Origin of the sequence: Streptomyces termitum (assembly GCF_014650175.1) — a bacterium.
Classification (GTDB): domain Bacteria; phylum Actinomycetota; class Actinomycetes; order Streptomycetales; family Streptomycetaceae; genus Streptomyces; species Streptomyces termitum.
This window is the reverse complement of the sequence record NZ_BMUL01000005.1, coordinates 1-55,964: the sequence shown is the minus strand read 5'-3', so window position 1 is coordinate 55,964 and position 55,964 is coordinate 1. Positions and strand designations below refer to the sequence as shown.

At 74.7% G+C, this 55,964-nt stretch carries 52 protein-coding genes and 1 rRNA gene (1 of these 53 running past the window's edge); 14 read left to right on the top strand and 39 right to left on the bottom strand.

Going from position 1 to position 55,964, the window contains the following annotated elements; genetic code table 11:
• The 5 genes from IE219_RS11175 to IE219_RS11155 form a co-directional block, all read right to left on the bottom strand.
• On the bottom strand, window positions 1-570 hold the 5' portion of the coding sequence (locus IE219_RS11175; protein ID WP_189976485.1) for an ABC transporter substrate-binding protein. Its footprint begins 402 nt before the window's first position; only the first 570 of its 972 coding nucleotides appear in the window; the start codon lies at window positions 568-570; the stop codon falls past the left edge of the window.
• Between the two features lie 41 nt (window positions 571-611).
• A complete protein-coding gene (locus IE219_RS11170) occupies window positions 612-1,394 on the bottom strand; it encodes an amino acid ABC transporter ATP-binding protein (protein WP_189976484.1) in 783 nt (260 codons plus the stop codon).
• Entirely contained in the window at window positions 1,391-2,290 is a 900-nt protein-coding gene (locus IE219_RS11165) for an amino acid ABC transporter permease (protein WP_189976483.1), read from the bottom strand. Before IE219_RS11165 ends, IE219_RS11170 begins: the two co-directional genes overlap by 4 nt.
• A 109-nt stretch (window positions 2,291-2,399) precedes the next feature.
• Complete coding sequence (locus IE219_RS11160; protein ID WP_189976482.1) at window positions 2,400-4,202, bottom strand: FAD/NAD(P)-binding protein; 1,803 nt, start codon at window positions 4,200-4,202, stop codon at window positions 2,400-2,402.
• On the bottom strand, window positions 4,199-5,107 hold the full coding sequence (locus tag IE219_RS11155) for an amino acid ABC transporter permease (RefSeq protein ID WP_189976481.1): 909 nt from the start codon (window positions 5,105-5,107) through the stop codon (window positions 4,199-4,201). The genes IE219_RS11160 and IE219_RS11155 overlap by 4 nt, the downstream gene beginning before the upstream one ends.
• Window positions 5,108-5,579: 472 nt before the next feature.
• On the opposite strand from IE219_RS11155, the gene IE219_RS11150 reads away from it, so the two are divergent.
• Together IE219_RS11150 and IE219_RS11145 are read left to right on the top strand one after the other, a co-directional pair.
• Window positions 5,580-6,077, top strand: a complete 498-nt coding sequence (locus IE219_RS11150) for a GNAT family N-acetyltransferase (protein ID WP_189976480.1) — start codon at window positions 5,580-5,582, stop codon at window positions 6,075-6,077.
• Entirely contained in the window at window positions 6,074-7,027 is a 954-nt protein-coding gene (locus IE219_RS11145; RefSeq protein ID WP_189976479.1) for an ABC transporter substrate-binding protein, read from the top strand. The genes IE219_RS11150 and IE219_RS11145 overlap by 4 nt, the downstream gene beginning before the upstream one ends.
• A gap of 75 nt (window positions 7,028-7,102) precedes the next feature.
• On the opposite strand, the gene IE219_RS11140 is transcribed toward IE219_RS11145, so the two are convergent.
• Window positions 7,103-8,380: a DUF5685 family protein gene (locus IE219_RS11140; protein WP_189976478.1), complete on the bottom strand. Its 1,278-nt coding sequence runs from the start codon at window positions 8,378-8,380 to the stop codon at window positions 7,103-7,105.
• A gap of 369 nt (window positions 8,381-8,749) precedes the next feature.
• Here IE219_RS11140 and IE219_RS11135 point away from each other — a divergent pair, with 369 nt between their 5' ends.
• Window positions 8,750-9,184: a cell division protein SepF gene (locus tag IE219_RS11135; protein WP_189976477.1), complete on the top strand. Its 435-nt coding sequence runs from the start codon at window positions 8,750-8,752 to the stop codon at window positions 9,182-9,184.
• Window positions 9,185-9,295: 111 nt separating this feature from the next.
• On the opposite strand, the gene IE219_RS11130 is transcribed toward IE219_RS11135, so the two are convergent.
• On the bottom strand, window positions 9,296-11,002 hold the full coding sequence (locus IE219_RS11130; protein WP_189976476.1) for an MFS transporter: 1,707 nt from the start codon (window positions 11,000-11,002) through the stop codon (window positions 9,296-9,298).
• A 409-nt stretch (window positions 11,003-11,411) separates the two neighbouring features.
• Here IE219_RS11130 and IE219_RS11125 point away from each other — a divergent pair, with 409 nt between their 5' ends.
• On the top strand, window positions 11,412-12,308 hold the full coding sequence (locus IE219_RS11125) for a phosphatase PAP2 family protein (RefSeq protein WP_189976475.1): 897 nt from the start codon (window positions 11,412-11,414) through the stop codon (window positions 12,306-12,308).
• A gap of 66 nt (window positions 12,309-12,374) precedes the next feature.
• On the opposite strand, the gene IE219_RS11120 is transcribed toward IE219_RS11125, so the two are convergent.
• From IE219_RS11120 to IE219_RS11110, 3 genes are all read right to left on the bottom strand, one after another.
• A complete protein-coding gene (locus IE219_RS11120) occupies window positions 12,375-12,590 on the bottom strand; it encodes an I78 family peptidase inhibitor (protein ID WP_189976474.1) in 216 nt (71 codons plus the stop codon).
• Window positions 12,591-12,977: 387 nt separating this feature from the next.
• The gene (locus tag IE219_RS11115; RefSeq protein WP_189976473.1) at window positions 12,978-14,261 is read right to left on the bottom strand and encodes a glycosyltransferase; all 1,284 of its coding nucleotides are present in this window, start codon (window positions 14,259-14,261) and stop codon (window positions 12,978-12,980) included.
• 166 nt (window positions 14,262-14,427) lie between these two features.
• Window positions 14,428-15,123, bottom strand: a complete 696-nt coding sequence (locus tag IE219_RS11110) for a LysM peptidoglycan-binding domain-containing protein (RefSeq protein ID WP_189976472.1) — start codon at window positions 15,121-15,123, stop codon at window positions 14,428-14,430.
• Window positions 15,124-15,359: 236 nt separating this feature from the next.
• Here IE219_RS11110 and IE219_RS11105 point away from each other — a divergent pair, with 236 nt between their 5' ends.
• Window positions 15,360-16,142: a DUF8842 C-terminal domain-containing protein gene (locus IE219_RS11105; protein WP_189976471.1), complete on the top strand. Its 783-nt coding sequence runs from the start codon at window positions 15,360-15,362 to the stop codon at window positions 16,140-16,142.
• Between the two features lie 137 nt (window positions 16,143-16,279).
• The gene (locus tag IE219_RS11100; protein ID WP_229849719.1) at window positions 16,280-16,591 is read left to right on the top strand and encodes a hypothetical protein; all 312 of its coding nucleotides are present in this window, start codon (window positions 16,280-16,282) and stop codon (window positions 16,589-16,591) included.
• 75 nt (window positions 16,592-16,666) lie between these two features.
• On the opposite strand, the gene der is transcribed toward IE219_RS11100, so the two are convergent.
• The 5 genes from der to IE219_RS11075 all read right to left on the bottom strand — a co-directional run bounded on the left by der (window position 16,667) and on the right by IE219_RS11075 (window position 21,482).
• Complete coding sequence (gene der, locus IE219_RS11095) at window positions 16,667-18,115, bottom strand: ribosome biogenesis GTPase Der (RefSeq protein ID WP_189976469.1); 1,449 nt, start codon at window positions 18,113-18,115, stop codon at window positions 16,667-16,669.
• Window positions 18,116-18,191: 76 nt separating this feature from the next.
• Window positions 18,192-18,905, bottom strand: coding sequence for a lysophospholipid acyltransferase family protein (locus IE219_RS11090; RefSeq protein ID WP_373298811.1), 714 nt, complete (start codon window positions 18,903-18,905; stop codon window positions 18,192-18,194).
• Window positions 18,833-19,534 carry a (d)CMP kinase gene (gene cmk / locus IE219_RS11085; protein ID WP_229849718.1) on the bottom strand — a complete coding sequence of 234 codons (702 nt, stop codon included), beginning with the start codon at window positions 19,532-19,534 and terminating at the stop codon, window positions 18,833-18,835. The genes IE219_RS11090 and cmk overlap by 73 nt, the downstream gene beginning before the upstream one ends.
• Window positions 19,535-19,669: 135 nt before the next feature.
• Window positions 19,670-20,758, bottom strand: a complete 1,089-nt coding sequence (locus IE219_RS11080) for a prephenate dehydrogenase (protein WP_189976467.1) — start codon at window positions 20,756-20,758, stop codon at window positions 19,670-19,672.
• Window positions 20,759-20,993: 235 nt separating this feature from the next.
• Window positions 20,994-21,482 carry a YidB family protein gene (locus tag IE219_RS11075; RefSeq protein ID WP_506004924.1) on the bottom strand — a complete coding sequence of 163 codons (489 nt, stop codon included), beginning with the start codon at window positions 21,480-21,482 and terminating at the stop codon, window positions 20,994-20,996.
• A 64-nt stretch (window positions 21,483-21,546) separates the two neighbouring features.
• Here IE219_RS11075 and IE219_RS11070 point away from each other — a divergent pair, with 64 nt between their 5' ends.
• The 3 genes from IE219_RS11070 to IE219_RS11060 are packed head-to-tail and all read left to right on the top strand — an operon-like array spanning window position 21,547 to window position 23,132.
• The gene (locus IE219_RS11070; protein ID WP_189976465.1) at window positions 21,547-21,891 is read left to right on the top strand and encodes a DUF952 domain-containing protein; all 345 of its coding nucleotides are present in this window, start codon (window positions 21,547-21,549) and stop codon (window positions 21,889-21,891) included.
• A gap of 55 nt (window positions 21,892-21,946) precedes the next feature.
• Window positions 21,947-22,363: a Rieske (2Fe-2S) protein gene (locus IE219_RS11065; protein WP_189976464.1), complete on the top strand. Its 417-nt coding sequence runs from the start codon at window positions 21,947-21,949 to the stop codon at window positions 22,361-22,363.
• A gap of 10 nt (window positions 22,364-22,373) precedes the next feature.
• Entirely contained in the window at window positions 22,374-23,132 is a 759-nt protein-coding gene (locus IE219_RS11060; RefSeq protein WP_189976463.1) for a nucleotidyltransferase domain-containing protein, read from the top strand.
• On the opposite strand, the gene IE219_RS11055 is transcribed toward IE219_RS11060, so the two are convergent.
• From IE219_RS11055 to pyrG, 12 genes are all read right to left on the bottom strand, one after another.
• A complete protein-coding gene (locus tag IE219_RS11055; RefSeq protein ID WP_189976462.1) occupies window positions 23,049-23,819 on the bottom strand; it encodes a nucleotidyltransferase domain-containing protein in 771 nt (256 codons plus the stop codon). The two genes, IE219_RS11060 and IE219_RS11055, sit on opposite strands and share 84 nt — an antisense overlap.
• Before the next feature lie 25 nt (window positions 23,820-23,844).
• Complete coding sequence (locus tag IE219_RS11050) at window positions 23,845-24,855, bottom strand: ADP-ribosylglycohydrolase family protein (protein WP_189976461.1); 1,011 nt, start codon at window positions 24,853-24,855, stop codon at window positions 23,845-23,847.
• Window positions 24,852-25,589 (bottom strand): NUDIX hydrolase, encoded by a 738-nt coding sequence (locus IE219_RS11045; protein ID WP_189976460.1) that lies wholly within the window; start codon window positions 25,587-25,589, stop codon window positions 24,852-24,854. The genes IE219_RS11050 and IE219_RS11045 overlap by 4 nt, the downstream gene beginning before the upstream one ends.
• Before the next feature lie 268 nt (window positions 25,590-25,857).
• Window positions 25,858-26,988: a pseudouridine synthase gene (locus IE219_RS11040; RefSeq protein WP_189976459.1), complete on the bottom strand. Its 1,131-nt coding sequence runs from the start codon at window positions 26,986-26,988 to the stop codon at window positions 25,858-25,860.
• On the bottom strand, window positions 26,988-27,602 hold the full coding sequence (gene scpB, locus IE219_RS11035) for an SMC-Scp complex subunit ScpB (protein WP_189976458.1): 615 nt from the start codon (window positions 27,600-27,602) through the stop codon (window positions 26,988-26,990). Before scpB ends, IE219_RS11040 begins: the two co-directional genes overlap by 1 nt.
• Window positions 27,599-28,360 carry a segregation and condensation protein A gene (locus tag IE219_RS32535; RefSeq protein WP_373298810.1) on the bottom strand — a complete coding sequence of 254 codons (762 nt, stop codon included), beginning with the start codon at window positions 28,358-28,360 and terminating at the stop codon, window positions 27,599-27,601. Before IE219_RS32535 ends, scpB begins: the two co-directional genes overlap by 4 nt.
• Window positions 28,361-28,822: 462 nt before the next feature.
• Window positions 28,823-29,314, bottom strand: a complete 492-nt coding sequence (locus tag IE219_RS11025; RefSeq protein ID WP_229849717.1) for a hypothetical protein — start codon at window positions 29,312-29,314, stop codon at window positions 28,823-28,825.
• Window positions 29,311-30,354: a ParA family protein gene (locus IE219_RS11020; protein WP_226651714.1), complete on the bottom strand. Its 1,044-nt coding sequence runs from the start codon at window positions 30,352-30,354 to the stop codon at window positions 29,311-29,313. The genes IE219_RS11025 and IE219_RS11020 overlap by 4 nt, the downstream gene beginning before the upstream one ends.
• Window positions 30,355-30,806: 452 nt before the next feature.
• Window positions 30,807-31,922, bottom strand: coding sequence for an alanine dehydrogenase (gene ald, locus IE219_RS11015; RefSeq protein ID WP_189976455.1), 1,116 nt, complete (start codon window positions 31,920-31,922; stop codon window positions 30,807-30,809).
• Window positions 31,923-32,068: 146 nt separating this feature from the next.
• Window positions 32,069-34,054: a tetratricopeptide repeat protein gene (locus IE219_RS11010; protein WP_229849716.1), complete on the bottom strand. Its 1,986-nt coding sequence runs from the start codon at window positions 34,052-34,054 to the stop codon at window positions 32,069-32,071.
• Between the two features lie 197 nt (window positions 34,055-34,251).
• Window positions 34,252-34,878: an NUDIX domain-containing protein gene (locus tag IE219_RS11005; RefSeq protein WP_189976453.1), complete on the bottom strand. Its 627-nt coding sequence runs from the start codon at window positions 34,876-34,878 to the stop codon at window positions 34,252-34,254.
• Between the two features lie 127 nt (window positions 34,879-35,005).
• Window positions 35,006-36,664 carry a CTP synthase gene (gene pyrG, locus IE219_RS11000; RefSeq protein WP_189976452.1) on the bottom strand — a complete coding sequence of 553 codons (1,659 nt, stop codon included), beginning with the start codon at window positions 36,662-36,664 and terminating at the stop codon, window positions 35,006-35,008.
• Window positions 36,665-37,235: 571 nt separating this feature from the next.
• Between pyrG and IE219_RS10995 the strand changes: the two genes are divergently transcribed.
• The 3 genes from IE219_RS10995 (at window position 37,236) to IE219_RS10985 (ending at window position 42,296) form a co-directional block, all read left to right on the top strand.
• A complete protein-coding gene (locus tag IE219_RS10995; RefSeq protein WP_189976451.1) occupies window positions 37,236-39,038 on the top strand; it encodes a glycoside hydrolase family 15 protein in 1,803 nt (600 codons plus the stop codon).
• A 69-nt stretch (window positions 39,039-39,107) separates the two neighbouring features.
• Window positions 39,108-40,496 (top strand): FAD-binding oxidoreductase, encoded by a 1,389-nt coding sequence (locus IE219_RS10990; protein WP_189976450.1) that lies wholly within the window; start codon window positions 39,108-39,110, stop codon window positions 40,494-40,496.
• Between the two features lie 174 nt (window positions 40,497-40,670).
• A complete protein-coding gene (locus IE219_RS10985) occupies window positions 40,671-42,296 on the top strand; it encodes a PucR family transcriptional regulator (RefSeq protein ID WP_189976449.1) in 1,626 nt (541 codons plus the stop codon).
• Window positions 42,297-42,308: 12 nt separating this feature from the next.
• Here the strand turns inward: IE219_RS10985 and IE219_RS10980 are convergent, their stop codons facing one another.
• The 5 genes from IE219_RS10980 to IE219_RS10960 all read right to left on the bottom strand — a co-directional run bounded on the left by IE219_RS10980 (window position 42,309) and on the right by IE219_RS10960 (window position 47,491).
• Complete coding sequence (locus tag IE219_RS10980; protein ID WP_189976448.1) at window positions 42,309-43,397, bottom strand: glycosyltransferase family 4 protein; 1,089 nt, start codon at window positions 43,395-43,397, stop codon at window positions 42,309-42,311.
• A 272-nt stretch (window positions 43,398-43,669) separates the two neighbouring features.
• Window positions 43,670-45,421, bottom strand: coding sequence for a DNA repair protein RecN (gene recN / locus IE219_RS10975; RefSeq protein WP_189976447.1), 1,752 nt, complete (start codon window positions 45,419-45,421; stop codon window positions 43,670-43,672).
• 66 nt (window positions 45,422-45,487) lie between these two features.
• Window positions 45,488-46,405, bottom strand: coding sequence for an NAD kinase (locus IE219_RS10970; RefSeq protein ID WP_189976446.1), 918 nt, complete (start codon window positions 46,403-46,405; stop codon window positions 45,488-45,490).
• On the bottom strand, window positions 46,402-47,217 hold the full coding sequence (locus IE219_RS10965) for a TlyA family RNA methyltransferase (protein ID WP_189976445.1): 816 nt from the start codon (window positions 47,215-47,217) through the stop codon (window positions 46,402-46,404). Before IE219_RS10965 ends, IE219_RS10970 begins: the two co-directional genes overlap by 4 nt.
• Window positions 47,218-47,224: 7 nt before the next feature.
• Window positions 47,225-47,491 (bottom strand): hypothetical protein, encoded by a 267-nt coding sequence (locus IE219_RS10960; RefSeq protein ID WP_189976444.1) that lies wholly within the window; start codon window positions 47,489-47,491, stop codon window positions 47,225-47,227.
• A 42-nt stretch (window positions 47,492-47,533) separates the two neighbouring features.
• On the opposite strand from IE219_RS10960, the gene IE219_RS10955 reads away from it, so the two are divergent.
• The gene (locus tag IE219_RS10955; protein WP_189976443.1) at window positions 47,534-47,881 is read left to right on the top strand and encodes an SCP2 sterol-binding domain-containing protein; all 348 of its coding nucleotides are present in this window, start codon (window positions 47,534-47,536) and stop codon (window positions 47,879-47,881) included.
• On the opposite strand, the gene IE219_RS10950 is transcribed toward IE219_RS10955, so the two are convergent.
• The 4 genes from IE219_RS10950 to IE219_RS10935 are packed head-to-tail and all read right to left on the bottom strand — an operon-like array spanning window position 47,870 to window position 51,968.
• Window positions 47,870-48,715, bottom strand: a complete 846-nt coding sequence (locus IE219_RS10950) for an ABC transporter ATP-binding protein (protein WP_189976793.1) — start codon at window positions 48,713-48,715, stop codon at window positions 47,870-47,872. The two genes, IE219_RS10955 and IE219_RS10950, sit on opposite strands and share 12 nt — an antisense overlap.
• A 44-nt stretch (window positions 48,716-48,759) precedes the next feature.
• Entirely contained in the window at window positions 48,760-49,791 is a 1,032-nt protein-coding gene (locus IE219_RS10945; protein ID WP_189976442.1) for a FecCD family ABC transporter permease, read from the bottom strand.
• On the bottom strand, window positions 49,788-50,843 hold the full coding sequence (locus tag IE219_RS10940; RefSeq protein ID WP_189976441.1) for a FecCD family ABC transporter permease: 1,056 nt from the start codon (window positions 50,841-50,843) through the stop codon (window positions 49,788-49,790). Before IE219_RS10940 ends, IE219_RS10945 begins: the two co-directional genes overlap by 4 nt.
• 51 nt (window positions 50,844-50,894) lie before the next feature.
• Window positions 50,895-51,968 carry an HAD hydrolase-like protein gene (locus tag IE219_RS10935; RefSeq protein WP_189976440.1) on the bottom strand — a complete coding sequence of 358 codons (1,074 nt, stop codon included), beginning with the start codon at window positions 51,966-51,968 and terminating at the stop codon, window positions 50,895-50,897.
• Between the two features lie 85 nt (window positions 51,969-52,053).
• Here IE219_RS10935 and IE219_RS10930 point away from each other — a divergent pair, with 85 nt between their 5' ends.
• Window positions 52,054-53,355 (top strand): DUF1015 family protein, encoded by a 1,302-nt coding sequence (locus IE219_RS10930; RefSeq protein WP_189976439.1) that lies wholly within the window; start codon window positions 52,054-52,056, stop codon window positions 53,353-53,355.
• Window positions 53,356-53,431: 76 nt separating this feature from the next.
• Here the strand turns inward: IE219_RS10930 and IE219_RS31505 are convergent, their stop codons facing one another.
• The 3 genes from IE219_RS31505 to rrf form a co-directional block, all read right to left on the bottom strand.
• Window positions 53,432-54,247: a tetratricopeptide repeat protein gene (locus IE219_RS31505; RefSeq protein ID WP_194492602.1), complete on the bottom strand. Its 816-nt coding sequence runs from the start codon at window positions 54,245-54,247 to the stop codon at window positions 53,432-53,434.
• Entirely contained in the window at window positions 54,187-55,437 is a 1,251-nt protein-coding gene (locus IE219_RS31500; protein WP_194492603.1) for a hypothetical protein, read from the bottom strand. Before IE219_RS31500 ends, IE219_RS31505 begins: the two co-directional genes overlap by 61 nt.
• Before the next feature lie 262 nt (window positions 55,438-55,699).
• Window positions 55,700-55,816: ribosomal RNA gene (rrf, locus tag IE219_RS10920) — 5S ribosomal RNA — on the bottom strand.
• Between the last annotated feature and the right edge of the window lie 148 nt (window positions 55,817-55,964).

The window sequence follows — 55,964 nt, the reverse complement described above, 5'->3', positions numbered from 1 at the left end:
GTTGGTGCCGGAGCCGACCGCGATCCGCTTCCCGGAGACGTCCTCGGGGCCCCGCACCTTCCAGTCGGCGCCCTTCTTCGCCTCGAAGGCGAGGTCGTCGAGGCGGTAGGTGGCGAAGTCGTACTTGTCCTTGCGCTCCTCGGTGACGGTGACGTTGGAGAAGGCCGCGTCGAACTTGCCGCTGTCGAGGCCGACGAAGAGGTTCTCCCAGGAGACCACCTGGAAGTCGGGCTTCAGGCCGAGCGCGTCGGCGACGAGGGTGGCGAGGTCGGTCTCGACGCCGATGAGGGTCTTGTCGTCGGTGGCGTAGAAGCCGAGCGGCGGCGAACTGCCCGCGCTCACGCCGATGACGAGGGTGCCTCTCTTCCGGACGGCCTCGGGCAGCGCGGCGGCGGCCCCGGCGGACTTCCCGGTGCGGATCCGCTTCTGGTCCGGGCCGATGTTCACGCCCGGCCCCTTCTGCCCGTCGGGCTTGATCTCGGTGGTGGGGTCGCCCGTGCCGCAGGCGGTGAGGGCCCCGAGGGCGGTGAGCGCGGCGACGGCGGCGAGGAGGGTGCGGCGGGACGTCATGGCGGGACTCCTTGCGGGGAAGGGGGTGCGGGAGGGGGAGGTCAGAGGACCTTGGAGAGGAAGGCGCGGGTGCGTTCGTGCCGGGGCGCGTCGAGGACCTCGGCGGGCGTGCCCCGCTCGACGATCCGGCCCTCGTCCATGAAGACGACGGTGTCGGCGACCTCGCGGGCGAAGCCGATCTCGTGGGTGACGACGATCATCGTGGTGCCGCCGGCGGCGAGGTCGCGGATGACGTCGAGGACCTCGCCGACGAGTTCGGGGTCGAGGGCCGAGGTCGGTTCGTCGAAGAGGAGCAGGCCGGGTTCGAGGGCGAGCGCGCGGGCGATGGCGACCCGCTGCTGCTGGCCGCCGGAGAGCTGCTTGGGGTACGCCTCCGCCCTGTCCGCGAGCCCGACCCTCGCGAGGAGCGCGCGGGCGGTCTCCTCGGCGGCCCTACGGGGGCGGCGGAGCGCGGAGACGGGGGCCTCGGTGATGTTCTCCAGGACGGTGAGGTGCGGGAAGAGGTGGAAGTTCTGGAAGACGAAGCCGATGCGGGTGCGCTGCCGCAGGATCTCGCGCTCGCGCAGCTCGTGGAGCTTGTCGCCGGAGCGCCGGTAGCCGACGAGGGAGCCGTCGACGCGGACCGAGCCGCCGTCGACCTTCTCCAGGTGGTTGATGGTGCGCAGCAGGGTGGACTTGCCGGAGCCGGAGGGGCCGAGGACCACGGCGACCTCGCCGGCCGCGACGTCGAGGTCGATGCCGCGCAGCACCTCGGTGGTGCCGAAGTTCTTGCGGACGGCGCGGAGTTCGACCTTGGGGGTGGGCGGGGCGGTGACGGTGCTCATCGGGTGCTCCCCTTGGCGTAGTGGCGTTCGACGTAGTGCTGGACGACGGAGAGCGCGGTGGTCAGCAGGACGTACCAGACGGTGGCGACCATCAGCAGCGGCACGACCCGGCCGGTGCGGCCGTAGACGACCTGGACCTGGTAGAACAGCTCGCCGATGGCCATGACGGAGACGATCGAGGTGCCCTTGAAGAGGGAGACGATCTCGTTGGCGGCGTTGGGCAGGATGGAGCGCATGGCCTGGGGCAGGACGATCCGGCGGAGCCGGCGCAGGCGCGGGATGCCGAGGGAGGCGGCGGCCTCCAGCTGTCCGGAGTCGACGGCGAGGACGCCGCCCCGGACGATCTCGGCGGCGTAGGCGGCCTGGTGGAGGGCGAGGCCGAGGACGGCGGCGCTCATGGCGCCGACCAGGCCGGCGGTGTCGAAGGAGACGAGGCCGGGTCCGAAGGGGACGCCGATGCTCAGCTCCTCGTACAGGTAGGCGAGGTTGAACCAGAAGAGGAGCTGGACGATGAGCGGGATGGAGCGGAAGGCCCAGATGTAGCCGAAGGCGACGGTCCGCAGGAAGCGGCTGGCGGACAGTCGCATGAAGGCGAGGACGACGCCGAGGGCGAAGCCGATCGCGGTGCCGTAGAAGGTGAGCTGGAGGGTGACCCAGACGGCGCGCAGGATCGCCTCGGTGGCGAAGTAGCGGGCGAAGACGTCCCATTCCCAGCCGGGGTTGGTGACGAGGCCGTGGCCGAACTGGACGAGGACGACGGCGGTGGCGGCGACGGCGGCCCAGCGCCAGGGGCGGCGGACGGGGACGACGGTGAGTCCGGCGGCGTCGTCGGTGCCGGGTGCCGGTGTTCTGCCGGGGGCGGTCTTCCCGACCGGCGGGTCGCTGGTGAGGGTCATGGCGGGTTCCTCGCTGCTGGGGAGGGGCGGGGCGGCGCCCGTGGAGGACGGGGCCGTGCGGGACGCGGTCGTACGGGGCGGGGCCGTACGGGGCGGGGTGCGGCGGCGGTCAGCCGGCGAGCGGCGCGGACGGCCGACAGGCGCCGTCGCGCAGGAAGGCGAGCGCGGCGCGGGCGGCGGCGTCGTTCTGCGCGAAGGGGAGGCCGCCGGTGCGGGGCCGGACGAAGGCGCCGTTCGACCGGGCGGTGGTGTGCGGGCCGAGGGCGATCCGGTGCGGGTGCGGGCGGCCGTCCCGGTGCACGATCCGCCCGTCGGCGGGGTCCACGGCGAGCAGTCCGTCGGCGGTGGCGCGGGCGCCGTCCTCGTACAGGCCGCGCAGCAGCGGGCTGGCGGTGCGGGTGACGGTGGGGGCGGGCAGCCGGGCCTCGACCAGGGCGCGGGCCGTGGTGGCGGCGCCGGGCAGGGCGGGCGAGGTGGCCCGGAAGAGGCCGTGGCGCTCGTCGGTCCCGACGCGGGTGCGGGGGCCGAGGAAGCGGACGGTCCCGGCCTCGGAGAGGGCGAGCAGGCGGCGCAGCCGGGGGGCGGGCGGGCCGGAGGCGAGGTAGCTGAAGAAGCCGTGCCACCAGTGGTCGGTGTCGACCCGGTCGGCGAGCCGGACGAGCTGGCCGTAGACGGAGAGGACGGCGGCGAAGACGGCGGCGTCGGCGCTGTGGGCGGGGTCGCGGCGGCGGGCCAGGTCGGCGGTGACGTAGGCGCGCAGGGCGTCCTGGAGGTCCTCGGGGTCGCGGGCGCGCAGTCCGTCGAGGGGCCGGTCGAGGGCGTCGGGGTCGAAGCGGTCGGCGGGGTCAGGGACGGCCGCGCGGGCGAGGGCGGCGAGGGCCGGGTCGCCGGGGGCGAGGGCGGCGTAGTCGGCGGCGAAGGCGTCCCGGGCGCGGGTGGCGCGGTCGGGGTGGGCGGTGAGGAGGCGGTGGTAGTGGGCCCAGCCGAGCTCCTTGGCGATGTGCGGCCACACGTCGCGCCGGAAGTCGAGGGGTCCGGTCGCGGCGCGCAGGGCGGCGACCTGGTCGGGGCCGAAGAAGCGGGGCAGCGGGGGCCGTTCGCCGTCGAGGGAGTAGCCGAGCTTGGCGTGGTACGGGACGCCCCGGCGGGAGCCCGCGTACAGCACCGGCTCCCGTCCGGAGGGCACGTACACGAGGGCGTCCTCGGGGCCCTCGTACCGGCCGCCGCGGCCTTCGGTGAGGAGCACCATGAGGTCGACGAAGGCGAGGCCGAGGCCGCGGACGAGGACGGGTTCGCCGGGCGGGAGGACGGACAGGTCGAGGTCGGCGGTGGCGCCGGGCGGCAGGTGGACGAGGCCGTGGCGGGCGGCGAAGGCGGACAGGGCGCGCTGGTCGTCGTCGGGTTCGGCGTCGAGGTGGCCGAGGGTGAGGACGACGAGGTCGGCGGCGAGGGGGGCGGCGCGGCCGGCGAGCCGGACGTGCTGGCGGCCCTCGCGGGGGCCGTCGACCCGCAGGGCGGTGGTGCGGTGCTCGTGGACGGTGACGGTGGCGGGCAGCAGGCCGCGGGCGCGTTCGTACGCCCAGCGCAGGTAGGCGCCCTGCTCGGTGCGGGTGGCGAAGCGGCGGCCATCGGTGCCGGCCCAGTCGGCGAGGGTGGGGCCGGGGAGGACGGGGCCTTCGAGGACGGTGGTGTCGTCGGTGAAGACGGTGACGTCCTCGGCCATGGAGTTCATCCAGAGCAGCGGGGACTGGGCGGTGCGCCAGATCCGGCCGGGGCCGGGCGGGTAGGGGTCGACGAGGTGGACGTCGAGGGGGCGGTCGCCGTACAGCTCGGGCAGGCCGGCGGCGAGCCGTTCGAGGAAGCCGGTGCCGCGCGGTCCCGCGCCGACGATCACCAGGGAGGCGGCGCTCACCGGGCGGTCCCGGTGCCGCGCGCGTACCGCTTCTCCAGGTGGTGCTGGCCGACGGAGAGGACGGAGGTGACGGCCACGTACCAGAGGGTGGCGACGAGGAGGAGCGGGATCACCTCGTAGGTGCGGTGGTAGACGAGCTGGGTGGAGTAGAGCAGGTCCTGCACGGCGATGACGGAGACGATCGAGGTGCCCTTGAGGGTCCCGATGAGCATGTTCCCGGCGGGCGGGACGATGGCGCGCATGGCCTGCGGGAGGACGATCCGGGTGAAGCGGCGGGTCCGGCCGAGGCCGAGGGCCTGGGCGGCCTCGATCTGGCCGCGGTCGACGGAGAGGATGCCGCCGCGCACCACTTCGGCGGCGTAGGCGGCCTCGTGGAGGGTGAGGCCGAGGACGGCGACGGCGACCGGGCCGAGGAGGTCGACGGTGGAGACGCCGAGGACGCGGGGGTAGAGCACGCCGATGTTGAACCAGAAGAGGAGCTGGACCAGGATCGGGGTGGAGCGGAAGAACCACACGTAGCCCCAGGAGACGGCGCGCAGCACGGGGTTGGCGGAGAGCCGGAGGGCCGCGAGCAGGGTGCCGAGGGCGAAGCCGAGGACCATGACGGCGGCGGTCAGCCACAGGGTGAGGCCGAGGCCGCGCAGGACGGCGGCCGAGGTGAAGTAGTGGGCGACGACGTCCCATTGGAAGGCCTCGTTGCGGGCGACCGAGGTGAGTCCGAGGCCGAGCAGGACGAGGACGGCGACGGCGGCGGCCCACTGGCCGGTGCGGCGGGCGGGGACGACGACGGGCGCGTCCGGGGCGGTCTTGGCCGGGCCGGCTCCGGCGGGGGCCGGGCCGGTGGGGGCGGTGGGCGGCCGGAGGTGCGGGGCCGCGTCGAGGAAGCGGAGGGGCGCGGAGGACATGCGAAGGCTCCGTGACTGCCAGAGGCGGATGGAACACGGGGTGCGCCTTCACACGCACGACGACGGACGCGGGACCGGGCCCCTCAGCCCGGTGTCCGCCCTGTGAGGCTAAGGGGATGTGGCGTTCGCCTGTCAAGTCCGTCCAGGATGCGGTCCGTTGGAATGAGGCGTACGTCTCCTACCGGTTGACTGGGGAACGGATGCCTGTTCCACTGAGGCCATGCATCCGCAGCAGCTGGTCACGCGCTCCCACATCGACCTCGGTCGTGTGTGGTCCTCTTCCTGTTGAGCCGTCCCTCTGCGTTTCCCCAGGTCGTCGCGCCTGCAATTCGGCGTCCCCCGGTGTTTTCCCAAGCCGTCGCGCCTGTGCTTCGGCGTCCCCGCTGACGCCGTCCCCCGCCTTCACGCTCCCCTCGCCGGGCCCTCCCCTCCCCTCGCCCGTCCCTGTCGCCCTCCTGTCCGAGGAAGACGCATGCCTCTCACGCCCGCCCGGGCGGCCGCGTTCACGCTGTGCGCGACCACGCCCGACGACCCGCTGGCGCGTCCGCTCCTGGACGAGCTGGCGCACGAGTACCTGACCCGGTACGGCGACGCCTCCGACCTGACGCGTTTCCCGGCCGGCGAGTTCGCCCCGCCGCACGGCGCCTTCCTGCTCCTGCTGGAGGACGGCGTGCCGGTGGCCGGCGGCGCCTACCGCCGGCACGGTCCGGACACCGCCGAGCTGAAGCGGATCTGGACCCACTCGGCGCACCGCCGCCGGGGGCTGGCCCGCCGGGTCCTCGCCGCGCTCGAAGCGGACGCCGCCGCCCGCGGCTACACCCGCCTGTACCTCACCACCGGTCCGCGCCAGCCGGAGGCCCGCGGCCTCTACCTGGCGACCGGCTACCGCCCCCTCTTCGACGTCACCGCCGATCCCGAGTCGATCGGTCCGCTGCCGTTCGAGAAGCACCTGGAGACCCCCGAGCCATGAGCCCGCACCCGCGCACCCGTACCGCCGCCGTCCTCGCCCTGGCCACCGCCGCCGCCCTCGCCCTCGCCGGCTGCTCCGGCGGCGGCCCGGCGGACGCCGCCCCGGCCGGGGCGGCCCGGGACGACCTGCCCACGGAGGACGTCGTCTCCGGCGTGCGGCCGAACGCGGCGGCGGCGAAGCTGCTGCCCGCGGAGGTCCGCGCGCGGGGCAGCATCGCCCTCGCCACCTCGGTCGGCGCCCCGCCGGGCACCACCTACCTCCCGGACGGGCGGACGCTGGTGGGGATCGACGTCGACTTCTCGACCGCGGTGGCGAAGGCCCTCGGGCTGGAACTGAAGCGGGAGACGGCCGGGTTCGAGGTGATCCTGCCCGCGCTCGGCGGCGGCCGGTACGACGTCGGCACCGGGAACTTCGGCGTCACGGAGGAGCGGCGCCGGACCATCGACTTCGTGACGTACGTCAACGACGGCCAGGGCTTCGCGGTCCGGTCCGACAGCCCGCTGAAGGAGATCACCGACCTCACGCAGCTGTGCGGCCTGAAGGTCGCGACCGGGGCGGGCACCACCTTCGAGCAGACCCTGGAGAAGAACCGGGGGCGGTGCGCCGGGGCCGGGAAGGAGCCGTACGAGGTGAACGTCTTCAGCGAGAACGCGGCGGTCTGGCTGTCGCTGCGGCAGGGGCGCAGCGACGTGGTCATGAGCACCATCAACGGCCTGCGGTACGCGGTCGGCCGGCAGCCCGGGACCCGCTTCCTCAACGAGTACCGGCGGCTGGACGTCGGCTTCGCGTTCAAGAAGGGCACGCCGCTCGCGCCCGCCTTCCGGGCCGCGGTCAACGGCCTGAAGGCGGACGGCACCTACGACCGCATCCTGCGGAAGTGGGGCATCACGGGATCGGGCATCGCCGAGTCCCGGATCTCCCCGCCGGAGATCCCCGCCCCGACGAAGTGACGGCTCCGGTCCGGGGCGCGGTCCCGGCCCGGACGCGCCCCGGTCCCGGCGGCGTGCTCCGGTGCCGGCCGGGGGTCAGCAGCCGCAGTCGCACCCGCAGTCGCAGTCGCAGCAGCCGCCGTCCTCGCCGCCGCACGAGCAGCAGTTGGAGCAGCAGTCGCACCCCTCGCAGCAGTCTCCGCAGTCGCACTGCTGGCAGAGGCCGTCCTTGCGCTCCCGGCTCCACGGGTCCTCGTAGCTGCCGCAGCACATCTGGCAGGTGCAGGCGAGGCCGGCCCAGACCGCGCAGCCGGCGAGCAGTCCGCGCCGGTCGCGGCGCGGCGGGCCGGGCGGGAAGGGGCCGCCGCCGCCGGGTCCGGGCGTCCAGGGCCCGCCAGGGCCGGCCGGTCCGCCGGGGCCGGGGGCGTACGGATGGCCGGGACCGGGGCCGTTGGGGGCGTACGGGTTGCCGGGCACTGGTCCGTGGCCGTGCGCGGGCGCGCCGCCGTGCGAGCAGGTGGTGGTGCCGAAGGCGCGGTCGACGGAGACCCGCAGTTCGTGCGCGAGGAGCCGGTGGACGAGCTTGCCGTCGGTGAACTCGGCGTCCCCGAGCGCCAGCCGGATGCCGTGCAGGGCGTCGTCGGCGAGCCGGCGGGCCTCCTCGCGGGAGGTGCCGGTGGCGGTGAGCGGGTTCCAGGCGCCGGCCCCGGCGTCGGCGGCCTGGTCCTCGACGGCGTCCAGGAGGTGGGCGAGGCGGCCGAAGAGGCGGCCCGCCTCGGCGAGCGGCGCGGCGTTGCCGGGCCGTCCCGCGAGGTGCGCGGTGTGTGCGAAGGCGGCGGCGGTGGCGGTCTCGGTGGGCTCGGTGACGGTGAGCAGCGGGGTGCCGATCCCGGCGAGGGCCTCGATGCCGGTCTGCCGGTCGACGGCGTCGACGAGGACGGCGGTGTCGAAGCCGACCGCGTGGCCCGCGCGGGCGCCGGCCCGGTCCCAGGAGCGGGCGACCCGGCGGGCGGCGGCGGCGACCGGCCGACGGGCCAGCAGGCCGTCCCGGTCGGCGACGTGGTCGCGGACCTTGGCGGAGGCGAGGACGAGGGAGACGGCGGCGGCGAGCCGGGCGCCCTCGCCGCGGGCGACGGTGGCGGTGCGCATGGCGCGCAGCGGGCAGGGTCCCGCGGTGCGGCGTCCGGCGTCGGTGACGCCGGTCTGAGCCTCCGTCAGGACCGAGACGATGAGCCCGTCGTAGTTGGTGACGATCCGGGCGAACTGCCCGTGGTCGGCGCGGAGCGCCAGGCACAGTCCGCAGAGGTGGGCCGTCCACTGGGTCTTGAGGCGGTCGGTGAGCCGATGGGTGCAGGGTCTGACGATTCCGAACATTTCCGTCCCCCGTGGAGCGTGCGTGAGCGGTGCCGCGCGGGCGCGCGGCGGGGCCGCCCGGCGGGGCTCCCGGGGGGAGTCGGCGGACGGCCTCGCGGCATCGTAGCGAGGCGGGTGTTCACCCGTACGCGCCCGACATCACCCCTGCGGACCGACTTTCATATTTTCAGCCACATGGCCTTCCGTCACGCCCCGCATACCCTGAGTTTCCTGACGAATCGCCAGAAAATGCCCCTCACGTTCTGCACCAGTACCGTCACGAATCCCCTGCGCGGCGCCTATCCACTTGGCGCGCGATCCGCATCATGGACGACGATAGGGATTGCGGAACCACCAGTGACCGCAGTGACCGCGTGAAAGGAGGCGTCCATGGGATCGGTGCGCAAGGCGAGCGCCTGGCTGGGACTCGTCGAGGACAACGACGAGCGTTACTACGACGACGAGTACGCCGACGGTGCCGAGAGCGGCGACGCCTGGGTGACGGACCCCCGGGTCCGGGTCGCCACGGACACCGCCGAGGAGCGGGGCCGCCGGATCGCCACCGTCTCGCCGGACGGCTTCCGGGACGCCCGGGGGATCGGCGAGCTGTTCCGGGAGGGCGTCCCGGTGATCGTGAACCTGACCGCCATGGAGCCGGACGACGCCAAGCGGGTCGTGGACTTCGCCGCCGGTCTCGCCTTCGGCCTGCGCGGCTCCATCGAGCGCGTGGCCACCCGCGTCTTCCTGCTGACCCCGGCCGACACCGAGATCGTCAGCGGCGAGTCGGGCCGCCGCCGCCAGGACGGCTTCTTCAACCAGAGCTGACGCCCGGCCCCGCCTCCCGCCCGGGAGGCGCCCCCGCGCCACCGCACCAGGACGACCCCGATCTGAGCGGCTCCGCCGGACCGGACCGACGCCGCCCCGGCCCGGCTCCGCTCAGTGGGTCGACCGGGTGACCGCGCCGGACCCCTGGTCGGCCGGCGACGCGGTCTGCTGGAGCGGCACCGCCGGCGCCCCTTCCGCCGCGCGCTCCACCGGCTCCGCCGCTCCCGTCCTCGCCCCCGCCTCGGCCGCCTCCGCGGCCTCCACCGCCGCCTCGACGTCCACCAGGGACTCCATCGTCCGGGGCAGCCGCAGCGCCATCGCGGCCCCCGCGAGGAGCAGGCCCGCGCTGACGAAGAGGGTGAGGTGCAGCCCGTCGACGAAGGCGTGCCGCGCGGCCGTGTGCAGCGCCGCCCCGGCCGCGCCGCCGAGCCCGTCCGCCACCTGGTACGCCTCCCCCAGCGAGTTCGCCGCCGCCTCGCTCGCCGCCGCCGGGACCCCGGGCACCTTCGCCAGGCCGGGGGCGTAGGCCGCGTTCATGACGCTGCCGAGCAGCGCGATGCCCATGCCCGCGCCGAGCTGGTACGAGGTCTCGCCGATCGCCGCCGCGCCGCCCGCGCTCTGCGGCGGGGCCTCGCTGAGCATCGACTCGTACGACGAGAAGAGGGTCGTCTGGAGGCCGAAGCCGAGCAGGACGAAGCCCGCGGTGAGCAGCAGCGGCCGGTCGTGCTGGCCCATCAGCGTGAGCAGCAGCACCGCCCCGGCGGTGAGCAGGAAGCCGAAGCCGACCATCCGGCGCGGGCCGATCCGGCGCAGCGTGTACGCGCCGGTGGCGCCGGCCGCCATGGCGGCGAGGGTCAGCGGGAGGAGCCGCAGCCCGGTCTCCAGGGGGCTGAGCCCGAGGACCAGCTGGAGGTACTGGACGGCGATGAGCTCCAGGCCGACGAGGGCCAGCATGGCGAGGACGATGCAGCCGACGGAGGAGGTGAAGGCGGCCCGGGAGAAGAGGCCCATGTCGATGAGCGGGTGGGCCCGGCGGCGCTGGCGGCGGACGAAGAGGACGAGCAGCAGCGCGCCGAGGAGCAGCGGTCCCGCGGTGCCGGCGGCGAGCACCGGCTCGCCCGCGCCGGCCCGCTTGACGCCGAAGACGCAGCCGAGGACGCCGGCCGCGGCCATCAGCGCGCCGAGGACGTCCCAGGGGCCCGTGCCGGTGCCCCGGGACTCCGGCAGGAGGCGGCGGCCGATCGGCAGGATGAGGGCGAGCAGCGGGATGTTGATGAGGAAGACCGAGCCCCACCAGTAGTGCTCGACGAGGAAGCCGCCGAGGACCGGCCCGGTCGCGGCGCCGATCGCGGCGACCGCCGTCCAGACGCCGATGGCGGTGGCCCGCTCGCGCCGGTCCGGGAAGACGGTCCGGATGATGGAGAGGGTGGCCGGCATGATCATCGCGCCGCCGACGCCGAGCAGGACGCGGGCCGCGATGAGGACCCAGGGCACGGTGGCGAGGACGGCGAGGGCCGAGGCGAGGGCGAACAGCCCGTAACCGAGGAGGAGGACCCGGCGCCGTCCGATCCGGTCGCCGAGGGTGCCGAAGAGGATCAGCAGCGAGGCGCAGATCAGCGGATAGGCGTCGACGATCCAGAGCAGCTCGGTGGAGCTGGGCCGCAGGCTCTCGGTGAGGGAGGGGACGGCGACGTGGAGGATGGTCGCGTCGAGGGCGACCAGGAGGAGGCTGACGCAGAGGACGACCAGGACGGCCCAGCGGTTCGCGTCGCCGCCGGCGGCACGCCGTCCCGTTCGGGCCGTGATCGTCCGCGACATGTACGTACCTCCAAGTGACGCTCTCGCTCCCGGCGGGCGCCGCCGACCTGGACTGATGGCGTGGAGCGGCCCGGCGAGGAGGGGCGAGTGAGCCGTCAGCGTACGCGAGTACGGGCCCCGAGAGGGTGTCGCACCTCTCACGCCGCCGGGACCCCCGGTGTGGCGTACGCCACTTCGGGTGGTCCGCGCGTCACGTGGAATTCCGTGCGGACGGGCGTGCGAAGTAATTCCGCGCCGTGCGATCGGGGTTCCGGCAATCGCCTCCGGCGGCAAAAGGACCGGAGGTCATCGGATTTTCCGACGGGCGTCCGGAATGGGCCGGCCGCCGGGACCCGCTTCACATCACATCGTCATCACGAAGGGAGCGGATCGACCGGGACGGCCGCGCACCCCCTGTAACGTCGATTGGGTGCGTACCGACATCTTTGCCCGGCTGGACCGGGAGCCGGTCCCGCCGAAGATAGAGGTCCCGCGGATGACCCGGACGCGTCTTGCCCTCTTCGGCGGGACGTCGGCGTTCTATCTCCTCATCGTGGTGGCGGTGCTGCTGTCCACCTGGCTGGTGACCCTCGACTGGAAGATCATGCTCTTCCGCCCCTACCAGCAGTGGCCGGAGCTGCACGCCTTCCTGGACTACTACGTCGTCCTCGGCCAGCGCGGCCCCACGGCCGTGATGGTGGCGGCCTGGCTGGGCTGGCGCTCCTGGCGCCAGCACACCCTGCGCCCGCTCCTCTGCCTCGGCGCGGCCCTGCTGCTGCTCAACGTCTCCGTGGGCGCGGTGAAGCTCGGACTCGGCCGGCTCGGCCCCCACTACGCGACACAGGTCGGCTCGCCCGAACTGTTCGCGGGCGGGGACATATTCCCCTCGGGTCACACCGCGAACGCGGTCGTGACCTGGGGCATCCTGGCCTATCTGGCGACCACCCCGCGGGCCCGGCGCTACCTGTCGGCGCTCTCCGCGGTGGTCGCGCTGGGCGTCGGCCTCACCACCGTCTACCTGGGCACGCACTGGCTGAGCGACGTGCTGCTCGGCTGGGCCGCCGGACTGCTGGTCCTGCTGGCGCTGCCGTGGTGCGAGCCGGTGATCGCGGTGGCCGAGGAGTGGGTGCTCGCCCAGCGGGACCGGATCAGGGAGGGGCTGCGGTCCCGGCGCCGCCTGGTGCCCTCGCTGCCGGTCGCGTCCGGCGGCCCCCGGCCGGTCTTCCCGACCCGCCCGGCGGGCGCCGAGGAGCCGTCCCGGGAGAGCGTGGGCACCGCCGCCCGGAGCTCCGCCGCCCGGCCGTCCTCGGACCGCCTGACCGCCTGACCGGCCCCTTCCGTACGGCGAAGGGCCTCCGCCTCGTGTGGCGGGGGCCCTTTCCCGTGTCCGCCGTCAGCCGGCCCAGCAGCGGGTGACGGTGCCGTCCTCGACCTCCATGTTGAGGCGTCCGGCGAGGTACTCCATGGTGACGACCGCGCCGGGCGGCAGGGTCCGCACGACGCGCCAGCCGCGTGTGCGGGCGAGCTGGGCGGCGCCGTCCGCGTCGAGGCCCACATAGGACTCGGGCGCGTCTCGGGGCGGTTCGGGGATGCGCGGTAGGGGTGCCATGGGAACCACGTTAGTCCCCTCGCGGTCACGCTTGCGTCACAACTTCTCGACGGTCGCGGCGGTCTCCGCGCCTCTTGCGGAATGCCCGTTTCCGACGGTTTCCCCGCCTATTCGAAAAGAATCCCGACAGCCCGTGCGAACTGTTCGACAAGAGGTGCGGGACCGCCCCGAATTACCGCACGGGGACCGGTTCCGCGAATTGCGGGAGAGCGCCGCGCGCGACTCCCCCACCGTTCCCTTACACAATGCCTACACCTGTCCCGGCCGTCCGATAACGGAACGCGGACCCGCCCCCGGCGGCCGCCGCGACGGAATCCCGACGGCCCGGAAGGAACCCCTCCGCCCGGACCGGCCGGCATGGTCCGGCGCGGTCCGGCGCGGTCCCGGTCAGCGCAGTCCGGCGCGGCGCAGGGTCCGGCCCGCGGCGGCCTTCAGCGTGTAGCCCGCGTCCAGCACGCCGCCCACGGCCGCGTGCAGGGCGGCGGCCCCGGGGCGGTGCGCCCGGGAGACCGCGCCCCGGTCGAGGAGCCGCGTCCAGAGCTCCTCGTGGCGGGCGGCGACCGGCGCCGGGTCGAAGCGCTCCGCCGCCGTGCGGGCCGCCCGGCCCGCCGCCGCCCGCAGCTCCTCGTCCGCCATCAGCTCCCGCAGCGCCCCGGCGACCGCGTCCGGGTCGCCGACCGGGACGAGCCGCCCGTCCACCCCGTCCTCGACGATCTCGCGCGGCCCGTGCGGGCAGTCCGCGGCGACCACCGGGAGGCCGCACCGCATCGCCTCCACGATCGTCATGCCGAACGCCTCCCGCTCGGAGGTCACCGCCGCGATGGAGCCCTTCGCCCACTCCTGCTCCATCGTCCGGACCTGGCCCATCAGCCGTATCCGCTCCCCGAGCCCCAGCGCCGCTATCTGCCGGTCCAGCGCGGACCTCAGGTTCTGCGCGGCGTCCCCGCCGCCGTAGATCCGCAGGCTCCAGTCCGGGTGCTCGGCGGCCACCCGCGCGAAGGCGTCGACGAGGACGTCGTACCGCTTGACCCGGGTGAGCCGGCCGGCCGCGACGACCACCCGGGCCGCCGGGTCGGCGGGCGGTCCGGCGGGCGCCGGCACGCTGTTGGGCACGGCCTCGACGCCGACCCCGGCGGGCAGGCCCAGCCGCCGGTAGGCGCGCGCGTCGGCCTCGGTGACGGTGGTGACGAGGTCCAGGAGGGCGTACTCGTGGGCGATGTCCCGGCGCAGCCGGTAGCTGTGCCCGTCGAGGACGAGGTGCTCCTGGGCGACCAGCACGGGCCCCGGGGCCGCCTGCCGGGCCAGCTGCACGTTGAGCCCCGGCCGGGTGGCGACGACGACGTCCGCCGCCACCGCGGCCAGGTGCTCCCCGATCCGCGCGTCGGTCAGCGCGCTGTACTGCTTCCACCGGCCGTCGCCGCGCGGGAAGACCCGGGCGGGCCGGTGGTGGTCGGGGTGGTCGCCGTCGTATCCCGGCGATTCCTTCCGCAGGTCCACGAGGTGGCGGAGGGTCACCCCGGGCGGCAGGTCGAGCCAGGGCCGGTCGCGGTGGCGGAAGACCGAGACGATCTCCACCTCGTGGCGCTCCGCGAGTTGGCCGGCGAGCGTGAACGTGGTCCGGATCGTGCCCCCGTAGTGATAGCCGTTGTGCAACAGGAAAGAGATGCGCATCTGCCGGTTCCCCCCGGTCAGTTGTTCGGTTCGGCCGACTGTACTGGGCGGCACGCGGGCGCCCCCGGTCGGCCGGGGGCCGGACGGGGGCGCGGGGGAGCGGGAGGAGGCCCGGAAGGGGCCCTGGTCAGAGGGGCGCGTCCGGGGCGGGAAGGGCCGTTCGGCGTCAGAGGGGCGCGATCCGCAGCATCATGCCGACGGCGATCCGGTTCGGATCGGGGCCGATGACGTCCTTGTTGGCCTCGTAGAGGCGCTGCCAGCCGCCCCGGACCGCGAAGCGCCGGGCGACCGAGGCGAGGCTGTCCCCGGGCTGCACGGTGTGCACCCGGCCGCTGAGCCCGTACCGCTTGGAGCAGACCGGCCAGGCGCCCCAGCCCTGCACCCGCAGGACGTCCTCGGCGACCGTGATCTGCTGCTGACGGGTGGCCAGGTCGGCGCGGCGGGCGTACTTCAGGCCGCCGAACTCGACCCAGGTCTGCTGCCAGAACTGGAGGCCGCCGTAGTAGCCGTTGCCCGTGTTCGCGTCCCAGCGGCCGCTGCTCTCGCACTCGGCGACGCAGCCCCACGGCCACTGGTCCCCGGCGCAGGCGTGGGCGGGGACGCCCGCCGGGCCGCCGGCCGGCGGCGGGGGCATCGCCCCGGTGCCGGCCGCGTCCGTCCCGCCCCGGGCCGCTCCGACGGCCTGCGCGGCGGCGGCGAGCGCGGCGTCGGCCGCCCCGGCACCGGCCCCGGCGGCCTCCGCCACGCCCTGCGGGACCGGTCCGTCGTCGGCGGCGGCGAGCGGCGCCTGCTGGAGGGCGAGCAGCGCCGCCGCGGAGGCCGCCACGAGCGAGCCGGCTGTCCACAATCGGATCATCGACATCGCCGCAGGCTAGGTCGGCCCTCCGCGGCCCGGACCGGTGCCGCGCGGAACACTGTTCACTTCCACCCGGTCGGCGGCACGGCCGGAGACGGCCCGCCCGGGACCCCGGCCGCGGCGCGCGGGGGCAACTTGCCCGGCCCCCGCGCGTGACCCCGCCCGCGCCTGGCCCGTTGAACTCGGCATGGGACGCCCGGGAACGGCCCGGGTCCGTCCGCACCGACTCCAGGGAGCCCCCCGTGCCGCGCATGCTCGACGTCAGCGAGGACGTACGCGCCGAGATCGGCGACGAAGAAGCCGACCGGCTGCTCGCCGGCGACAACGCCCCGGGCAGCTACGACTGCACCTCCTGCCGCACGCCGGGCGACTCCGAGCAGGAGCGCACCAGCACGGTGCTGTTCGTCGGCGAGGAGACCGCCGTCCTGGCCTTCGCCCACGCCACCTGCATCCCGTCCCAGGTCGTGCGGGTCGCCGAGGACCAGCTCCAGGGCGCCGTCGCCTCCATCACCGCCGCCGACGCGGCCGACGCGCTCACCGCCTCCCACCCCGAGCAGGCGGTGCTGGGCGTCACCAGCGGCCTCGTCCTCATCGACGGCGAGCTGCACCCGGCGCTGGTGGTGGAGCCGACCGCGCCGGTGGCCCGGCCCGGTTCCGGCGGTCTCACCGACGAATTCCTGCCGCTCCTCGCCGACCAGGGCTTCCAGCCGGTCGCGGACCTGAACACCCGGCCCGCCACCCTCCCCGGCTGGTCGGTCCTGGTCGCGATGGGCCAGCTGCACTCGGTGCTCCAGCCGGGCGCGGGCGGCATCGGCCAGGCCGCCTGGTGGCAGGCCCACCAGCCGCTCCAGGTCACCGAGGGCTGGCGCGCCGCGGCCAACAAGTCGCACACGGTCCTGGTCTTCGCCGCCCCGGTCGGCTCCATCGGCCAGCAGCCCCGCGAGGACCTGCTGCGCGACGCCCTGGAGAAGGCCGCGGTCAACGGCCGGCTGGTCGCCGCCGCGATGCCGCTGGCCGGCACCTGATGGACGACGGGCGCCCGGAGCGGGGGCCGGGCGGACCGGGACGGCCCTCGGGCGTTCCGGCCGTGCCGCGCCCCCGCCGGGCCCCTCTTTCGGAGAGCCGCCCGCATCCCGGGGACGGCGGGGTCGTTGGCACCTGTGTGCACCCATACGACCCCTTCCCCCAGCCGTATCCGAGTCCGATCCCCGCCATGCGTCCGGCGCGGGACCTTCCGGACGGGTACGCGGCGACGCCGATCTTCGACGCCCTGTGCGCGGAGTACCGGCGGACGTTCCGCACGCTCCCCGGCGACCGCAGCGGCGAGGAGGAGCTGGCGTTCCGGGCGTTCGGCACGACGCGGAGCACCGGGCTGCACCACCTCCACGGGCCGCCGCCGGCCCGCTGGCCGGTCCCGGCGCGGCAGCTCCCCCCGCGGGCGGCGCTGCCGCCCGCGCCGCGCGGGAACCTCTGAGCGGGCCGGAGCGCGGGAAGGGCCGGGGCCGGAGTCGTACCGTCGACTCCGGCCCCGGCCCTTCCCGTACCGGTGCTACTTCTTCTTGCCGCGCTTCTCGCGCACGCGGACCGAGATGTGGATCGGGGTGCCCTCGAAACCGAACTCCTCGCGCAGCCGGCGCTCGATGAAGCGGCGGTAGCCCGCCTCCAGGAAGCCGGAGGCGAAGAGGACGAAGCGCGGCGGCTTGGTACCGGCCTGGGTGCCGAAGAGGATGCGGGGCTGCTTGCCGCCGCGGATCGGGTGCGGGTGGGCCGCGACCAGCTCGCCGAGGAAGGCGTTCAGCCGGCCGGTGGGGACGCGGGTCTCCCAGCCGGCGAGGGCGGTCTCGATCGCCGGGACCAGCTTCTCCATGTGGCGGCCGGTCTTCGCGGAGACGTTGACCCGGGGCGCCCAGGAGACCTGCTGCATCTCCGTCTCGATCTCGCGCTCCAGGTAGTAGCGGCGCTCCTCGTCCAGCTCGTCCCACTTGTTGTAGGCGATGACGATGGCGCGGCCGGACTCGACGGCCATCGTGATGATGCGCTGGTCCTGGACCGAGATGGTGTCGGTGGTGTCGATGAGGATGACGGCCACCTCGGCCTTCTCCACGGCGGCGGCCGTGCGCAGCGAGGCGTAGTAGTCGGCGCCGGCCTGGAGGTGGACCTTCTTGCGGATGCCCGCGGTGTCCACGAACTTCCAGGTGACCCCGCCCAGCTCGATCAGCTCGTCGACCGGGTCGCGGGTGGTGCCGGCCAGCTCGTTGACGACCACGCGGTCCTCATTGGCGACCTTGTTGAGCAGCGAGGACTTGCCGACGTTGGGGCGGCCGATGAGGGCGATGCGGCGGGGGCCGCCGACGGCCTTGCCGAAGGTCTGCTCGGGGGCCTCGGGCAGCTTGCGCAGCACCTCGTCGAGGAGGTCGCCGGTGCCCCGGCCGTGCAGCGAGGAGACCGGGAACGGCTCGCCGAGGCCCAGCGACCACAGCGTGGCCGCGTCGGCCTCGCCGGACTGGCCGTCGACCTTGTTGGCGGCGAGGACGACCGGCTTGCCCGCACGGCGGAGCAGCTTGACGACGGCCTCGTCGGTGTCGGTGGCGCCGACGGTGGCGTCGACCACGAAGAGGCAGGCGTCGGCGGCCTCGATGGCGTACTCGGCCTGGGTGGCGACGGAGGCGTCGATGCCGAGGACGTCCTGCTCCCAGCCGCCGGTGTCGACGACCTTGAAGCGGCGGCCGGCCCATTCGGCCTCGTAGGTGACGCGGTCGCGGGTGACGCCCGGCCGGTCCTCGACGACGGCCTCGCGGCGGCCGATGATGCGGTTCACCAGGGTCGACTTGCCGACGTTCGGCCGTCCGACGACGGCGAGGACGGGCAGCGGGCCGTGGCCCGCCTCCTCGATCGCCGCCTCGACGTCGTCGGTGTCGAAGCCCTCTTCGGAGGCGAGCTCCATGAACTCCGCGTACTCGGCGTCGCCAAGTGCCCCGTGGTCGTGCTGGTCGTTCATGAAGTCCGTTCCTTGATCATTCGTGGTCGGTGGTCCGGGGCGGCCGGGGCCGCGGGGCCACTACTGGGAGTGTCGCTCAGCGCCCGGTGAGGCGCCTGGCGTTTTTCAGGTGGTCGGTGAGGTGCCCCTGGATGCGGAGCGTCGCCTCGTCCAGCGCCTTGCGGGTCCGCCGGCCGCTGCCGTCGCCCGCCTCGAAGGGGTCGCCGAAGACGACGTCGACCCGGCTGCGGAGGGCGGGCAGCCCCTTCACCAGCCGTCCGGGACGCTCCGTGCTGCCCAGCACCGCCACGGGGACGATGGGGGCGCCGGAGCGGACCGCGAAGTAGGCGAGGCCGGCCCGCAGCGAGGCGAAGTCGCCCTCGCCCCGGGTGCCCTCGGGGAAGATGCCGAGGACGCCGCCGCGCTCCAGGACGCCCAGGGCGTTGCCTATCGCGTGCCGGTCGGTGGAGTCGCGGTCGACCTTCACCTGGCCGATGCCCTCCAGGAAGCCGCCCAGCGGCCCGACGAACGCCTCCTTCTTGATGAGGAAGTGCACGGGGCGCGGGGAGGTGCCCATGAGCATGGGGCCGTCGATGTTGTGCGCGTGGTTGACGGCGAGGATGACGGGGCCGGCGGTCGGCACCCGCCAGGCGCCGAGGACGCGCGGCCTCCAGAAGCCGTACATCAGGCCGATGCCGATGCGGCGGCCGACGACGGCGCCCTTCGCGGAGGGCTGGGTCACTTGGCGCCCGCCCGCTTCTCGGTGCCTTCGGTCGCGCTCCGCCTCTCCTCCACGAGGGTGACGACGCACTCGATGACCTGGTCGAGGGTGAGCTCGGTGGTGTCCACCTCGACGGCGTCGCCGGCCTTGGCGAGCGGGGAGGTCTTGCGGCTGGAGTCGGCCGCGTCCCGCTTGACCAGGGCCTCGCGGGTGGCCCGGACGTCGGCGCCCTTCAGCTCGCCGGAGCGGCGGGCGGCGCGGGCCTCGGGCGAGGCGGTGAGGAAGATCTTGAGGTCGGCGTCGGGCAGGACGGTGGTGCCGATGTCCCGGCCCTCGACGACGATGCCGCCGGCCGCCCCGCGGGCGATGCTCCGCTGGAGCTCGGTGATGAGGGCGCGCACCTCGGGGACGGCGCTGACGGCGCTGACCCGGGAGGTGACCTCCTCGGTGCGGATCGGGCCGGAGGCGTCGACGCCGTCGACGGTGATGGTGGGCCGGGACGGGTCGGTGCCGGAGACGATGACCGGCTTGCCGGCGGCGTCCGCGACGGCGTCGGCGTCGTTCGCGTCGATCCCGTTGCTGATCATCCACCAGGTGATCGCCCGGTATTGGGCGCCGGTGTCCAGGTAGCTCAGGCCCAGCTTGGCGGCGACCGCCTTCGAGGTGCTCGACTTGCCCGTGCCGGAGGGGCCGTCGATGGCGACGATCACGGATTCCACGGTGAGGGTGACCTTCCTGGGTGGGCGGCGGGCCCGGCGGATGCGCAGGGGGCCCCTACAAGGTTACCGAGTCCGCCGCACCCGTTCGGCCCAGCGGTGCCGGGCCCGCGCCGTCCGGGGTCCGCCGCCCGGGGGTCAGCCGGTGCGCAGGGACCAGCCGCGGTCGCGGAGGGCCGCCGCGAGGGCCGGGGCCGCGGCGGGTTCGACCATGAGCTGTACGAGGCCCGCCTGCCGGCCGGTGGCGTGCTCGATGCGGACGTCCTCGACGTTGATCCCGGCCCGGCCGGCGTCGGCGAAGATGCGGGCCAGCTCGCCGGGCCGGTCGCCGATGAGGACGACGACGGTCTCGTACGCGGCGGGGGCGGTGCCGTGCTTGCCGGGGACGCGGGCCCGGCCGGCGTTGCCCCGGCGCAGCACGTCCTCGACGCCGGTGGCGCCGTCGCGCCGCTTCTCCTCGTCGGCGGACTGCAGGGAGCGCAGCGCCCGGACCGTCTCGTCGAGGTCGGCGGCGACGCCGGCCAGGACGTCGGCGACGGGGCCGGGGTTGGCGGAGAGGATCTCGATCCACATCCGGGGGTCGGAGGCGGCGATCCGGGTGACGTCGCGGATGCCCTGCCCGCAGAGGCGTACGGCGGACTCCTCGGCCTCCTCCAGGCGGGCGGCGACCATCGAGGAGACGAGCTGCGGGGTGTGGGAGACGAGGGCCACGGCCCGGTCGTGGGCGTCGGCGTCCATGACGACGGGCACGGCGCCGCAGACCGCGACCAGCTCCAGGGCCAGGTTGAGGACCTCGGTGTCGGTGGTCCGGGTGGGGGTGAGCACCCAGGGCCGGCCCTCGAAGAGGTCGGCGCCGGCGGCGAGCGGCCCGGAGCGCTCCTTGCCGGACATGGGGTGGGTGCCGATGTACGCGGTGAGGTCGAGGCCCATGGCCTCCAGCTGGCGCTGCGGGCCGCCCTTGACGCTGGCGACGTCGAGGTAGCCGCGGGCGGCGCTGGCCCGCATGGCGGCGGCGAGGGCGGCGGCGGTGTGGGCGGGCGGTACGGCGACGATCGCGAGGTCCACCGGGCCCTCGGGCTCCGTGTCGGTGCCGGCGCCGAGCGCGGCGGCGGTCCGGGCGCTCGCCGGGTCGTGGTCGCGGAGGTGGACCGTGACGCCCCGGCCCGCGAGGGCGAGGGCGGCGGAGGTGCCGATCAGTCCGGTTCCGATGACGAGCGCTGTTCTCACGGGGCGATGTCCTTGGGGGCACGGGTGGAGGGGTGGGCCCTTGCCCGGCGCGTACGTGGCGGGCAAGGGTCCAGCCTAGTCAGCCGTCCGGGCCGTACGCGCGCGTGCCCGCCCCGCGAGACGCGCGGAACGGACACGCCTCACGCGTGCGCGCGTGGAGGGCGGCCGGCCCCTCGCCCGGCCGATGGGCGGGGGACGCGTCACGCGTGCGCGTGGAGGGTCCGCGGGGCCGTCCTCAGAGCTTCTGGGCGCGGATGATGTCCTCCAGGGAGCCGCCCTCGGGCAGCGAGCCGCCCGGGGTCAGCCGGTCGACGGCCTGCGGCAGCGACCGCGCGATCTGGTCGGCGGCCTGCTCGGGGCTGACGCCGGCCTCCCGGGCGACCTGCCGGAGGGTGTCGTCGGGCAGGGCCCGCGCGATCTGGGCGCCGTCGACGGACTGGTTGTCGCCGGTGCCGATCCAGGACCGGGCCTGGTCGGCGAGGCCGGACCGGGTGAGCAGGTCGAGGAGCCCGCCGAGCGGGTTCTGCCCGCTCGGGGCACCGCCCTGGCCGCCCGACCCGCCGCCTCCCGCGAGGGCGCCGAGGAGGGAGCCCAGGATGCCGCCGGCGCCGCCCTGGCCGCCGCCTCCCGCGCCGCCGAGCAGCGAGCCGAGGAGACCGCCGAGATCGTTTCCCGCCATGGTTCCGCCTTCCGTCCGGTGAGGAACAGCCCCAATCTCACGCACACCCGGGCGTTCCGCCAGCCGGAGCGGGCGCGGGCGGTCGCGGCCGAGCGGGTAGAAAGGACGGATGCTGTTCCACGTCGTTCCCCTGGCCGACTGGGCCCCCTGGTCCGCCGACCCCGGCGCCCCCTACGCCCCGCCGTCGCTGGCCGCCGAGGGCTTCGTGCACTGCTCGGCGGACGAGGCGGCCGCGCTCGCCGTCGCCGACGCCCACTACCGGGACGTGCCCGGCCCGCTCCTGGCGCTGGTCGTCGACCCGTCCCGGCTCTCCGCCGAGGTCCGCCTGGAGGGGGCGGGGGACCGCCTCTTCCCGCACGTGTACGGGCCGGTCGAGCGGGCGGCGGTGGTCGCGGTCCTGGAGGTGGTGCGGGACGCGGACGGCCGTGCGGGGGAGTTGGCGCCCCGCCCGTAGACGGGTCCCGGCGTGTTGCGGGGGCGGCGGCGCGGTCCCGGCGAAGCTGGGCCGCATGACTTCACGGACGACACCCCGCAGGACCGTCCTCCTCGCCGCGACGGCCCTGACGGCGGCCACGGCCACCGCCTGCGGCTCGGACGGGGGCGGCGGTACGGAGCCGAGCGCCCCGGCGGGCAGCGGCGGCGCCCCGCTGGCCGCCACCTCGGACATCCCGGTGGGCGGCGGCACCGTCTTCGCGGACCGCAAGGTGGTGGTGACCCAGCCGAAGGCGGGCGAGTTCAAGGCGTTCTCGGCGATCTGCACCCACCAGGGCTGCACGGTGGACAAGGTCGCGGACGGCACGATCGACTGCCCCTGCCACGGGTCGCGGTACAGCATCGCCGACGGCTCGGTGCAGGCCGGACCGGCGCCCCGCCCGCTGCCCGCCGAGCCGATCACCGTCTCCGGCGGGAAGATCACCCTCACGTAGCCTGACCGGCATGGACACCTCACCCGAAGCGCTGGTGCGCGAGCACACCGTCTACGCCTGCGTGATGGGCTCGCGCGCCTTCGGCCTGGCCACCGAGGACAGCGACACCGACACCCGGGGCGTCTACCTCGCCCCGACACCGCTGTTCTGGCGCTTCGAGAAGCCCCCGACGCACGTGGAGGGCCCGGCCCCGGAGCAGTTCAGCTGGGAGCTGGAGCGCTTCTGCGCACTGGCCCTGCGCAACAACCCCAACGTCCTGGAGTGCCTCCACTCCCCCCTCGTCACCCACGTCACCGCGTGGGGCCGCGAGCTCCTCGACCTGCGCGGCGCCTTCCTCTCCCGGCAGGCCCACGACACCTTCGTGCGGTACGCCGCCGGGCAGCGCCGCAAGCTGGAGGCGGACCTCCGGCAGTACGGCCACCCGCGCTGGAAGCACGCCATGCACCTGCTGCGGCTGCTGGGCAGCTGCCGGGACCTGCTGCGCACCGGCGAGCTGCGGATCGACGTGGGCGCGGACCGGGAGCGGCTGCTCGCCGTGAAGCGCGGCGAGGTCGGCTGGCCGGAGGTGGAGGCGTGGATGAACCGCCTCCAGGACGCGGCCGGCGCCGCCCTCGGCACCAGTCCGCTGCCGGCCGCGCCGAACCACGCGCGCGTGCAGGACCTCCTGGTCCGCGCCCGCCGGGCCTCAGCCCTCCAGGAGCTCCAGCCGGGCCCGTACGACGAGGTCGTGGAGGGCGTCGCGGGCGCCGGGCTCATCCGGGAGCTTTGAGCCGTCCCGGGCCGCGTCGAGCAGCCCGTGCAGGGCCTCCACCTCGTCCCGCACCTCCTCCGGGCGGACGGCGGCGGCGCCGTGCTCGGCGGCGGCCTTCGCCGCGATCAGGTCGGGTATCCGGGCCGGGGCCTCCGGGAGGGCGGCGGCGAGGGTCGGCAGATGGGCCTGTATCTCCCCGGAGCGCATGAGGTGGATGCCGGTGAGCAGCGCCCGGTAGGTGTAGAGCAGCGGCTTGAGCTCGCCGCTCCGCTCGAAGAGGCGCCACTGGGTGGCGGCGAAGCCCCGGTAGTGGTGGGCGTGGTGGCGGGTGAGGACCCGGGGCACCAGGGCGGTCAGCTCGGCGTGGAGCGGAGTGGTGCGCACGACGAGCGGCGAGGTGAGCTGCTCCAGGACGTAGCCGTTGCGGCGCAGCATCAGGCGGGCGAACTTCCGCAGGTCGTGGGTGACGAGGTCCAGTTCCACGCCGTCGCGGTGCCAGGTGCGGTCCCGGGTCTCCTCCGGTTCGTCCAGTCCGAGCAGCGCCCGCGCGGGCAGCAGGTGGACGCCGCGCAGGTCGACGTCGGAGTCGCGGGACGGGAAGCCGTACAGGTGGGCTCCGGAGACCGTCGCGAAGAGGAGCGGGTGGGGCTCCTCGGCGACGACGGAGTCGAGGACGGCCTCGTGGGCCGTGAGGGTCTGCGTCATGGGCCGCCAGCCTTCCAGAATCCGCTCACGCGTCCCAGAGGGCCCCGAGGGCGAGGAGCTCGTCCCGGTGCTCGATCCGGTCGGTCCAGGCGGCGGGCCAGGCGTCCGCGCCCAGGTGGGCCCCGGCGAAGGCGCCGGCGAGGGCGGCGATCGAGTCGGAGTCGCCCCGGGTGCAGGCGGCCCGGCGCAGCGCGGTCAGCGGCTCGCCGGGGAAGAGGAGGAAGCAGAGCAGGCCGGTGGCGAGGGCCTCCTCCGCGATCCAGCCGTCGCCCGTGTACGTACAGGGGTCGGCCTCCGGGTCGGCGGTCCGGCGGGCGGTGTCGAGCCGGTCCAGGACCGCCAGGCACTCGTCCCAGCCGCGCCGGACGAAGTGGAGGGCGTCGGGGTCCTGGGAGCGGGTCCACAGGTCGCCGAGCCAGGCGTCGTGGTAGCGGTCGCGGTTCTCGCGGGCGTACGCGCGCAGCTCCCCGACCAGCGCGTCGGGCCCGGTGCCGTGGGCGAGCAGCCGGACGGCACGGGCGGTGAGATCCGAGGCGGCGAGCCCGGTGGGGTGGCCGTGGGTCAGCGCGGCCTGGAGCTGGGCGGCGCCGGCGGCGGCGTCCCCGTACGCGGGGAGCAGTCCGAGGGGAGCGACCCGCATGTTGGCCCCGCAGCCCTTGGAGTCGATCTGGCTGGCGTCCTGCCAGGGCCGGTCGGTCATGAGGAGCCCGCACGCCGTGAGGCAGGTGCGGCCGGGGGCCCTGTTGTTCTCGGGCGAGCGGTACCAGTCGACGAACTCCTTCCGCAGTTCGTCGGCGAACCGCTCGGGAGCGACGGTCCCGTGCTCCTGGCAGGCGCGCAGCGCCCGGGCCACGGCGAGGGTCATCTGGGTGTCGTCCGTGATCTTGGCGTCCTCGGGCAGCGCGAGCTCGCGCCAGGGCCCGTACCAGCGGGTGATCGTGGAGACGTCGGAGAACTCGGTGAGGCGGCCCAGGGCATCCCCCAGGGCCAGGCCCATCAGCGTCCCGGTCGCGGCCTTCTTCGTCGGGCTGGTCATGCGGAGCGTCCTTCCGGTCGGAGCAGGGGCGGGTGGAGGGCGGTGGCGCGGCCCGCCCGGTAGAGCGCGGCCGGTTTGCCCCGGGCGCCGGTGCGGCGCGGCGGGCCCTCCACCGGTTCGACGAAGCCGGGGGTGGTGAGGACCTTGCGCCGGAAGTTGGGGCGGTCGAGGGTGACGCCCCAGACCGTCTCGTACACCTGCCGCAGCTCGCCGAGGGTGAACTCGGGCGGGCAGAAGGCGGTGGCGAGGCAGGTGTGCTCCAGCCGGGCGCCGACGTGGGCGCGGGCGTCGGCGAGGATCCGGTCGTGGTCGAAGGCGAGGGCCGGGACCTCGTCGTGCGGGAGCCAGCGGGCCTCGGCCGCGTCGCCGCCGCCGCGCGGTTCGGGCGGGTCGGGCAGGAGCGCGGTGTAGGCGACGGAGACGACCCGCATGCGGGGGTCGCGGCCGGGCTCGGTGTAGGTGTGGAGCTGTTCGAGGTGGAGTCCGGCGACGGTGGTGCCGGAGAGGCCGGTCTCCTCGGCGAGTTCGCGGCGGGCTGCGGTACCGGCGGACTCGTGGGGCAGGACGAAGCCGCCGGGGAGCGCCCAGGCACCGGCGTACGGCTCCTGGCCGCGCCGGACGAGGAGGGCGTGGAGGCGGCCCGCGCGGACGGTGAGGACGGCGAGGTCGACGGTGACGGCGAAGGGCTCGAAGGCCCGGGGGTCGTATCCCTCGGGGCGGGGCGGGGTGGTCATCGGGGCTCCGGTGCGGGTCGGCGGGCGGGCGCTCCGCCGGGTGCGCCGCGCGCCGCGGCGGGTCCGGTCCACCCCCGTGGGTCCGGGCCCGCCGCCGCGCGCGGGCGGGACGGTCCGAGAGGGGCCCGGCCCGGTGTGCGGCCCGACCCCTTTAAGAGTCAGTATGACTATAAAAGGTGGGAGGGGCCGCGCACAAGGCCGGGAACGACGGGAGGCCCGTGCCCCGCGCGGTGCGCGCGGGGCACGGGCCTCCTGCCGTGGGTGCGTCCTACAGGCCGACTTCCTTCATCAGCATGCCGACCTCGGTGTTGGACAGGCGGCGCAGCCAGCCCGACTTCTGGTCGCCCAGGGTGATCGGGCCGAAGGCGGTGCGGACCAGCTTCTCCACCGGGAAGCCCGCCTCGGCGAGCATCCGGCGCACGATGTGCTTGCGGCCCTCGTGGAGCACGACCTCGACGAGGTAGTTCTTGCCGGTCTGCTCGACCACCCGGAAGTGGTCGGCGCGGGCGTAGCCGTCCTCCAGCTGGACGCCCTCCTTGAGCCGCTTGCCGACCTCGCGGGGCAGCGGGCCGACGATGGCCGCCAGGTAGGTCTTCTTCACCCCGTACTTGGGGTGGGTGAGGCGGTGGGCCAGCTCGCCGTGGTTGGTGAGCAGGATGATGCCCTCGGTCTCGGTGTCGAGCCGGCCGACGTGGAAGAGGCGGGTCTCGCGGTTGGTGACGTAGTCGCCCAGGCACTGGCGGCCGTCCGGGTCCTCCATGGTGGAGACGACGCCGGCCGGCTTGTTCAGCGCGAAGAACTGGTACGACTGCGTGGCGACGGTCAGGCCGTCGACGCGGATCTCGTCCTTCTCCGGGTGCACCCGCAGGCCCTGCTCCAGGACGATCTCGCCGTTGACCTCGACGCGGGCCTGCTCGACCAGCTCCTCGCAGGCGCGGCGGGAGCCGTAGCCGGCGCGGGCCAGGACCTTCTGGAGCCGCTCGCCCTCCTGCTCGGCGCCGGGGAAGGTCTTCGGGGTCTTGATCTCGGGCTTGTTCGCGTACCGCTCGCGGTTGCGCTCCTCGGTGCGGGCGTCGTACTCGCGGGAGCGCGCCGGGGCCGTGCGGCCGCCGCGCTGCGGCTGCTGCTTCGGCGACTGGCGGGGGCCGCCCTTGGCGCCGCCGCGGGCCGCGTCGCCCCGGCCCTTGCGGGGGTCGCCGGAGCCGCCCCGGCCGCCCTCGGAGGGCATGCTCACGTCGTAGCTGCGCTCCTCGGGGCGGGTCTTGCGCGGGCGGCCGGCGCTCTGGCCCCGCTCGTCGCGGCCGTTGCCCGCGCCCCGGTAGTTGTTGCCGCGGCCGCCGCTCTTGGCACCACGGCTCCCGCCGTTGTTTCCGCTGTTCCTGCCGCTGCTGCTTCGCATCAGACTTCCGTCGTCTCGTCGTCCACTGGTTCGTCCCTGTCGGGCTCGAACGACAAAGCCCCTTCCAGCGAGTCCGGCTCGACCGCGTCCGCCTCGGGGAGGAAGGGCGCGAGCTCGGGGAGTTCGTCCAGGCCGCGCAGGCCCATCCGCTCCAGGAAGTGGTTCGTCGTCCTGTACAGGATCGCACCTGTTTCGGGTTCCGCGCCCCCCTCCTCCACCAGCCCCCGCTGGAGGAGGGTCCGCATGACCCCGTCGCAGTTGACCCCGCGGACGGCGGAGACCCGGGAGCGGCTGACCGGCTGGCGGTACGCGACCACCGCGAGGGTCTCCAGGGCGGCCCGGGTCAGCCGGGCCTGCCGGCCGTCCAGGACGAATGCCTCGACGGCCGCGGCCTGCTCGGGGCGGGTGTAGTAGCGCCAGCCCCCGGCGACCCGGCGCAGCTCGAAGCCGCGCCCCTCGGCGGTGTACTCGTCGGCCAGCTCGCGCAGGGCGTCGGCGACCTCGCGCGGGGCGCGGCCGAGGACCTGGGCGAGGTGGGCCTCGGCGGCGGGTTCGTCGGCGACCATGAGGACGGCTTCGAGGGCGGGCTTGAGGGCGGGTGCGGGGTCGCTCATGCCGGCGGGTCCTCCTGGTCGAATTCCTCGGTGACGCGGGTCACGCCGTCCCCTCCGGTCCAGGAGACGGTGAGGCTGCCGAGCGGGTCCTCCTGGTCGAGGGCGACGGCCTTCTCCCGGTACAGCTCCAGGAGGGCGAGGAAGCGGGCGACGACGGTGAGGGTGTCACCGGCGTCCTCGACCAGCTCCCGGAAGTCGGCGGTGCCGCGCTCGCGCAGCAGCGCGGCGACCAGGGCGGCCTGCTCGCGGACGCTGACCAGCGGGGCGTGGATGTGGTCCACGTACACCTGGGGCTCGGCCTTCGGCCGCAGCGCGTCGGCGGCGAGCCGCGCGAAGCCCTCGGGGCCGATGGAGAGCACCACCTCGGGCAGCAGCGCGGCGTGGTGCGGCTCCAGGCCGACGGTCCGGGGGTGACGGCGGCCCTCGGTCTCCCACCGGTCGGCGAAGATCTCCGCGATCCGCTTGTACGCGCGGTACTGGAGGAGCCGGGCGAACAGCAGGTCGCGGGCCTCCAGGAGGGCGAGGTCGGCTTCGTCCTCGACCTCGGCGACGGGCAGCAGCCGGGCGGCCTTGAGGTCGAGCAGGGTGGCGGCGACGACCAGGAACTCGGTGGTCCGGTCGAGGTCCCCGTCCGGGCCGAGCGCCCGGGTGTGGGCCAGGAACTCGTCGGTCACCCGCGAGAGCGCGACCTCGGTGACGTCCATCTTGTGCTTGGCGATCAGCTGGAGCAGCAGATCGAAGGGCCCCTCGAAGTTCACCAGCCGCACGGTGAACCGCCCGCCCCCAGGATTCTCCGGAAGCCCGGTCGCGGGCTCGGCGGCGGCCCCGGGGGCCTCCGGGGACCCGGTCACGGACTCGGGGGCGCTCCCGGGGACCGCCGAAGACCCGGCCGCCGGGGCCGGCGTCGGCTCCGGAGCGCCCTCCGGGGCCCGGAGGGGCTCCCGTACGGCTCCGGAGGCGCCCGGCGGACCCGGGGAAGGCTCCCGTACGGCTCCGGGGGCGTCCGCCGGGGCCCGGACCGGCTCCGGCGCTCCCCCGGAAGCCGTCGGGCCCGGTGCGGGCTCCGGCGCGGGTGCCGGGGGCTCCGCGGGTCCGGGGGCCGGGAGGGCGCCGCCCCGGCCCAGTGCGCGGCGGCGCGGCGGGCGGGGCGTTCCGGGGGCGTGCTGGGACATCGGGCGCGGGTCCTGGGGTGCGGGGGCGGGGCCGCCCGCAGGCTACCGTCAGCGACCGCGCAGGCGGCGGACGAGGATGCTCGCGTCGCCGCGGGACTCCAGGTCGGCCAGGACCACGGCGACCGCCTCGCGGACGATCCGGCCGCGGTCGACGGCGAGGCCGTGCTCGCCGCGCAGCACGAGGCGGGCGTGCTCCAGGTCCATCAGCTCCTCGGCGGAGACGTAGACCGTGATCTTCTCGTCGTGGCGCTCCCGGCCGCTGGGGCGGCGGCCGGCGGTCCGGCCCCGGCGCCGCGCGGGGGCGGCCCCCGCGGCGGCCTTCGCGGGCTGCTGCTGGGCGGGGACGGCCGGCTCGGCCTCCCGGGCGCGCGGCTCGGCCGCCTCCGCCCCGGCCGCCGCGTGCTCGGCGGCGGACCCGCCGTTCGCCGCGGCCGGATCGGCCTCGCCCGCCGGTGCGGGAACGGTTCGGCGGGGCGACGACGACTGGAGCGCCGTCCCCCCGGTCGTACGGAAGAGTTCGTCGGCTCCGGGCAGACTCACTCGGCGTGACACCGGGCGAGCACCTCCCTGGCCAGCTGACGGTAGGCGGCGGCGCCCACGGAGTTGGAGGCGTACGTGGTGATGGGCTCGCCGGCGACCGTGGTCTCCGGGAAGCGCACGGTCCGGCCGATCACGGTGTGGTAAACGTGGTCGTCGAACGCCTCGACCACGCGGGCCAGCACCTCGCGGCTGTGCACCGTGCGCGAGTCGTACATCGTGGCGAGGATGCCGTCGAGCTCCAGCTCGGGGTTGAGCCGCTCCTGGACCTTCTCGATGGTCTCGGTGAGCAGCGCCACACCGCGCAGCGCGAAGAACTCGCACTCCAGCGGGACGATCACCTTGTGGGCGGCCGTCAGGGCGTTGACCGTGAGCAGGCCCAGCGAGGGCTGACAGTCGATCACGATGTAGTCGTAGTCGTTCATCAGCGGCTTGAGGGCGCGCTGGAGCGTGGACTCGCGCGCGACCTCGGAGACCAGCTGGACCTCGGCGGCCGACAGGTCGATGTTGCTCGGCAGCAGGTCCATGTTGGGGACCGCCGTCTTGAGGAGGACCTCGTCGGCCGACATGCCCCGCTCCATGAGCAGGTTGTAGACGGTGAGGTCCAGCTCCATCGGGTTCACGCCGAGGCCGACCGACAGGGCTCCCTGCGGGTCGAAGTCGACGAGGAGCACCCGCCGTCCGTACTCGGCGAGCGCGGCGCCCAGGTTGATGGTCGACGTGGTCTTGCCCACGCCGCCCTTCTGGTTGCACATCGCGATGATCTTGGCGGGGCCGTGGTCGGTCAGCGGGCCCGGGATCGGGAAGTACGGGAGCGGCCGTCCGGTGGGGCCGATCCGCTCGCGGCGCTGGCGGGCAGCGTCGGGCGCGAGGGTGGCCGCGTACTCCGGGTCGGGCTCGTACTCGGCGTCGGGGTCGTAGAAGTGCCCCTCGGGCAGCTCGTCGTAGGCGGCGAAGTGGGTGGACTCTCGGCCCATCTCGTTGCCGGCCGTGGCGTTCACGTGTAGGCCGTCCATCGTCTTCAGCGTGTGGGTTGTCGTCATGGGCCGGTGCGTCGCGAAGGTCCGCACCGCGACGGAGCCGACCGGGGCACCTGGCGCACCGCTCAGGGGAGTAAATGTCGACTCATTCACAAGTCGTCTTACCTCCTTGGGTGTGACCAGGAACATTTATCGATAGGTCAGCGTGGCACCATGCCGACGGTTGGCGACTCTATGGCGTGTCACCGCTCCGCAGCAACACAATCGCCCGGACCCGGCCCGTTGTGTCGGCAACCGAACACCGCTCTGTCAAGGGTGCGCGGCCACGCATCCGTACGTTTCGGGGGTGTGCGAAACGGTTAAAGGGTTACGTTCGAGACGAGTTGACCGAACGTTCCGGCGTGGCCGGAGACACAGCCGGCCGGACCTTGTCGAACAAGGTCCGGCCGGGTGTGTGGCATTGACGGCACGCGTTGACGGGGGCGTCGGGAGGGCCGTCGGAGGGGGCCTCGGCGTCAGCCGATGAGGGTGCTCAGCTCGACGTGCTCGTAGCCGTGCGCCTCGGCGACCTCCTTGTAAACGACCTTGCCGTCATGGGTGTTGAGGCCCAGGGCGAGGGCGGCGTCGCGGCGCAGGGCCTCGGCCCAGCCGTTGTTCGCCAGCGACACGATGTAGGGCAGCGTGGCGTTGGTGAGCGCGTAGGTGGAGGTGTTCGGGACGGCGCCGGGCATGTTGGCGACGCAGTAGAAGACCGAGTTGTGGACCTGGAAGGTCGGCTCGGCGTGGGTGGTCGGGTGCGAGTCCTCGAAGCAGCCGCCCTGGTCGATCGCGATGTCGACAAGGACACTTCCGGGCTTCATCTTGGCGACGAGCTCGTTGGTGACCAGCTTCGGGGCCTTGGCGCCCGGGATGAGGACGGCGCCGATGACGAGGTCGGCCTCGACGACGGCCTTCTCCAGCTCGTAGGCGTTGGAGACCATCGTCTGCACCTTGGTGCCGAAGATCTTGTCGGCCTCGCGGAGCTTGTTGATGTCCTTGTCGAGCAGGGTCACGTGGAAGCCCATGCCGACGGCGATCTGGGCGGCGTTCCAGCCGGAGACGCCGCCGCCGATGACGACGGCCTTGCCGGCGTGGGTGCCGGGGACGCCGCCGGGGAGGACGCCGCGGCCGCCGGCCGGGCGCATCAGGTGGTAGGCGCCGACCTGCGGGGCCAGGCGGCCCGCGACCTCGGACATCGGGGCGAGGAGCGGGAGGGCGCGGTTCGCGGTCTCGACCGTCTCGTAGGCGATGGCGGTGGTGCCGGACTCCAGGAGCGCGTCCGTGCACTCCTTGGAGGCCGCGAGGTGCAGGTAGGTGAAGAGGGTCTGGTCCTTGCGGAGGCGGTGATACTCCTCCGCGATGGGCTCCTTGACCTTCAGGAGGAGGTCGGCCGCGGCCCACACCTCGTCGGCGGTGGGGAGGATCTCGGCGCCGGCGGCGACGTACTCCTCGTCCGTGATCGAGGAGCCGACACCGGCGTTCCGCTCGACGAGGACCTGGTGGCCGTGGCGGACGAGCTCGTGGACACCGGCGGGGGTGATGGCCACGCGGAACTCGTTGTTCTTGACCTCGCGGGGGATGCCGACCTTCATCGTCGATCACGGTCCTTGAATCAGGGGGATAACTGGTGCACTGCCATACATACCCGGATGTACGGCGGCACACCGGGGCAGACCACGTTCGAACGCGGCAGAACCAGTCTAATGAAGGAGTTCCCGCTGTCTAGCCTTTCAAAGTACTAATCTTCTGCGGAGCCACTGCGGATTTCGTAGGCGAATCGTTCCGTTTCCAGCAGACGATCGGCCGCGGCCCGGTGCAGCCGCGCCGACGCCGGGTCGCCGAGCCGGTCGAGGGTGTCGGCCAGCCGGAGCTTGAGCGCCGCCTGGAGCCGGACGTCCTTGGCGCGGCGGGCCCACTCGACGGCCTCCTCGCAGGTCCGCAGCGACTCCTCGGGCCGCCCGGCGTACTCCTGGACCCGGGCCGCCTCGCTCAACGCCCGCGCGTGGCCCGGGAGATCGCCGAGCCGGCGGTGTCCGGCCGCTGCCGCCCGCCAGTGCCGCAGCGCCTCCCCGTACCGCCCCGCGTAGGTCTGCACGGCGCCGAGGCGGCCGTACAGCCGCGCCTGGTCGGCGCGCTCGTCGCGGGCGAGCCGGTGGGCGAGGGCGCGGCCGTACCAGTCGCCGGCCCGCTGCCAGTCCCCGAGCTCCTGATAGCTGCCGCCTACGGATTCCATCGCCCGGCCGGTGGCATACGGATCATTTGCTTCCCTTCCGGCCTCCCATGCCGACCGATATCGCAGCAGGGCGTCCTTCGTGCGTCCGGTCCTGGCGTCCAGGTCCCCGAGGTTCAGGAGGGCCGCGGCCCGCTCGCGGTGCAGCCCGCGCCGCTCGGCCACGTCGAGGACGAGCCGGTGCAGCCCGTACAGGTCGGGGGCGGCGGCCTCGGCCCCGCCGTGCGCGGTGAGGGCCCGGACCAGGGAGGCGATGAGACGGCGGGCGAGGGTGTCGAGCTCGCCGTCGGCGACCGCGAGCCGGGCGCAGGCCAGCAGCACGGGCCGGCGGGAGGCCAGCCAGCGGGCGGCCTCCTCCTCGGTGGGGAAGCGCAGGGCGCGGGGCAGTCCGGCGAGCCGGCGCCGGGCCGGGGAGCCCTCCGGTTCGGTGACCGCGCGGCAGGACTGGAGGAGCCGGACGGCCCGCTCCAGCATCCGGGCGCGGGCGAGCTGCGCCTCGGCGGGCCGGTCGTGCTCCTCCAGCTGGGTGCGCAGGAGGGGGACGAGGTGGCCGGGGACCTCGTACTGCCCGTCCGGCACCTCCGCGACGAGGCCGAGCCGGGCGAAGTCCGCGAGGGTGGTGGCCGCCGCCGAGACCGAGCAGCCGGCCAGCGCGGAGGCGGTGTGGGCGTCGGCCCGGCCGAGCGGGGCGAGCGCCAGGAAGCGCAGTATCCGGGCGGCCGGCTGCGGGAGCGCCTGGTGGGCGAGGAGGAAGGCGCGGGTGAGCGGGTCGCCGGTGAGGCCGCGCAGCCGCTTGGCGAGGTCGGCGACGGAGGTCTCGGGCCGGCCGGCCAGCCAGCCGCCGGCCAGCACCACCGCGCCGGGCAGTCCGCCGCACTCCTCGACCAGCGCCTCGGCGGCCTGCGGGTCGACGGTGATGCGGACGGAGCCGGTGGCGGAGGTGAGCAGTTCGATGGCGGACTTGGGGTCGAGGCCGCCGAGGGTGCAGGGCCGGACGTCGGGGATGCCGGTCAGCGGGCCGCGCGCGACCGCGACGACGAGGGCGTCGGGGTGGTCGGGGAGGAGCGGGTCGGCCTGTTCGGCGTCGACGGCGTCGTCGAGGAGGAGGACAGCCCGGCGGGTGCCGAGCGCCTCGCGGACCAGTTGGGTCAGCTCGTCCTCGGCGGCGCCGGGCGGTTCGGCCACCTTGAGGTCGCGCAGGAGCGCGCGGGCGGCGCGGGCGGTGGGCACGGGCTCGCCGCCGGGTTCGGTGAGCCGGGCGCGGTAGACGCCGTCGGGGTAGCGGTCGGCGACGGAGGCGATCAGTTCCTCGGCGAGCGCGGTGCGGCCGGAGCCGGGGCGGCCCGCGACGAGCAGGACCCGGGCGCGGGGGGCCTTGCGGCCGGTGAGGGTGTCCAGGCCGGTGCGCTCGATGTCGGCGCGCAGGGCCTTCAACTCCCGCTGCCGGCCGAAGAAATGCCGGCTGCCGGCCGTCGCCACCGCCTGATCCGTCACGGGCCACGCTCCCGTCCACCTGCGCACGAGCCGATCCCCGCGGGGGACTCCGCACGGGCGTGTACGAGCGTAGTTCAGCCCCTGGGGCGGACCCGGCGGGGCGGGGCGGGCACATCCCCCGATCGGATCAGCAGACAGTCACACCGGCCGTGGAGGGGGCTTCCCCGGGGGCGGTTCCGGCCCCCGGGAACGGCGCCCTACGCCTCGAAGGGGCGGGCCGGCCAGGGGGCGTCGGCCGGACGGAGGGCGTCGACGCCCTCGCCCGCGCGCGCGGCGGCCAGCGCCAGCACGCCGACCACCAGGCAGTTGTTGTGGAGTTCGCCGGCGAGGGCGCCGCGCACCAGGTCCGCCAGCGGGACCCGGGCCTGCTCCATGTCGGCCTCCTCGTCGGAGACCTCGTACCGCTCCCCCGCCGCCTCGGCGAGGCCGCGCGCCAGGAAGATCCGTACGGCCTCGTCGCAGCCGCCCGGGGTGGTGTAGACGTCGGTCAGGACCCGCCAGTCGGCGGCCTCGACGTGCGCCTCCTCGAAGAGTTCGCGGCGGGCGGCGTGCAGCGGGTTCTCGCCGGGCACGTCGAGGAGTCCGGCCGGGATCTCCCACAGCTTCTGCCGCACCGGGTGCCGGTACTGCCGCAGGACCAGGACGCGGTCCTCCTCGTCCAGGGCCAGCACGGCCACCGAGCCCGGGTGGACCTGGTAGTCGCGGCGGGCGACCGAGCCGTCCGGCATGACGACCTCGTCCGAGCGGACGCTCGTCTTCTTCCCGACGAAGGGGGTCTCGGTGGCGACGGTCCGCCACTCCTCCGGGGTGTCCCGCACCTGCATGAGCTGTCCTCCCACATGACCGCGCGGCCGGCCGCGCGCCGCAGAACCGACGGGACCGGCCACGTACGAAAAACCGGGGCACGCCCCCGCGAGGGAGGCGTACCCCGGCAACGGTAACGCGCGGCGGCTACTGGGACTTCTCACCCGTCTTGCGCTCGACGGCCGCCTTGACCAGGCCCGCGAAGAGCGGGTGGGGGCGGGTCGGGCGGGACTTCAGCTCCGGGTGGGCCTGGGTGGCCACCAGGTAGGGGTGGATCTCCCTGGGGTACTCGACGAACTCGACGAGCTTGTTGTCCGGCGAGGTGCCGGAGAAGACCAGGCCGGCCTTCTTCTCCAGCTCCGCGCGGTAGCCGTTGTTCACCTCGTAGCGGTGGCGGTGGCGCTCCTCGACGTACGGCTCGTCGGCGTAGGTCTCGCGGACGACCGAGCCCTCGGCGAGCTTGGCCGGGTAGAGGCCCAGGCGCATGGTGCCGCCGAGGTCGCCGGCGCCCTCCACGTAGGCGAGCTGTTCCTCCATCGTGGAGACGACGGGGTGCGCGGTGGCCGGGTCGAACTCGGTGGAGTTCGCCTCGGGGATGCCCGCGAGGTTGCGGGCCGCCTCGATGACGATGCACTGGAGGCCGAGGCAGATGCCGAGCAGCGGCACCTTGTGCTCGCGGGCGTACTGGATCGCGCCGACCTTGCCGCTCACGCCGCGGTCGCCGAAGCCGCCGGGGATGAGGATGCCGTCGACGTCGCCGAGCTGCTTCTCGGCACCGGCCGGGGTCTTGCAGTCGTCGGAGGCGACCCACTTGACCTTGACCCGGGCGCGGTTGGCGAAGCCGCCGGCGCGCATGGCCTCGGTGACCGACAGGTAGGCGTCGGGCAGGTCGATGTACTTGCCGACGAGCGCGACGGTGACCTCGTGCGCGGGGTTGTGGACGCGGTCGAGGAGGTCCTCCCAGACGGTCCAGTCGACGTCGCGGAAGGGCAGGTCGAGCTTGCGCACCACGTAGGCGTCGAGGCCCTCGGTGTGCAGCACCTTCGGGATGTCGTAGATCGACGGGGCGTCGATGGCGGCGACGACCGCGGCCTCGTCCACGTCGCACATCAGCGAGATCTTGCGCTTGATGGCGGTGGGGACCTCGCGGTCGGCGCGGAGCACGATCGCGTCGGGCTGGATGCCGATGTTGCGCAGGGCGGCGACGGAGTGCTGGGTCGGCTTGGTCTTCAGCTCGCCGGAGGGGCCGATGTACGGCAGCAGCGAGATGTGCACGACGAAGACGTTGTCGCGGCCGACCTCGTGGCGGACCTGGCGGACGGTCTCCAGGAAGGGCAGCGACTCGATGTCGCCGACGGTGCCGCCGACCTCGGTGATGACCACGTCGACGTCGTCGGTGGCCATGCGGCGGATGCGCGACTTGATCTCGTTGGTGATGTGCGGGATGACCTGCACGGTGTCGCCGAGGTACTCGCCGCGCCGCTCCTTGGCGATGACCTGCGAGTAGACCTGGCCGGTGGTGACGTTGGCCGAGCCGTCGAGGTCGACGTCGAGGAAGCGCTCGTAGTGGCCGATGTCGAGGTCGGTCTCGGCGCCGTCGTTGGTGACGAAGACCTCACCGTGCTGGAACGGGTTCATCGTGCCGGGGTCGACGTTGAGGTACGGGTCGAGCTTCTGCATCGTGACCCGCAGGCCCCGGGCCTTGAGGAGCGCACCCAGGCTGGAGGCGGTGAGGCCCTTGCCCAGGGAGGAGGCGACACCCCCGGTGACGAAGATGTGCTTGGTCGTCGTGGATTTGGGCGGCATCGCCAAGAGGGGGCTCCCGTGGTCGCGTCGGAAAGGTGCGGAGCGGCAGGTCCTCCGGAAGAATCGGGGGTGCCGTCGCTGCGGTTTCGGGGGTTTCGGCTGGTGCCGTTTCCCACCGGTCCACGGGGTACCAGGGTATCAGTGACATCCGGAGACCGCTTCCGGCCACACGGCCGGCGGACGGAATCCACCGGCATTCCCCCGGGAGGAAGGGGAACGGATCGGGGAGGATACGCGGGGAAACGGTCGGACAGACGTCCGGGGAACACTCCGTTCACCCGTACGGAGTAGTGCGGTATTCGGGTGATCATCATGGTCGCTAGGGTGCGCACTGTTCCGCTCGTACGTCCCCGACGCCGCCGAGCGACCGGCCGACGGCACCACCCCCGCCCGCGGACCCGGACCGGGAGGCCGTGTCGGTCTCCCTTCGACCCGCTGCCGGCGCCGGCCATCCCGCACACTGGCACCGCGGGCACCTCCCGCACCATCCCGCGGACCCGGGCACCCCGCCCCGGACCCCCGCAGCTCGCGCCCCGAGGGGCGGACAGGCCGTTCGACTGGAGTGAAGCACGTGGCCGGGCGTATCGAGGATTACGCACTCATCGGAGACATGCAGACCGCGGCGCTGGTCTGCCGGGACGGCAGCGTCGACTGGCTCTGCCTCCCCCGCTTCGACTCGCACGCGGTCTTCGCGGGGCTGCTCGGCACCGAGGAGCACGGCTTCTGGCGGGTGGGCCCGGCCGGCCCGGACGACGCCGAGCCCGCCCCCGCCGACCGGCGCCGCTACCAGGGCGACTCGCTCGTCCTGGAGTCCGAGTGGGACACCCCCCGCGGCACCGTCCGGGTGACCGACTTCATGCCCCCGCGCGACGGCGCGCCCCAGCTGGTCCGGATCGTGGAGGGCGTCAGCGGCCGGGTGCCGATGCGGTCCGCGCTGCGCATGCGGTTCAGCTACGGCCGGATCGTGCCCTGGGTGCACAAGGTCGGCGAGCGCACGGTCGCGGTGGCCGGACCCGACTCCGTCTGGTTCGACACCGACGCCGAGACCCACGGCGAGGACCTCACCACCTACTCCGAGTTCACCGTCACCGCCGGCGAGCGGATCGCCTTCACCCTCTCCTGGCAGCCCTCGCACAAGGAGGAGCCGCCGCTGCCCGACCCGGAGGGCTCGCTGGAGGCGACCACCGAGTTCTGGCGCGAGTGGGTCGGGCACTGCACCTACCACGGCCCCTACCGGGAGGCCGTGGTCCGCTCCCTCATCACCCTCAAGGCCCTCACCTACGCCCCCACCGGCGGCATCGTCGCCGCCCCCACCACCTCCCTGCCCGAGGAGATCGGAGGCGTACGGAACTGGGACTACCGCTACACCTGGCTGCGGGACGCGGCGATCACCCTCTCCTCCATGCTGCGCACCGGCTACCGCGAGGAGGCCCGCGCCTGGCGGGACTGGCTGCTGCGCGCCGTCGCGGGCGACCCGGAGAACCTCCAGATCATGTACGGCATCGCCGGCGAGCGGGAGCTCGGCGAGACGGAGCTGGACTGGCTGCCCGGCTACGAGAACTCCGGCCCGGTCCGGGTCGGCAACGGCGCCGCAGGCCAGCTCCAGCTCGACGTCTACGGCGAGGTCACCGAGGCCCTGCACCTGGCCCACATGACGGGCCTGTCCCGCAACGACTACGCCTCCCTGCTCCAGCTCAAGCTCATCGAGTACCTGGAGAAGAACTGGAACCAGCCCGACGAGGGCATCTGGGAGGTGCGCGGCCCGCGCCGCCACTTCACCCACTCCAAGGTGATGGCCTGGGTCGCGGTCGACCGCACCATCAAGCTGGTCGAGTCCGGCGACGCCGACGGGCCGCTGGAGCGCTGGCGGGCGCTGCGCGACGAGATCCACCGGGACGTCTGCGAGAAGGGCTACGACCGGGAGCGCAACACCTTCACCCAGTCGTACGGCTCCCGGGAGCTGGACGCCTCGCTGCTGCTCATCCCGCAGATGGGCTTCCTGCCGCCGGACGACAAGCGGGTGATCGGCACCATCGAGGCGATCCAGCGGGAGCTGTCCACCGAGGACGGCTTCGTGCTGCGCTACCCCACCGCCGGCGCGGAGGCCGGCGTGGACGGCCTGGCGGGCGACGAGGGCGCCTTCCTCGCCTGCTCCTTCTGGCTCGCCGACGACCTCGCGATGATCGGCCGGGTCGACGAGGCCCGCGCCCTCTTCGAGCGGCTGCTGGCCCTGCGCAACGACCTCGGGCTGCTCGCCGAGGAGTGGGACGCCCGCCTCCAGCGGCAGGTCGGCAACTTCCCGCAGGCGTTCAGCCACGTCCCGCTCATCGACACGGCCCTGCGGCTCACCGCGAGCGGCGCCTACGGCGGCTGAGGGGCGCCCTGCGGGGGCCGGACCTACGATGAGAGGTGTTCCTGGCCCCCGTACGAAAGGGGGGCTCCGATGGCTCCCCGCACCACCGTCCCCGGCACGGCCCTGGCCGGACTCCGCGAGGACCTGGCCGGCGAGGTCCTCGTCCCCGGCGACCCCGGGTACGACGAGGCCCGCGCGGTCCACAACGCGATGATCGACCGCCGGCCCGCGGTCGTCGCCCAGTGCGCCGGCCCCGAGGACGTCGCCAACGCCGTCCTCTTCGGCCGGGAGACCGGACTGCCGATCGCGGTGCGCGGCGGCGGCCACAGCGTCGCCGGCACCTCCTCCGTCGACGACGGCCTGGTGATCGACCTGCGCCGGATGCACACGGTCGTCGCCGACCCCGAGCACCTGACGGTGCGGGTCGGCGGCGGCGCGACCATCGGCCACCTCGACCGCGCCACCCAGCCCTTCCACCTGGCCACCACCGGCGGCCGGGCCTCCACCACCGGCCTCGGCGGCTTCGTCCTGGGCGGCGGCTCCGGCTGGCTGGAGCGGAAGTTCGGCCTCGCCTGCGACAACCTGCTCTCCGTCGACCTGGTCACCGCCGAGGGCAGGCACGTCGTCGCGAGCGAGCGGGAGAACCCCGAGCTGTTCTGGGCGCTGCACGGCGGCGGCGGCAACTTCGGGGTGGCTACCTCGATGACCCTGCGGCTGCACGAACTGCCCGCGATGAGCTTCGCCCTGCTGCTCTTCCCGCCCGCCTCCGGCCCCGCGGTGCTGCGCGCCTACCGGGAGCTGGCCGAGGGGGCGCCCGAGGAGCTGGGCGGCGGGGTGCTGTACGTCCCCGCGCCGCCCGCCCCCTTCGTCCCCGGCCACCTCGTCGGGCGGCTGGTGTGCGCGGCGCTCGTCACCTACGCGGGGCCGGTCGCCCGGGTCCGCGCCCTGGCGGCGGGACTGCTCGCGCTGCGCCCGGTGGTGGAGCTCGTCCAGGACGTCCCCTACGCGGACCTCCAGTGCATGCTGGACGACCCGCCGGGGCTGCGGAACTACTGGTCGGCCGAGTACCTGGACGCCCTCCCGGACGAGGCCCTCGACGTCTTCCGCGCCCTCGGCGACCGCATCCCGCAGGGGACCGCGATCCAGCACGTGCTGTTCCCGATGGGCGGCGCGGTGGCCCGGTCCGCCGACCGCTACCCGCTGCCCTGGCGGTCCGCCGCCTGGGTCGTCCACCCCTTCGCGACCTGGGAGGACCCGGCGGACGACGGGCGGGCGGTGCAGTGGGTGCACGACGTGCGCTCCGGCATGGGCCCGTGGGCGACCGACGCGGTCTACCTCAACTTCATCGGCGCGGAGGGCGAACGGCGGGTCGCCGCCGGCTTCGGCGCCGGGAACCGCGCCCGGCTGGCCGCGGTGAAGGCGGCGTACGACCCCGGCAACGTCTTCCGCCTCAACCACAACATCGCGCCCGCCGCCTGACCCCGCACCCCGACCCCGCGCCCTGTGACGCAGCACACACTCAGGGGCGGGTCGGGGAGGGACCGGACAAATACCGCACCGGCCCGCCGAGTTGCGGGCCCCGCCGGACCGGCCGCGCCCGCCGGAGGGCACGGGGGTGGTGCCCCGGGGCACGGTGGGAGGTAGCGTCCGCCCATGGACACGCAGGGCGGCATCACCGTACAGAGGGCACTCGAACTCCCGGGGCTCCGCGGCGGCCTCCCCGAGGTCGTCGCCGGCGCCGACCGGCTCCAGCGGACCGTGCGCTGGGTGCACGCCGGCGAGGTGCCCAACATCGCCTCCCTGCTCAAGGGCGGCGAACTGCTCCTCACCACCGGCCTCGGCCTCGGCACCCGCCCCGCCGAGCAGCGGGCCTTCGTCCGCCGCCTCGCCGACCGGGGCATCGCCGCCCTCGTCGTCGAGCTCGGCCCGCGCTTCGCCCGGCTCCCGTCGACCATAGTGGAGGCCGCCCGCGCCGCCGGGCTGCCGCTGGTCCAGCTGCACCGCGAGGTCCCCTTCGTGGCGGTGACCGAGGAGATCCACACCGAGATCGTCAACGGCCACTACGCCCTCCAGCGGCAGGCCGAGGAGGTCCACCGGCGCTGCACCGGCGCGCTCCTCGACGGCGGCGGCGTCCCCCAGGTGCTGCGCATCCTCTCCGACTTCGCCGCCAACCCCGTCTTCCTGGAGACCGCCGACGGCCAGCTGCTGTACGCGGCGGGCACCGACTCCGGGCCCGCCGACCCGCTCCAGGTCTGGGACGGGCTGCGCGGGCAGCGGGCCGCCCGCGAGTCGGGGCCGCCGACGGGCACGGTCCTCGTCGACGTCCCCGGCGGGGGCCCCGGTACGGGTTCGGTGCGGGCCCGGCTCGTGCTCCTCGCGGTCTCCGGCGCTCTCTCCCCCGTCCACCGGATGGCCGCCGAGCGGGCCGCCGGGCTCCTCGCCGTCGTCCTCATGCAGGCCCGTCAGGAGGAGGAGCTGGCGGCCCGGGGCCGGGGCGACTTCCTCACCGACCTCGCCGAGGGCCGGATCACCGCCGAGGACGCCCCCGCGCAGGCCCGCGTCCTCGGCTTCCGGCCGGGCGAGGGCCCGCTGCTGCCCGTCGTGATGCGGCTCGCCCCCGAGCTCTCCCCGTCCGGCAGCTGGGCCCTGCTCGCCCGCGCCGTCCACGAGGAGCTGGCCTCGGTCGGGGTGCCCTCCCTGCTCGGCGTCCGCCCGGTCGAGGGCCGCGTCCCGCTCCTCCTCGGCCTGCGCTCCGAGACGGAGCGGACGGCGGTCGCCGACCGGGTCGCGGCGGCGCTGCGGGCCGGTGCGGAGCGGGCCGGCCTGGAGGGCGCCGGGGCGCACCCGCCGGTCGTCGTGGTCGGCATGGCGGGCGGCTGGGCCGCCGCCTCGGCGGGGCTGCGGCACGCGGCGGAGACCGCGGCGGCGGCGCGGGGCCTGAGCGACCGGCCCTGGTACGACGCCCGCCGCCTCGACATCGACCTGCTGCTGTGGCGGCTGCGCGACCATCCCGACCTGGCGGCCTTCGTCGACCGGGCGATCGGCCCGCTGCGCGACCACGACCGCGCCTCGCGGCCCCCGCTGCTGCCCACCCTGGAGACGTATCTGGCGCACGCGGGCCGCAAGGCGGAGACCGCGCGGGAGCTGCACCTCAACCGCCAGACGCTCTACAACCGGCTGGCCCGCATCTCGGAGCTCCTGGGCACCGACCTCGACGACCCCCAGACGGTCCTGGCCCTCTCCCTCGCCCTGCGCGCCCGCCGCCACACCCCCCAGTGAGGGGGGTTGCCCCTAACGGCCGGTCAGTTCGTCGTAGACGCTGAGGACGTGCGCGATCGTGTCGTCCTCGGTCGGCCAGGTGCCCGCCTGGACGCGGCCGGCCGCCGCGAGGTCCATCCGCCGCTCCTCGTCCTCCAGGAGCCCGCGGACGGCCGAGGCCAGCGCGGCCGCGTCGCCGTACGGGACGAGTTCCGCCGCGTCGCCGACGAGTTCGGGGACGCCGCCGACGGCGGTGGCGACGAGCGGGACGCCGAGCCGCAGCGCCTCCTGGGCCAGCGGCGAGCGGGCCTCCCAGCGGGACGGCAGGACGGCGACGTCGGCCGCGGCCAGCAGTTCGGCCACGTCCTCGCGGCGGCCGATGAGCCGGACCGGCAGCGCCTCGGCGAGGATCCGGCGCTGGAGCGCGGCCCGTTCGCGGCCCTCGCCCGCGACGACGAGCAGCGGCGCCGGGTCGAGGTCCCGCCAGGCGCGGGCCGCGTCGAGCAGCGTCCCGTACCCCCGGCCGGCCTCCAGCGCGCCGACGGCCATCACCAGCGGCCGGTCCACGGCGCCGAGTTCGGCGCGGGCCTTGCCGTCGTGGAGGCAGACGGGCCCGCGCGCCGGGGGCAGCGTGACGGGGGCGAGCCGGGCGTCGCGGGCGCCGCGCCGCCGGGCCCGGTCGACGAGTTCGGAGGAGGTGCCGAGGACGACGGCCGCGGCCCGCGCGGTCCGGCGCTCCAGGAGCCGGACGATTCCGGCGCGCGGCCCGTCGGCCGGCGGCCGGCCGTGCCAGGTGGTGACGAGCGGGGTGCGGGCGGGTCCGACGGCGCCGGAGACGGCGAGCGCGGCCCGCACCGAGGCGTGCAGCCCGTGCGCGTGGACGACGTCGGCGCCGATGCAGGCGTTGCGGAGGGCGCCGACGGTCGCCGGGTCGTTGCGGCGGGGCAGCGGCACCAGGTGGGCGCCGGCCCCGGAGTAGTCGTAGAGGCGGTCGAGTTCGGCCGGAGCGCACACGGTCACCCGGACGCCCCTGGCCACCAGCCCGGAGGCGAGTGATCTGACGTGCGCGCTGCTGCCCGCGCTGCCGCCGCCCAGCACCTGGACCGTACGCAGCTGTGTCACGCGCCCAAGGATGCCAGTCCGGACGCCCGACCGTACGCACGTTCCGGCACCGGCTCCCCCGCCACCGGGACCCGACTCCCCCGTCCCACCCCCGGATTCACCCGGGCGGGTGAATCCGGGCCGGTCGGCACCGGCGTGTTCCGCTCCCCCGCGTCCGTCAGGTCGTACGCGCCCCGGCCCTCGAAGCGACGGCGGGGGCCGGTCCCGGCCGCCCGGCGCGGCCGGAGCCGTCCCGACCGGGACCGGCCCGTCCGGCGCGGCCCCGACGCCTCTCAGCCGTCCGCGCGGGCCGTCGAGAGGAGTTCCTCGGCGTGGGCGCGGGCCGTCTCCGAGTCCTCCTGGCCCGCCAGCATCCGGGAGAGCTCCCGGACCCGCTCCTCGCCCTCCAGGACGGTGACGCCGGAGCTGGTGACCTTGCCGTCGTGGGTCTTCTCCACCAGGAGCTGGCGGTCGGCGAAGGCGGCCACCTGCGGCAGGTGGGTGACCACGACGACCTGCGCGGTGCGGGCGAGCTTGGCGAGGCGGCGGCCGATCTCCACGGCCGCCTTGCCGCCGACGCCCGCGTCGACCTCGTCGAAGAGGTACGTCGGCACCGGGTCGACCCCGGCGAAGACGACCTCGACGGCGAGCATGACCCGGGACAGCTCGCCGCCGGACGCGCCCTTGGCGATGGGCCGGGGCGGGGCGCCGGGGTGCGGGGCGAGCAGCAGCTCGACCTCGTCGGCGCCGGCCGGCCCGTAGACGACCCGCCGCCCGCCGACCTCGATCCCGGCGCCCTCCTCCGAGGTCTCGGTCTGCCGGATGGCGAAGGACACGCGCGCGTGCGGCATGGCGAGCGAGGCCAGTTCGGCGGTGACGGCCTCCGCGAAGCGGGCGGCGGCCTCCGTGCGGGCGTCGGTGAGCCGCTGTGCGAGGACGGACAGCTCGTCGCGCAGCCGGTCGCGCTCCTCGGTCAGCTCGCCGAGCCGGTCGTCGTCGCCGTCGAGCTCGCCGAGCCGCCCCGCGCTCTCCTCGGCCCAGGCGAGGACGGCATCGACGGATTCGCCGTACTTCCGGGTGAGCTGGGTGAGCGCGGCCCGCCGCTCCTCGACGGCGGCCAGCCGCAGCGGGTCGGCGTCGAGGTGGTCCGCGTATCCGGCGAGTTCGCCGGCGACGTCGGAGAGCAGGATGGAGATCTCGCCCATCCGGTCGGCGAGGGCGGCGAGCGCCGGGTCGTGCGCTCGTACGGCCTCCAGGGCCCGGCCCGCGCCGCCGACGAGGGTCGTGGCGTCGACGGACTCGGGGTCCTCGGGGTTGCCGACGAGCGCGGTGTGGGCGAGCGCGGCGGCGGAGGCGAGGGCCTCGGCGTGCCCGAGCCGCTCGGCCTCGGCGGCCAGCTCCACGTCCTCGCCGGCGCGCGGCGCGACGGCCTCGACCTCGGCGAGCCCGAACCGCAGCAGATCGGCCTCCTGGGCTCGCTCACGTGCCCGGGTGGTGATCTCGGTGAGTTCGCCGGTGACCGCCCGCAGCCGCCGGTAGACCTCGCCGTAGGCGGCGAGCGGCCCGGAGACGGCGTCGCCCGCGTACCGGTCGAGCGCGCCGCGCTGCCGGGCGGGCTTGAGCAGGCCCTGCTGGTCGGTCTGGCCGTGCACGGCGACGAGTTCGTCGGCGAGCTCGGCGAGCAGCCCGACGGGCACCGAGCGCCCGCCGAGGTGGGCCCGTGAGCGCCCCTCGGCGGAGACCGTACGGGTCACGAGCAGGGCGCCCTCGTCGAGGTCGGCGCCCGCCTCCGAGGCCCGCAGCGCGGCGGGTGCTCCGGGGGGCAGGCTGATCCGCCCCTCGACGACCGCCGAGGCGGCGCCGATCCGCACCAGGGCCGGGTCGGCCCGTCCGCCGAGCAGCAGCCCCAGGCTCGTGACGACCATGGTCTTGCCCGCACCGGTCTCACCGGTCACCGCGGTGAAGCCGGGCGACAGCTCGACCACCGCGTCGTCGATGACCCCGAGCGACCGTATCCGCATCTCCTCCAGCACGTCCCAGACCATACGAGGTTTCCGGCCCGGGACGCGACATCGGCCCCTCGGGGAGTCCGCCGGGGCGGCCGGGGGCGGTCAGCGGGGGGCACCCCGCCAGCCCGAGACCGGCAGGGCGAACTTGGCGACGAGCCGGTCGGTGAAGGAGGCGTGGTGGAGCCGGGCGAGCCGGACGGGGACGGCGCCCCGGCGGACCTCGACGCGGGCCCCGGCGGGCAGCTCGACGGTCCGCCGCCCGTCGCACCACAGCACCCCGTGCGGGGTGTGCGGCTCGACCTCGACGGCGAGGACCGAGTCGGGGGTGGTGACGAGCGGCTTGGCGAAGAGGGCGTGCGCCCCGATCGGCACCATGAGCAGCGCCTCGACCTCGGGCCAGACGACCGGGCCGCCGGCCGAGAAGGCGTAGGCGGTGGAGCCGGTGGGGGTGGCGCAGATGACGCCGTCGCAGCCGAAGCCGGTGACGGGGCGGCCGTCGACGGCGAGGACGACCTCCAGCATCCGCTCGGGGGACACCTTCTGCACGGCGGCCTCGTTGAGCGCCCAGTCGCGGTGCAGGACGTCGCCGTTCTCGTAGACGACGACGTCGAGGGTCATCCGCTCCTCGACCTCGTAGGCCCGGGTGACGACCCGGTCGACGACCTTGTCGAGGTCGTCGCGCTCGGCCTCGGCGAGGAAGCCGACGCGGCCGAGGTTGACGCCGAGCATGGGCACGCCGGAGGCGCGGGAGAACTCGGCGCCGCGCAGCAGCGTGCCGTCACCGCCGAGGACGATGATCAGTTCGCAGCCGTCGAGGGCCTCGGGGCAGTCGTCGGGGATCTTCTCCACGGACGGCGGCAGCGGCAGGTCGGCCGCCTCCGCCGCCAGGACGCGGACGCCGATGCCGCTGCGCAGCAGCCCCAGGACGACGAGTTCGGCGCTGCGCACGGCGGCCGGGCGGCCGGTGTGCGCGAGCAGGAAGACGGTGCGCGGTGCCTGTGGTGCCGCTGATGCTGTCAACGAGGTCCTTCCGCCACGGCGCGATCGACGTCCGCCGGATCGAGCGCGGGCGCACCCGCCCGCAGCCACAGAAAGTACTCGACGTTCCCGGACGGGCCGGGCAGCGGGCTGGCGGTGACGCCGAGCACGCCGAGGCCGAGTTCGGCCGCCCGCCGGGCGACGTTCTTCACGGCGTCGGCGCGCAGTTCGGCGCTGCGGACGACGCCGCCGGAGCCGAGCCGGTCCTTGCCCACCTCGAACTGCGGTTTCACCATCAGGACGAGGTCGGCGCCGGGCGCGGTGCAGCCGGCCAGGGCGGGCAGCACGAGGCCGAGCGGGATGAAGGAGAGGTCGCCGACGACGAGGTCGACGGGGATGCCGTCGATCGCGTCGAGTGTCAGCTCGCGCACGTTGGTGCGGTCCTTGACGGTGACCCGCCCGTCGCTCTGGAGCGACCAGGCGAGCTGTCCGTAGCCGACGTCGACGGCGACGACGTGCCCGGCGCCGGCGCGCAGCAGGACGTCGGTGAAGCCGCCGGTGGAGGCGCCGGCGTCCAGTGCCCGGCGGCCCTCGACCTCCAGCCCGAGCGGGACGAAGGCGGCGAGGGCGCCGGCGAGCTTGTGGCCGCCGCGCGAGACGTAGTCGGGGTCGGAGTCGTCCTGGGTGACGACGATCGCGGCGGCGGTCTCGACCTGGGTGGCGGACTTGGTGGCGACGGTCTTGCCGACGGTCACCCGGCCCGCGGCGATCAGCTGGCCGGCGTGCTCGCGCGAGCGGGCGAGTTTGCGCCGGACCAGTTCGGCGTCGAGGCGGCGGCGTGCCACTCCTGCCACGATGGGTTCAGCTCCTGGGGTCGTGCGGACGGGTCTCGGGGTGCGGCGCGTCGAGCGAGGCCAGCTCGGCGCGCAGTCCCCGGTGTACATCCTCGTACACGGCGAGGTGTCCGTCCGCCGCGAGCCCCGCCGCCTCGCCGAGCCGCTCCAGCAGCCCGTCCACGGCGGCCACCCCGGTCCGCTCCGGCGGTACGGGCTCCGCCCCGGGGGCGGGCGCGGCCGCGGGTCCGGGTGCGGAGCCCGTACCGGGGGCGTCCGGCATCGCTTCGTTCATGCCCCGACGCTACCGCGAAGCCCTGGGGTACGGTCGTCGGCGATGGCGACGATCACGGAGTGCCGCGACGCACTCGACAAGCTGGCGGGCGGCCTGGCCCGCGCGGACGGGGACGTGCGGGGCGCGGCCGCGCTGGACCGCACCCTGAGCTGCCACCTCACCGATCTGGACACGACCTTCACCGGCCGGCTCGCGGACGGCCGGATCGTGGTGGAGTCGACGGTGGCGGGGCCGCCGCCCGGAAAGGCGCAGATCAGGCTGGCGATGACCGGGGACGACCTGGTCGCGATGGTGGCCGGCGAGCTGAACTTCGCGAAGGCGTGGGCGGCGGGCCGGGTCCGGCTGGAGGCCGGTTTCCGCGACCTGCTGCGCCTGCGGTCACTTCTGTAGCGCGGGCGTCCGGCCGGGGGCGGGGCGGCGGGCGCGGGCCTGCCGTCCGGCGGGGACGACGAGCGGCGTGCCGGTCTCCGGGTCGTCGATGACCTGGCAGCGCAGTCCGAAGACCCGCTCGACGAGGTCGGCGGTGACGACCTCGGACGGCGGTCCCTCGGCGACGACCTCGCCGCCGCGCACCGCGATGAGGTGGGTGGCGTACCGGGCGGCGTGGTTGAGGTCGTGGAGGACGGCGACGAGGGTCCGGCCCTGCGTCTCGTGGAGTTCGGCGCAGAGGTCGAGGACGTCGATCTGGTGCTGGATGTCGAGGTAGGTGGTCGGCTCGTCGAGGAGGAGCAGCGGGGTCTGCTGGGCGAGGGCCATGGCGATCCAGACGCGCTGGCGCTGGCCGCCGGAGAGTTCGTCGACGAACCGGTCGGCGAGTTCGGCGACGCCGGTGGACTCCATGGACTCCTGGACGATCCGCTCGTCCTCGGGCGACCACTGGCGCAGCAGTCCCTGGTGCGGGTAGCGGCCGCGGGCGACGAGGTCGGCGACGGTGATGCCGTCGGGTGCGACGGAGGACTGCGGGAGCAGGCCGAGGGTGCGGGCGACCTTCTTGGCGGGCATGGAGTGGATCGACTGCCCGTCGAGCAGCACCCGGCCCTCGGCGGGCTTCAGCATCCGCGACAGGGCGCGCAGCAGGGTGGACTTGCCGCAGGCGTTGGGGCCGACGATGACGGTGAAGGAGTGGTCGGGGATCTCGACGGACAGGTCGCGGGCGATGACCCGCTGTTCGTAGGCGAGGGTGACCGACTCGGCCCCGAGGCGCTGCCGCTGCCGTTCGCTCATGGGGGTGCTCCCGTTGTCCTGGTGGGTGGGGGTGTCGGTGGCGGTCATATCCGGCCCGCCCTGCGTTCGCTGACGAGCAGCCAGAGCAGGTAGCAGCCGCCGAGGACGCCGGTGACGACGCCGACGGGCAGCCGGCGGTCGCCGAAGGCGTTGGTGGCGATCCAGTCGGCGCCGAGGAGCAGCGCGGAGCCCATGACGGCGGAGGCCGCGAGGTTCGGGCCGGGCGCGCGGGTGAGGCGGCGGGCGAGCTGGGGGGCGCTGAGGGAGACGAAGACGATGGGCCCGGCGGCCGAGGTGGCGACGGCGACGAGGAGCACGGCGGAGGCCATCAGGACGATGCGGGTGCGCTCGACCTTCACGCCGAGCGCGTACGCGGCGTCGTCGCCCATCTCCAGCATGCGCAGGGCCCGGCCGTGGCCGAGGACGAGCGGCACGAGGACGCAGCTGACGGCGAGGAGCGGCCAGAACTGGGTCCAGTCGCGGCCTTCCAGGGAGCCGGTCATCCAGAGGGTGGCGCGGGTGGCGTCGACCAGGCTGGCCTTGGTGATGAGGTAGTGGATGACGGAGGTCAGCATGGCGGCGGCGCCGATGCCGACGAGGACGAGCCGGTAGCCGTGGACGCCGCGCTTCCAGGCGAGCAGGTAGATCACGACGCCGGTGAGGACGCCGCCGCCGACGGCGCCGAGGGCGGTGGCGACGGCGCTGCCCTGGAAGAGGACGATGACGGTCAGCGCGCCGACGCTGGCGCCCTGGCCGAAGCCGATGACGTCGGGGCTGCCGAGCGGGTTGCGGGAGATCGACTGGAAGACGGCTCCGCCGAGGGCGAGGGCGGCGCCGACGAGGAGGGCGACGAGGACGCGGGGCAGCCGCAGTTCCGTGACGGCGAACTCCTGGACGGGGGTGCCGTTGCCGAGGAGGGTGTCGAGGACCTCGGCGGGCGTCATCGGGAAGTCGCCGCTGCCGACGAGGACGACGGAGAGGGCGAGGGCGGCGAGGAGGAGGCCGAGGACGACGAGCGCGGCCCTCGGCGCGTAGCGGACGGAGAGCCCGCCGCCCCGCAGGGTCTTGGTGGTCACAGCTGGGCCATCCTCTTGCGGCGGACGAGGCGGATGAAGACGGGGCCGCCGACGAGGGCCGTCACGATGCCGACCTGGAGTTCGGCGGGCCGGGCGAGGACCCGGCCGAGGACGTCGGAGCCGAGCAGCAGCACGGGGGCGAGGACGGCCGCGTAGGGCAGGATCCACCGCATGTCGGGGCCGGTGATCGCGCGGACCATGTACGGCACCATGAGGCCGAGGAAGACGATCGGTCCGCAGGCGGCGGTCGCGGCCCCGCACATGAGGGTGACGGAGACCATGGCGACGATCCGGGTCCGGTTGATGCCGACGCCGAGCGCGCGGGCCGCGTCGTCGCCCATCTCCATGGCGTTGAGCGGCCGGGCGATGGACAGGGCGAGGCCGGCGCCGACGACGACGAAGGGCGCGGTGCGGGCGACGGTCTCCATGTCGGCGGAGGCGAGCGAGCCGACGGTCCAGAAGCGGAGCCGGTCGAGGGCGGCGGAGTCGAGGAGCTGTACGGCGTTGACGTAGCCGTACAGGGCGGCGGTGGCGGCGGTGCCGGCCAGCGCGAGCCGGACCGGGGTGGAGCTGCGGCTGCCGCCGAGGACGTACACGACGGCGGAGACGACGGCGGCGCCGACGAAGGCGAACCACACGTAGTCGCGGCCGTCGGTGACGCCGAGGAAGGCGATGGCCGAGACGACGGCGGCGGCGGCGCCCGCGTTGACCCCGAGGAGTCCGGGCTCGGCGAGCGGGTTGCGCGTCAGGCCCTGCATCACCGCGCCGGCCAGGCCGAGGGCGAGGCCGACGAGCAGCCCGAGCAGGGTGCGCGGCACGCGGACGTCGTGGATGACGACGTCGTTGCCGACGCCGCTGTTGTGGAACAGTCCGTGCCACACGTCGCCGAGCGGCACCGGCTTGGCACCGATCATGATGCTGAGGACACAGACGAGCAGCAGGGCGCCGACGGCGGCGAGCAGTCCGAGGGCGCGCACGGAGTCGCGGCGCTTCGGGGACTGCCCGGTCTCCTTCGGTCCCGCGCTCGCGGGGGAGGGACTCTCGACCAACACCCGGTTAGGTTAGCCTATCCAATATTGATCTAGGAGGGGCCGGGCGCCCCCTCAGAACCCGAGCCGGGCCAGTGCCTTGCCCGCGTCGAGCCCGCAGGATCCGGCCCCGGCCCGCGTCCAGGCCGCCCCGCACAGCGCCCGCAGCCCGTCGAACGCACCGCTCTCCCCCGTGTCCGGGCCTCCTTCCACGGCTTCCAGGACGAGCGCGTCCCCGGCCGCCGTGGCCCGCCAGGCCCCGCACCGGAAGCCGCCGTCCGGCTCCGCCGCGACCTCCGGGTGGGCGGTGAGCAGTCCCCGCAGGTCGGCCGCCACATAGGTCGGCCGGTGCGCGGGCACGGCCGCGAGCAGGGCCGCCGCGTCGGTGACGCCGGTCAGGACGAGCAGCGAGTCGACGCCTCCGTTGAAGGCGCCCTCGATGTCGGTGTCGAGCCGGTCGCCGACGACGAGCGGGCGCACGGCCCCGGTCCGCAGCACGGTCTCCCGGTGCATGGGCGGCTGCGGCTTGCCCGCGACCTTCGGTTCGGACCGTCCGCCGGTCGCGATCCGCACGACCTCGACGGCCGCTCCGTTGCCGGGTCCGATGCCGCGCGTGCCGGGGATGGTCAGGTCGGTGTTGGAGGCGTACCAGGGCACGCCCCGGCCGACCGCGTACGCGGCTTCCGCGAACCGGCCCCAGCCCATCTCGGGCCCGCCGTACCCCTGCACGACGGCGACCGGCTCGTCGTCCGCGGACTCGACGGGCACGAGGCCGCGCTCGCGCAGCGCGACCCGCAGCCCCTCGCCGCCGACGACGAGGACCCGGGAGCCCTCCGGCACGTCCTCGGCGACCAGCCGGGAGACGGCCTGCGCGGAGGTGACGACGTCCTCGGGGGCGGCGGGCACGCCGAGTTCGGTGAGGTGGGCGGCGACCGCGTCCGGCGTCCGCAGCGCGTTGTTCGTCACGTACGCGAGCCGCATCCCGCCGGCCCGGGCGGCGCCGAGCGCCTCCACCGCGTGCGGGACCGCGCCCCCGCCCGCGTAGTAGACGACCCCGTCGAGGTCGAGCAGCGCCGTGTCGTACGCCTCCCCCAGTACGGCCCCGCCGCCGCCCGGCCGGCTCCGCTCCCGCTCTCCGCCTCGCGCCATGTCCACCCGCTCCTCACTGCACCGTCCGACGAGAATCCCGTTCCCCGATCATCGCTCATCGTCGCCGTCCGCCTACGATGTCGAGATGAACACCTCAGGTCACGCGGCCGCCGACGTCCGCGACGACACTGCGGGGCTGCGCCTGCACCCGTTCCGGGGGGTCCGTTACGTCCCCGAGCGGGTCGGCAGCCTGGCCGCCGTGACGTCCCCGCCCTACGACGTGGTCGTACGACCTGACGGGCTCCTGCACCTGGAGTCCGCCGATCCGCACAACATCGTCCGGCTGATCCTGCCGCAGGCCGTCACGGCGGGCACCCGCCACCGCAAGGCCGCCGTGACGCTCGACCGCTGGCTCGCCGAGGGCGTCCTCGCCCCCGACCCCGAGCCCGCGCTGTACGTGTACGAGCAGCGGGGCGACGGCATCCTCCAGCGCGGCGTCATCGGCTCCCTGGAGCTGTCCACGCCCGACGAGGGGGTCGTCCTGCCCCACGAGGACGTCATGCCGCACGTCGTCGCGGACCGCGCCGCGCTCATGCGGACGACGGCCGCCAATCTGGAGCCGCTGCTCCTCACCTATCCGGGCACCCGTGACGGCGACGGCGCGGACGCGGTCGTGGAGCGGGCGGTCCGGGGCGAGCCGGTCCTCGCGACGACGACGGAGGACGGCTTCCAGCACCGGCTGTGGGCGGTCACCGACCCGGCCGAGCAGGCGGCGGTGACCGCCGAACTCGCCCGTCACCAGGCGCTCATCGCCGACGGCCACCACCGCTGGGCGACCTATCTGCGGCTGCGCGACGAGCACCCCTCCCCCGGCCCGTGGGACCGGGGCCTGGTGCTGCTGATCGACACGGTCCGCTATCCGCTGCGGGTCCGCGCGATCCACCGTCTGCTGAGCCAGCTGCCGGTGGCCGGCGCCCTGGCGGCGGTCGGCGACGCCTTCCGGGTACGCCGTCTCGAACGCCCGCTGGCCGAGGCCCTGGAGGCCCTCGCGGAGGCGGCGGCCGAGGGCAACGCCTTCCTGCTGGCCGGGGACGGCGCCTTCCACCTCCTGGACCGCCCGGACCCCGCCCTGCTGGCCCGTACGGTCCGTGCCGACCGCCCGGAGGCGTGGCGCGCCCTGGACGCGACGGTCCTCCACTCGACCCTGCTCGAACACGTCTGGCGCGTCCCGGACGCCCCCGAGGACATCGCCTACATCCACGACACGGCGGCGGCCGTCGCCCAGGCCGAGCGCCGGGGCGGCACGGCGGTCCTGATGCATCCGGTGCGCGAGGAGGTCGTGCGGGACCTGGCCCGGCAGGGCGTCACGATGCCCCGCAAGTCGACCTCGTTCGGCCCGAAGCCGGCCACCGGCCTGGTCCTGCGCAGCCTCGCCCTGGACGACTGACCCCGGAAACGCCGGAAGGGCGGCACCCCCTGGTGGGGGTGCCGCCCTTCTCGTCGTTCAGTCCGCCGGGACCGACTCAGCCCTGACGACGCTCGTCGTCGGCCTCATCGGCCTCATCGGCCTCGTCGTCTTCGTCGTCGTCCTCGTCATCGAGGACGTCGGCGGCGTCGTCGCCCCGGTCCGCGTCCAGGGCGTCGTTCTCGTCCTCGTCCTCGTCGAAGGCGTCGACGAACTCGACGCCGTCCATCTCGGCGAGGCGGTCGGAGGCGTCCGTGGCCCCGTCCTTGTCGGCCTCCAGGGCCTTGGCGAACCACTCCCGGGCCTCCTGCTCCCGCCCGGCGGCGAGCAGGGCGTCGGCGTAGGCGTACCGCAGGCGCGCGGTCCACGGGTGGTGGGCGCTGGACGCCAGCTCGGGGCTCTGGAGGGTCACGATGGCGGCGTCGAGCTGCCCCATGTCCCGGCGGGCACCGGCGGCGACGAGCCGCATCTCGACCTGTCCGGCCTTGTCGAGCTTCTGCACCTCGGGCTCGCCGGCCATGGCGAGGGCCCGCTCGGGCCGGCCGAGGCCGCGCTCGCAGTCGGCCATGACGGGCCACAGGTCCACGCCACCGCTCATGCGGCGGGCGGCACGGAACTCGGCGAGCGCCTCGGAGTACTGCTGGTTGGCGTACGCGGCGAAGCCGGCGGCCTCGCGGACGGCGGCGACGCGCGAGGCGAGCCGCAGCGCGACCTTGGCGTACTCGTAGGCACGCTCCGGGTCCTCGTCGATGAGCTGCGCGACCATGACGAGGTTGCGCGAGACGTCCTCGGCGAGCCCCTTGGGGAGGCTCATCAGCTCCTGGCGCACATCGGGGTCGATCTCCTCGCCGGTGACCTCCGGCGGGATCGGCAGCCGCTTGATGGGCGCGCGGTCGCTCCGCTCGCCCCGGTCGTCCCGGCGCCCGTAACCACCCCGGTCGTCCCGCCCGCGGTACCCGCCACGGTCGCCGCCCCGGTCGTCACGCCCCCGGTAGCCACCGCCACCCCGGTTGTCGTCGCGCCGGAAACCGCCACCGCGGTTGTCGCCACCACGGTCGTCACGGCGGAAGCCACCACCGCCCCGGTTGTCGTCACGACCCCGGTAGCCGCCGCCCCGGTTGTCGTCGCGGCGGTCGTCGCGCGGGAAGGACGGCCGGTCGTCACGACGGAACGACGACGGACGCTCATCACGCCGGTCATCCCGACGGAAACCGCCACCACGACTGTCGTCACGGCGGTCATCGCGGCGGTCGTCCCGACGGTCATCGCGGGGGAAGGACGGCCGGTCGTCACGACGGAAGCCACCGCCACCCCGGTTGTCGTCGCGCCGGAAACCGCCACCGCGGTTGTCGCCGCCACGGTCGTCACGACGGAAGCCGCCACCACTGCGGTTGTCGTCACGGCCCCGGTAACCGCCGCCACGGTTGTCGTCGCGCCGGTCGTCCCGGCGGTCGTCGCGCGGGAAGGACGGCCGGTCGTCACGACGGAACGACGACGGGCGCTCGTCACGCCGGTCATCCCGACGGAAGCCACCACCACGGCTGTCGTCACGGCGATCGTCCCGACGGTCATCGCGGCGGTCGTCACGCCGGAAGGAGGACGGCCGGTCGTCGCGGCGGAAGCCGCCACCGCTCCGGTTGTCGTCCCGGCGGAAGCCACCGCCACCGCTGCGGTTGTCGCCACCGCGGTCGTCACGGCCCCGGAAGCCACCGCCCCGGCTGTCGTCACGGCGGTCATCGCGGCGGTCGTCCCGACGGTCATCGCGCGGGAAGGACGGCCGGTCGTCACGACGGAACGACGACGGACGCTCATCACGCCGGTCATCCCGACGGAAGCCACCACCACGGTTGTCGCCGCCACGGTCGTCACGGCGGAAACCGCCACCGCCCCGGTTGTCGTCCCGGCGGAAACCACCGCCACCACCACGGCTGTCGCCACCGCGGTCGTCACGACCCCGGTAGCCACCGCCACCGCCGCGGTTGTCATCGCGGCGGAAGCCACCGCCACGGCTGTCGCCGCCACGGTCGTCGCGGCGGAAGCCGCCACCGCTGCGGTTGTCGTCACGCCGGTAGCCGCCGCCACGGTTGTCGTCCCGGCGCGGTCCGCGGAAGCCGCCCTGGTCGCCACCGGCACCGTCCCTGCGACGCGGCTCGCGCTCCGGACGGTCGTCGGGAGAGTTGGTGGACATCGGCGTGACTCCTGTCTTCGGGTACTGCGGTCATTCTCGCGCAGCCGGCGTCCGGCCGCGCTTCGGGAAAGGTCCCGTAAATAGAAAAAGGACCTCTGGTCCCAGCATGAACGCTGGGACCAGAGGTCCTGAAATATTGTTCGGCGGTGTCCTACTCTCCCACAGGGTCCCCCCTGCAGTACCATCGGCGCTGAAAGGCTTAGCTTCCGGGTTCGGAATGTAACCGGGCGTTTCCCTAACGCTATGACCACCGAAACCCTATCGGTTTCGAGCGAACAAGCACACTCTGTAGTTATGTTCTAGCTCAAGAAACCAACAACTGTTCGTTGTTTCAGAACTAACACAGTGGACGCGAGCAACTGAGGACAAGCCCTCGGCCTATTAGTACCGGTCAGCTCCACCC

Coding starts and splice junctions, on each gene's coding strand:
- IE219_RS11170 (WP_189976484.1), bottom strand. CDS start 1,394: ATGAGCACCGTCACCGCCCCGCCCACCCCCAAGGTCGAACTCCGCGCC.
- IE219_RS11165 (WP_189976483.1), bottom strand. CDS start 2,290: ATGACCCTCACCAGCGACCCGCCGGTCGGGAAGACCGCCCCCGGCAGA.
- IE219_RS11155 (WP_189976481.1), bottom strand. CDS start 5,107: ATGTCCTCCGCGCCCCTCCGCTTCCTCGACGCGGCCCCGCACCTCCGG.
- IE219_RS11150 (WP_189976480.1), top strand. CDS start 5,580: ATGCCTCTCACGCCCGCCCGGGCGGCCGCGTTCACGCTGTGCGCGACC.
- IE219_RS11145 (WP_189976479.1), top strand. CDS start 6,074: ATGAGCCCGCACCCGCGCACCCGTACCGCCGCCGTCCTCGCCCTGGCC.
- IE219_RS11140 (WP_189976478.1), bottom strand. CDS start 8,380: ATGTTCGGAATCGTCAGACCCTGCACCCATCGGCTCACCGACCGCCTC.
- IE219_RS11135 (WP_189976477.1), top strand. CDS start 8,750: ATGGGATCGGTGCGCAAGGCGAGCGCCTGGCTGGGACTCGTCGAGGAC.
- IE219_RS11130 (WP_189976476.1), bottom strand. CDS start 11,002: ATGTCGCGGACGATCACGGCCCGAACGGGACGGCGTGCCGCCGGCGGC.
- IE219_RS11120 (WP_189976474.1), bottom strand. CDS start 12,590: ATGGCACCCCTACCGCGCATCCCCGAACCGCCCCGAGACGCGCCCGAG.
- IE219_RS11115 (WP_189976473.1), bottom strand. CDS start 14,261: ATGCGCATCTCTTTCCTGTTGCACAACGGCTATCACTACGGGGGCACG.
- IE219_RS11110 (WP_189976472.1), bottom strand. CDS start 15,123: ATGTCGATGATCCGATTGTGGACAGCCGGCTCGCTCGTGGCGGCCTCC.
- der (WP_189976469.1), bottom strand. CDS start 18,115: ATGAACGACCAGCACGACCACGGGGCACTTGGCGACGCCGAGTACGCG.
- IE219_RS11070 (WP_189976465.1), top strand. CDS start 21,547: ATGCTGTTCCACGTCGTTCCCCTGGCCGACTGGGCCCCCTGGTCCGCC.
- IE219_RS11065 (WP_189976464.1), top strand. CDS start 21,947: ATGACTTCACGGACGACACCCCGCAGGACCGTCCTCCTCGCCGCGACG.
- IE219_RS11060 (WP_189976463.1), top strand. CDS start 22,374: ATGGACACCTCACCCGAAGCGCTGGTGCGCGAGCACACCGTCTACGCC.
- IE219_RS11055 (WP_189976462.1), bottom strand. CDS start 23,819: ATGACGCAGACCCTCACGGCCCACGAGGCCGTCCTCGACTCCGTCGTC.
- IE219_RS11050 (WP_189976461.1), bottom strand. CDS start 24,855: ATGACCAGCCCGACGAAGAAGGCCGCGACCGGGACGCTGATGGGCCTG.
- IE219_RS11045 (WP_189976460.1), bottom strand. CDS start 25,589: ATGACCACCCCGCCCCGCCCCGAGGGATACGACCCCCGGGCCTTCGAG.
- IE219_RS11040 (WP_189976459.1), bottom strand. CDS start 26,988: ATGCGAAGCAGCAGCGGCAGGAACAGCGGAAACAACGGCGGGAGCCGT.
- scpB (WP_189976458.1), bottom strand. CDS start 27,602: ATGAGCGACCCCGCACCCGCCCTCAAGCCCGCCCTCGAAGCCGTCCTC.
- IE219_RS11020 (WP_226651714.1), bottom strand. CDS start 30,354: ATGACGACAACCCACACGCTGAAGACGATGGACGGCCTACACGTGAAC.
- ald (WP_189976455.1), bottom strand. CDS start 31,922: ATGAAGGTCGGCATCCCCCGCGAGGTCAAGAACAACGAGTTCCGCGTG.
- IE219_RS11005 (WP_189976453.1), bottom strand. CDS start 34,878: ATGCAGGTGCGGGACACCCCGGAGGAGTGGCGGACCGTCGCCACCGAG.
- pyrG (WP_189976452.1), bottom strand. CDS start 36,664: ATGCCGCCCAAATCCACGACGACCAAGCACATCTTCGTCACCGGGGGT.
- IE219_RS10990 (WP_189976450.1), top strand. CDS start 39,108: ATGGCTCCCCGCACCACCGTCCCCGGCACGGCCCTGGCCGGACTCCGC.
- IE219_RS10985 (WP_189976449.1), top strand. CDS start 40,671: ATGGACACGCAGGGCGGCATCACCGTACAGAGGGCACTCGAACTCCCG.
- recN (WP_189976447.1), bottom strand. CDS start 45,421: ATGGTCTGGGACGTGCTGGAGGAGATGCGGATACGGTCGCTCGGGGTC.
- IE219_RS10960 (WP_189976444.1), bottom strand. CDS start 47,491: ATGAACGAAGCGATGCCGGACGCCCCCGGTACGGGCTCCGCACCCGGA.
- IE219_RS10955 (WP_189976443.1), top strand. CDS start 47,534: ATGGCGACGATCACGGAGTGCCGCGACGCACTCGACAAGCTGGCGGGC.
- IE219_RS10950 (WP_189976793.1), bottom strand. CDS start 48,715: ATGAGCGAACGGCAGCGGCAGCGCCTCGGGGCCGAGTCGGTCACCCTC.
- IE219_RS10935 (WP_189976440.1), bottom strand. CDS start 51,968: ATGGCGCGAGGCGGAGAGCGGGAGCGGAGCCGGCCGGGCGGCGGCGGG.
- IE219_RS10930 (WP_189976439.1), top strand. CDS start 52,054: ATGAACACCTCAGGTCACGCGGCCGCCGACGTCCGCGACGACACTGCG.